Origin of the sequence: Ralstonia mannitolilytica (genome assembly GCF_905397375.1) — a bacterium.
In the GTDB taxonomy this organism is placed as follows: domain Bacteria; phylum Pseudomonadota; class Gammaproteobacteria; order Burkholderiales; family Burkholderiaceae; genus Ralstonia; species Ralstonia mannitolilytica.
The window spans coordinates 1-43085 of the sequence record NZ_CAJPVG010000020.1; the positions used below are offsets into that span (position 1 = coordinate 1).

Genomic DNA, 43085 nt, shown 5'->3' on the forward strand with positions numbered 1-43085 from the left:
CTTGCGGCTCCCCAGACCCTCGGCATCACCGAACGACAGCTGCATCGCACTCACCCCGATCACGGTGAGGCATTGTCGCGCAATCGGGCGGAGTTGTTCAGACCTTCCCTAACCAGCCCTGAGAACGCTTTGACGATCCTCCTCTTGTGGTTGCTGCTGGCGATGCGCTCAAAGTGGTTCGGAAACAGCAGGTAGAGCAGCATATGCCGAAGCTGCTTGGACTCCGCATCCTCAATGCTGTCGACAAACTCCTGGAAGAGCCAGGGGTCTGCCGCGATCACCGCCTGCCGGTCTGGCGGCAACTTCTTCCACGCGATGGCAACATCGATCAGGAACGCGATCTCGAATGGTCGACGGGTGTTGTAGCCCTGACCGCCACTACCGATCCCATTCGAGAAGGCGGCGGAGACCGGATGTGACTCCGGCAAGCTGTCGCCCGCCCATCCAAGGACCTCGTTGACGACCTGGCGCTTTCGTGCGCCGCCGACGTTCGAAGGAAACAGGAAGTAGACACAGAGGATCTCCGCCGCCAGCCGAATCACGTCCTGCCCCGCCTGGCCGATTTGATCCTTGAACTTGACGATGAAGGAGCGGTCGCCATCGTCCGGAGTGGCGACGAAGGCCTCATGAATGCGGTCCAGAATTTCTGGACGCCAGACAGACGCGCCGTCGAAAAGCAGGGAGCCGTCACGCAGGAGGCAGTTGGCGCGGAACGCATCCGCCACAGGAAAGATCTTGCTGGTGTCGTGTTCTGTGTAGCGGGCCAATGTCGTAACCCCCCCTTAAGCGGACAGGTCAAGAGTTGAACTTCTGGCCTGACCGCTCTCCCGGGAAACAATTCATATGCCGGCAAGACGCCGGTGCTCTTGAAGCGCCGCGCGGCTGGGAAACGCGAGACGACGCCCTAAGTTGAGACTCTGTCCTCTAAGCGTCTCATATTCGGTCCCATTGAGATCACTGGATACCACGATAGCCAAGGTTTCATGATCGACAGCTAGAAGACCAAGATCGAATAGCGTGTGCAAGTCAGCCCGAAGCAATAGCCCATTGGCTAAGTGGTTCGTGCCGGGCCCCTGATAAGGAACGATGTGGGCAGCTTCGAGGGCAGGCACGACAGTACAACCCGACATAGCACAACACCCATACGCTCTCAGTAACTGGTTTCGAAACTGTGCTTGACCCCGTCGAATTGCAATCTCGCGCGCAACCCGTTCGCGCCCATCTGCTATCGACGCTGGATCGAATGTCGTCGGCAATTCGACATCCACGGCGTCAACCGGAGCGGCCCCCTCCACCTCCGCTTCTGCGACAAGGTCAAGCATCGAGCGTCCCGTCGTCTGTTGAACAACAGGAGGGGGCGCACTCGGGTGATAGGTCGCCTTGTAGTTGTTGAGGTAGTCGAGGAAGCGTTGCGGTCTCATGGCGACCACATACTCGCCGTGCTGATTGCGGCCGACTGCAATCCCGTTGGCGAGAGCCTCATCAAGAAGCGCTTGACGGAATTGCTGGCTGTCTGATGCTCGGGCACTAGACGCACCGGCGGCCAACTTGCTATCGACCTTCTCGGTGACCCGGCGTGAAACGCCATATGGATTGAATGCAACGATTATTGGCTCTGGCGTGTATTCGTCGCACCAGCCTAGAACCACTGTCTCGGGGTCATCCGATGCATGAATCGTTTGGGTGCCGCTAGCGATTGCCTGAATACGGCGTTCGTCTGCTGGGCGGACAATTCCGGTTGCCCGACCGTTATCAGTAACCTGCCATGCATAGAGCTTCAACGGTCGAGGGTAGTTATCGACGCTGCCGATGCAGCCTTGATAGGTGCTTCGGCTGTCTAACCGAATCGGTACTCCTGCCGCCTGCAAAGCAGCAAGGATTTGCGGGATTGCGGTCATGCAAGCTGTTCATCCAAGTGACAACAAGCTTATATTCTAGATTGTTGCCACCATAGATTCACCCTTCCACGCCCCTCGCCTGGTGGGGCTGATCTCCGCCCCCAACCGGCTGCATGAGGCCCCCGAAGTCGACCAGGTCTGGGAGATCACGCAGCGGCCAAGAACGATGCGTCCGCCGGGCTCTTCGTCATTTCGTGTGGAACCCAACAGTCACAATGACTCCTGGTCGTCGAGCCCGGTGGGCATGTGTGCAGGCCGCTGGCCGGCCTGTGCACATGTCCACGAGGCGTGTTTGATCAGGAGGATGAGTCCATGGGCATTGCCGTAGAAGCTCTGTTCACCAGCGCGCTGGGCTTGCAGCCGCCGTGGGTCGTCGATGACGTCAGGCTCGACACCGCCAAGCGGCGTATCGACTTCGAGATCGGCTGCCACACCAGCAGGCTCGCCTGCCCGGCATGCGGTGCGGCCACGCAACCGGTGCACGACCGGCTGCGCCGATCCTGGCGGCACCTGGACTTCTTCCAGTTCGAGGCCTGGCTGCACTGCGACGTGCCGCGCGTGGCCTGCGGTGCCTGCGGCAAGACCACGCAGGTGGCCGTGCCCTGGGCGCGTCCGGGCTCGGGCTTCACCGCGGCGTTCGAAGCGCTGGCGCTGACCTTGTGCCTGGACCTGCCGGTGCGCCAGGCCGCCGAGTTGCTGCGCTGCAAGGACAAGCGGCTGTGGCGGCGCATCGAGTTCTACGTCGCGCAGGCGCGTGCGCTGGAAGACTTCTCCGGCGTGCGCACGGTGGGCATCGACGAGACCAGCCTGCGGCGCGGGCAGCACTACATCACCGTCGTGCACGACCTGGATCGCAAGCGGCTGCTGTTCGCCACCGAGGGGCGCGAGCACCGCACGGTGGTGGAGTTCGCCGAGGATCTGAGGGCCCATGGCGGCGATCCCGCCCAGGTGCGGCACGTGTGCATGGACATGAGCGCAGCCTACGCCAAGGGCGTGGCGCTGGCGTTGCCCGAGGCGCAGATCAGCTACGACCGCTTTCACGTCGTCTCGATGGCCATCGATGCGATGGACCAGGTGCGCCGCGCGGAGATGGCCACCGACGCGCAGGCGGTGCGAGCCGCGCTGGGCACTGGCCAGCGTAAGACGCTCAGGCAGCTGCTGTGGGGCATGCGGCGCAACCCCAGCAGCTGGAGCGCCCGCCAGATCCAGGCGATGCACTGGCTGCAGCGCTCGACGCTCAAGAGCGCGCGGGCGTGGCGGCTGAAGATGGCGCTGCGCGAGGTGTACGCGCGGGCCACAGCGCACAACAGCATCGAACAGGCCGCTTCCGATCTGGGGGGCTGGCTGAGCTGGGCGCGGCGCTGCCGGCTCGAGCCGTTCAAGAAGCTGGCGGCCACGCTCAAGGAGCGGTTCGACGCGGTGGTGCGCGGCATGGTCGATCACCGCAGCAACGCTTTCGTCGAGGCGATGAACGGGCTGCTGCAGCAGGCCAAGCGCGCCGCGCGCGGCTTCAGGACGAGCCAGAACTTCATCGCCATCGCCTACCTGCGCATGTCCAAGCTCAAGCACCTGCCGGCCAGTCCGTTCGCGCCAGCCATGCCGACATGACGCGAAGCGTTTCCACACAAAACGGCATAGAGCCGTCCGCCGCCCGTTGCGTTGTTGACCGAAATCACCTGCGCCCAGGACAATAATCGTCTTGACACGAGAAGAGCAACCTGATGGCTACTCCGCTACCTACTCAAGACATCCTCGGCGTCTTTAAAGCGCTCAAGGATGATATTCAGACGACGCTGCTTACGCCCCGCGGCCTTTCCATCAAGAGTTGTGGCACCAAGGCGCTGGCCCTGGGCGAGCCGACGAGCCAGACAACGGGGTTTTGGAGCAACCCGCAGGCTGTTACTAGCAAGCCTCCTCGGTGGATCGTTCAAGTCGAGGAGCAAGGAGATGGAACGTTTGCATCGAGGTTTGCAACTGATGCGACAGGTAATCCCTTTCCGATGGCCAAGACGATCGGCTACATCAACAATAGGGACGGTTCGTGCGCGGTGTGCGCGTTTCGCGTGCTGCCCGCACTCAAGTCTGCGGGGTCAGGAAGCTGGCAGTTTCCGCAAGGTTGGGAGTACCTTTTCGTCATTGCTTTCGCGCGACCACTTCCTGCCGGTACTTCCGGCGATGCGCTCAGCGACTTCAATCCGGCTGCGAGCACGATCGACTTCGGCGGCGGCGCAGCCAAGCGCAACTACCCCATCGCATTTCGGGCGCTTGTAATGGTACCCGGAGCAACTGCAGCCGTTGGCAGCGCGACCTATGACGTTGTCGGTCAATCAATCGCCGGTCTTGCTGGTGCCGATCTCTACGATGGCACGCAAGACGCTGAGAGAGACCGCCTCGTCGCCAACCTTTCGGCTGTGTTTGCCGCAGCGCCGTTGACGGGGCCGTTTTCTCTTCCCGAAGACACGTCTCTCGTCGGCATTGATTCGTCCATCTACCGGCAGATTGAGGCGGCCGTCAACTCCGGAAAGCGCCACATCATCTTCTATGGACCGCCAGGTACCGGCAAGACGACCCTGGCCGAGTACTTGGCTCGTGAGCTTTCCGAGCGCGACGACGGTGACGGCTCCTACCTAATGCTTACCGCATCCTCAGCATGGAGCGTGCAAGATCTTGTGGGTGGCTACCAGCCGTTAGGCGGAGGGGCAATCGGCTTCATCCCCGGCGCGATGCTGAGGAACTTCGACAAGCCCACCATCATCGATGAACTCAACCGCTGCCCGATTGACAAGGTTCTGGGTCCACTCTTCTCGATTCTCTCTGGGCAGTCGTCGGTGTTGCCATGTCGAGCGGACGCAGCAGATCCGACAAGTCCCTTTCACGTCGTCTTGCCTGAACCGCGCTCCGACATGGCACCGCACGAGCATGCCCCCGAACCGGCTTGGCGCCTGATCTGCACGCTCAACACCTACGACAAGACGCAACTGGGCCAGATCTCCTATGCGTTGAGCCGTCGCTTCGCGTGGATTAAGGTTGGAGCGCCGTCGGACCTTGAGGCTTTCACGGTAGAGATGTCTCGCCGACTGGGCCTTACCGTTCCCGACCCGATACCTGCGAATCCGGTTGCGGCAATGTGGCGGGCGGTCAACACCGCGCGCGAAATTGGCGGCGCGCCAATCGTAGATTTCTTGAAGACCCTGCGGGCCCTCGATCATGGAGTTGACGCGTTCGCCCCGCCGGCTGGCGCGGCCGCGGACGCATTTCTCTCCGCGTTCCGCATGTGTATCTTGCCGCTCATGGACGGGCTGTCCCCACGAGAGGCATCTGATTTGGCAGTCAGCGTCGCAACGGCTTGGGCTCTCGACGCTTCAAGAGCGGATCGACTGAGTATGGACTGCAGGGAGTTCTCTGCGTGACGCAACAGGAGCCGGCACTTGAGGCAACGTGCCTTCGAGGCCTCCTTCGATATCTCGGCTCCGGCCCCCGATCACAGTATCGTGGGCCTGTTACCGACTTGACTCGAGATGACGTCGACGCGCTCTTGATGTGGTGGGCGCTGTCAAAACCAGTGGGTGCGCTGGCCTCCAGATGCGCCAGCAGACCTCGTGAGATTTCGCCGTCGTTCGAAGAGTTCCGAAGGGAAGTATCCGGCGAACTGCCTGGACCACCAGATGCGGCTGCGTCCGCACTGCTGCAAGCAGTCACATGTGATTCGGCCGCATTCATCGTCAATGAAGCGTCCGGGACTTGGCTGTCGGGACCGAATCGTGTGCTTGCCAAGACACTGGACAGTGCGCGAACGGCACTTCGGTCTGCGGCTCTTCATGCCCGAGGCGGGCTGTTTGAAGGACCGGCTCAAGAGCGGCTGAGCGTAATCGATGACGCACTACGGACAGCACCGCTTCGAGAGATCTTGAATTCGCCTGCGGGTCGCGCGAGGCTTAACGCTCACGACCGAAGGCAAGCCGCGAAAGCACGCGCACCTCTGTACCGCCTGGCATGGGACTGTGCTTCCACCGCGACGGCCATCGAGAACCTGGAGCCCGAAGCAATAGCAGCGCTACTCCAGTGTGAGTTGCTCCCGAGGTTGGAAACATGGCGCCTGTTCGAATTGGCTTGCCTGCTCGATGTGGCTGCCGCATTGTCGGCCGTTACCGGCGACTCCTGCCGACTCGATATGTCGTTCGCCACGACTCGACCTGCTGCGCGTATTGGAAACCTTCAAGTATGGTGGCAACGCGCGATTGCGGCGCGCTCACGCCCATATCTTGATGAAGGGGAGCGCAAGGCGGCGGATCTCGCAAGTTCACTCGGGGTCAATGCCGGTACCGCGCGCGCCGACCTTACGGTCGAACGAGACGGGCGCGTCCTCGGCATTGTCGAGTGCAAGTGGTTTGGCAACGAGGCGTCAGCGCCCGGAGCGATTCTGGAAGCATGTGGGCAGATCGTTGGCTATGCCCGCGACGCGGCCTGGCGCCAACACGAAAGTGCCGACGACCTTTTGACGCGAAGCGTGATCGCTCTGGCGCGCCGCGGCCCTGCTCCCTTGCGACTAGGCCACGGTCCGATCGGCTGTGTTGGTCTTGACGACCTTGGTGGAGACGCGCTTTACCCTTGGGCCAGCCTGATCGCCGCTGCTTGAATGGTCTCGCTGCTGCGACCTTGCGGCACCACCGTCAGCCACGAGCGGGACCTCGCGCTCATCAACCGCAGCCGCACACGGTGTGTGGATGACGTAAGACGATGGCTTACCAGCACTCAGGCAATCTTGCGTGCCCTGGAATCTGGACATTGCCCCTTCGAGGTAGGCTGCATTCATTTCGACGCAAGCCCATCGGCGGCCTAGCGCTTCTGCCACCGCCCCGGTGACGCAAGATCCTCCGAAGGGATCAAGAACAAAGTCACCCGGATCGGTCGTCATTCTGATGAAGTACTCGGGCAACGCTGCCGGAAACCTCGCAGGGTGAATGTCTAGACCCTTATCTCTGCAGTACTCCTGATACGCGCCTGTCGATTCGGTGTTTGCGATTGCCAGCAAATTTGGGGGAACCGAGCCTCCGTTATCCTTTCCGAACTTCTCCGAAATCACGTGCCCGGATGGACGTGTCTTGGCTTGATAGCCGTTCTTGATGAGCGACTTCATTGACTCGCTGTACGGCGCGAGAACTCGTCGGTTGCTGGCTTTAGGAAATGGGGTCTTGGAGAGCCACCAGACGCAGTTCACTGCGTCTTTCGGCCGAACGCGGCGGACGTTGACCCACTCGGCGGGCGTTGGAAGTTTGGCCGGGTTCCACCAATAGTGCTCCAGGGCAAGGTGAAAGCCGTATTCCTCGCAGAGCATGATCAAGAGTTCGAAGTGGTACAGGGAGCGTGTCGGCGTTCCCGGCTTCCAAGCCCCGCCGATGTCGATGACGAGACTCCCGTCATCCCGAAGAATCTTCCTGAAGCCCTCCGCGAAAGGTCGAAACCAGTCGCAGTAGGCGTGAGCGTCCTCATTCCCGTACGATTTTTTACGGACCAAGCCGAATGGAGGCGAGGTCATGATCAGATTGACGCTATTGGGTTCCCTTCGCTCCATCCAATCCAGCGAGTCACCGTTCCACATGCTTCCCAATGCGGTGCGGTGGTATTCGGTCAGTGGACGGGGAATACGCTTCACTTGCGCCTTTGGAGTTGCAGACTGGATGTCTGCACGTGCAAGTGCCCGCAGGTAGTCACTGATGGTCTTGTATCCCAGGGTCTTCACCCGTTCTTCTAGCGCCGCCTTCTCTGCAGCGCTCATACGTATCGACGTGGTCGTTTCTCTGGGTTCTGACACAGTTGGTCGAGCCATTCCTGACTCCTCGCGTTAATGTTGTTCAGCCAGGCCGACGTAACACGAAACCCAGCCTTGTTTTCGCATTACATTATGCCTCGGCGCTCGGAGAAACGCAACGCCAATCAGGGGCTCCGCGGGGCGTTCGGCATTGGTCTGTCAACGAGCAGGCTACCCTCAGCATGTCGCCTTGCAACGAGCCCCGGCAACACCTTCCCGCCGCCGTACACCCACCGGCGAAGTTCAGCGGCGGCAGTCGTCCAATCCCGCTGGTTGACCCGCCGCCGCAGCGTCGAGGTCTGCAGCCGCCCCGCGCCGAGGTTGAACGTGAAATCCACGATGGCTGCGAGCCGGTTCTCGGGCTCCGTAGCCAGCACCGGGCAATAGCGCAGTGTGGCGGCGAGCGCCACCTTCAGATCCTGGGCGAGGTAGGCCTCGGCCTCTGCTTCGGTGATCGGCGGGTGCTTCGGATCGCAGAGGTGACCATAGCCGATCGTCGGATAGCCGGCCGGACAGATGTACGGATAGGCGCGGTTGGGATCGTGCTTGGGCACGCGGTGGAAGCCCTCAAAGCGCTTGGCCAACTCGATGGCCGCTTGCGGCACGGGGATCACGGCCGCACCCGGTCGAACACGCGGCCGAGGAACCAGAAGTTCAGCACCCCGGCCCACAGGGCCTGGTCGGCCTCGGTCCAGGCCGCCTGGATGGCGGGGATCCAGTCCGCCCCGGCCTCGATGGCACCCACGAAGGCGGCAGTCTTGGCCGCGCAGTACAGCGCCATGAACCAGTAGGTGATGACGGGCCGCACGCTGCTTGAGAGCGCATCGGCCCAGCGCGCGCCCGATCGCTGTCCCTGGGCGGCCACGGCCTCGCGCAAGGCCTCGATGGCCCCGGTATTCCACGCCGCATCTGCACTCGCGCCGATCTCGGCCATGCGGCTTGCCCCGCGCAGTTTCTCGAACTCCAAGGCCTTGTCCTGCATGGCGAGTTCGTGACTGCGCTCGCCCTTGCGGTCGAGCCACTTGAGGATCTCCGGCGCGAGGCGGAAGGCCCCGCCCAGCAGCCCACCGAGCAGGGTCTCGATCATTGGCCACCTCCCATCAGCTTCAGCTTGAGGGCGCCCCCGACCAGCAGGGCGGCGAGGATGGCGGTCGTGGCCACCTTGATGGTGGTCTGCCATGCCGTGCGGCGCGCGTCGCGCCAGGCTTCGAGCAGATCGCGCAGTTCGCGGATGTCCCTTGCTGCGTTGCCATTCTCGAGGCCGAGGTGCGCGAGCACCCGCTCGGCCCCGCGTTCGGCGGCGCGGTCGAGCAGGTCTTCGAAGTCCTCGCGGCGCAGGAGCAGCATGTTCTCGACGAGGGCGGGAGCTTGGGTCGGTTCAGTCATGGGCGGTCTCCAAAAACGACGAACCCGCCACGCGGGCGGGTTCGGGGATGACGGATCGGGGTAAGGGTTCAGACGGAAATGCCGGCGCTCCAGCCGACGGCCTTGTAGACGGCGAGCCTGTCCTCGGCGGCAATAAAGGCCAGCCAGCCGACCTTCGGGGCGTGGTACTCCCAGGCACCATTGACCCACACCGCGATCTGGTCGGTTCTGCCGGCCCAGGCGCCGGTCGCACCGGCCGGCACGATGTAGCGCTCGCCGTCCGTGGGACTGGCGGGCGGCGCGGCCGTGGTGCGGCTCGTCACCGACAGGCCCACGACGGCACCCAGGCGCTTCAGGTTCGCGTCCATGCCGGTGTGCCAGCCGGATTCGCCCAGCGTCCAGCCGTAGGCGAGGCCCAGGTTCGGATCGGTCTGTGGCATGGGTTCAACTCCTCTCAAGGTGGGTCATCGCCCGCCGGTCAGGCAGAGCGCGGCGGTGGTGTTGGTTCGGGTGCTGCCGCCAGTGGCGGCCGACGAGGGGCAGGTGCAACACGCTGCCCTGCCGGGCCACGAGGCGGGTGAGCAGCCAGTCGGTGCCGGCGTCGAGATCGGCGATGCGTGTCAGCACCGGCTCGACGGCGCTTCGGCGCATCACGATCAGGCCGTGGACGTGGCTGGCCGAGTGGGCGTGTTGCAAGGCGCTGTAGGCCAGTCGCCGCACGCCGAGGCTGTCGCCGTGCTCGTCGATCAGGGCCTCGTCGGTGTAGGCCAGCACCGCCTGCGGGTAGGCATCGAGCGCATCGGCCAGGTGCGCGAAGGCGTGGGCCTCGTAGCGGTCGTCGGGATCGACGAAGGACACGAGCGGCAAGGTCCCTCGCGCGAAGCCCGCCGCGCGGGCCCTCCCGACACACCCCGGGATGCCGGGCAGCAGGTGCAGGCGGATCGGCGCGCCGGCCAGGCTCGCCAGACACTCCTCGCGCCAGTGCCCGGGCTCGTCGAGGGTGAGCAGGTGCACGTCGATGCGCGCGCTCATCACACCCCGCCCCAGTGCTGCCCCCAGCGCAAGCCGTAGCCCGCGCGCTCGACGGTGCGCACTTGCGCCTGCCAGCTCACGAGCCCGTCGCACTCGGCCTCGATCTCGACGGTGACGCGGTCGCCCGCGACGCCGGCGTCCAGGGCGGCACTGGCCACGTCCCAGGTCCAGGTGTTGCCGGTGAGGCCGGTCTCGCTGCGCACGAGGGTGCCGTTGCGGTCTCTGATGCGCACGGTGTAGGTTGTGCCCGGCTCGGGGCCGATGTCGCCCTCGTCCTGGCGCACGAGATAGGCCGTCTGGAGAAGGCGGTCGCGGTGTGCCCAAGTCAGGATCAGGTCGCCGGCGACCACGGCCGGCTCGCGCTGGCCGTTGAGCCGGATGCGCCCGGGTGGGTACGGCCGCGCCTGGCGGCCCGCGAGCACGAGGGGCGCACCGTTGGCAGCCAGCACCGCATCCCCTTCGGCGCCGGAGGTGCGCGGGATGGCGACGACGAAGACCGACTCGCCCGGCGCGCGCTCGGTGGTCTCGGCGGCCAGCCATTCGCCCACGCCCACCAGCCGGGTGCCGGCCGCGTGGGTCTGCGGCGTGGTGTCGAGCACCCCGCGGGCGAGATCCACCGTGCCCGCGGTGGCATCGAAGGCGAGGATCGCCACCGCTTCGCGCGGGGCGCCGGCCGCATCGACCAGGTAGGCGTAGTCGCCGACCGCGAGGCGCTCGGGCTGGGCCAGCGCCGTCACGGGCACGGCCAGCGCATCGGCTTCGCTCGCCGGCAGCGCCTGGCCGAGCGTGAGCAAGGGCGCGTAGTCCTCCGGGGCCACCGCCTCGAGCTCACTGCTCGCTGCTCCCGTGGCGAGCTGCCAGTTCAACTGCCCCGTGCCGCCCGCGCAGGCCAGGGCCCCCACGTAGGTGTCCGTGTCGGTGAGGGTGGCGAGATCGGCCCGCGACAGCCGCCGCGCGAGTTCCCAGTACGGCACCTCGACCGCCAGCACCAGGGCCGGCGGCAGCGCCTCCAGCGGCGGCTCCTCGAGGCGCGGCGGGGTGGGCGTGAGCACGGTCTGGCCCATGCCGAAGACGTCCTCCACGGCCTCGATGCGCCATTCGGTGGCGCCCAGCGTGCCGGTGTCGATGCCGGTCACGCGCACCACCATGCGCTCGATGCCCAGGCGTGGCCAATGCAGCAGGAACACCTCCCCCGGCAGGGGCGGACGCTCCAGGGCGCCGGGGACGATGGTCAAGGTCATGCGCGCCAGGGGCGAGCCGAGTGCGCGCAGGTCGCGCAGCGCCAGCCGCGCGGCCAGCGGCCCGTGGTTCACGCCCGGATAGTCGCGCCGCTGGTTGATCACCCCGCCTTGCAGTTGGATCGCGGCGAGGTTCTCCACCGTGACGGTGGACTCCTTGGCCGTCGCCCAGTCGGTGTAGACCACGGTGATCTCGTTGGGCAGTTCCCCCCACTGCGCGCGCTCGAAGCGCTCCACGCGCACGATCTCGTCGGGGCCCAGCACCGGCAGCCCGTCGATCCAGTAATCGTCGCGCAGGAGCTTCAATTCGAACGTGCCTTGCTCCGGGTCGAGGTAGAGGATGCCGCCGACGTGGTCGAGCACCTGGGCGATGAAGGCCTCGATCGGCTGCTGGCGCGTCCAGACCAGGTTCAGGCCGAAGCCTTCGGCTTCGAGCGCCCAGGCCGCGTTCCAGAAGCTTGCGCCGAGGGTGGACGGCGGATAGCCCATGCCCCAGTGCGGGTCGGTGAGGCACTGCACCAGGATGTGCGCCGGGTTCATGCCGACGGTGAGATGGGTGCCGGTGTCGGCATCCCAGGCCCGCACCTCGGCGTTCCAGGGCATCCAGGGTTCGTCGTGCCAGCCCGCCGTGAAGCGTCGCACCCGCACCGCCCAGGGCTTGAGGTAGGGGTTGTTCGCGGCGAACAGGATCTTGCGCGCCACGAGCGACAGCACCCCGCGGAAGGCCGGGATCGCCGCGCCCAGGCGGCTCATCAGGTAGTCGTTGCGGTCTTGCGCGGCACTGCCTGCGAGCACGTCGAGGTCGCCCACCACGCCGCCTTCGCGTTCGTCGCCGCCGAAGAGCGTGGGCCGATCGATGCGCAGGCGCCCCAGCCCATGGCCGCTCGGCAGCGGCACGCGGCTCGCGTCGCCCCAGGCGCTGCGGTCGCCGACCTGGATCTCCTGCACCGCATCCACCGGCCCCTGGCACAGCACCAGGTGCATGCCGATCCGGTAGCGGTAGCCGACGGTCTGCTTCTTGCGGCGGCCGCCCATCAGCGCGGCTCCTCATGGCAGGCCTGCGCGACCTCGACCACGCGCCGCGCCATCGCGTCGCCGGTGGCCAGCAGCACGGAGGCGGGCAGCCCCCGGGCGAGGAAGTCACGGAAGTCCAGGCCCTGGCGTGCGAACCAGGTGCGCGTGCCGTGCACGCACAGACCGGCGGCGCGCACGTGGGCGATGGTGACGAGGACGTCGGCGCTCATTTCTTGCCGCCCTTCTTCTTGATCGGTTCGGCCTCCAGGTCGCCGTACCACACGACGTTGGCGCCGCGCAGCAGCACTGCGCCGAAGACGACTGGGATCGGTCGGCCCTCCTCGGCCGTGGGCGCGTCGAGGTCGGAGAGTTCGGCGGGTTTCGGGGTGGGCGGTTTGGGCGCGAGGGCGACGGAGACCAGCGCGGCGACGACGATGACGGCGAGGTACCACATGCAATCGATCTCCTTAGAAGACGCCCGTCGAGAACGGGTTCTTGGTGGGGATGAAGGGAAATCCGCCGTAGTTGTCGAGGTTGTTAAAGCGCGCGGCGCAGGTGGACACGCTGTGATCGCAGCCGGCCACGAGGTCGACGAGCGTCTGCGGCGCAAGCCCCACCGGGTAGAGCAGTTCCACGCCTTCGGTCGATTCGCTCACGATCATGTGGCGCGCGCCTGCCGGCGTCTGCAACCAGCCGCCGGCGAGCATGCCGGCCACCTCGGGCGGGAGGCTCGCCAGTTCCACCTGGCGGCCTTCGGAGCGGATCACTTCGGCGGTGGCCGAGATCGGCGTCGCCCCGCACGCGGCCGAATACAGCACGTGCGAGCAGGCGCGGCTGTAGAGCCGCCTGAGACCAATGCGCTTCAAGCTCACCTGGGCGGACTCGCAGCGGATGCGCGCAGAGTCATCGGCCACCTCCACCCCGAGCACGCGGCCCATCCAGCGCGTGCCGGACAGCCACCAGGCATCGTCCCAGTCGGCGCGCTGCGCCACGCGCAGCCGCACCGTGGTCGCCTCGCCGGTGAGGGTCGCCTGCAGCAGATGCCGCACGAGGGCGTGGTCGGGCGGCAGCCTCAACTCCAGCGCCGACTTGGCCGCCTCGGCCCCGAGCGCGAGCGCACTGCGCTCGAGGGGGCAGCGCTCGTAGCGCTGGCCGCCGATCTCCACGTCGAACTCGTGCGGGGTGAGGTGGAAGCGGCCGCTCGCGCCTTCGAAGGCGTAGAGCTCGACCTCGGACAAGGGCCCTTCGTTCATGCTCAGGACGGGGTGTAGGTGATGCGATCGTTGCCGCGCGGCTCGGGCAGCAGGCGCAGGGTCAGGGGCATCTCGACTGCTTCGGGCGTGTGCCAGTACAGATCGACGGCGTCGTGGTCGAGCCGGCAGCGGGCCAGACGCAGGACGCGGCTGCCGGCGGGCACCGCGGCATCGAGGCCCGAGCGCAAGACGAGCACGCCGCCGGCGTCTTGATGGAACGCGCCGGTGAGGACGGCCTGGCGCGTGCCGTCGGGGTGCAGGATCAGCGCGGCGGCCGGGCGGTGCCAGAAGGCGGCGCCGGCCTCGGCGTCCACGCGCAAATAGCCTGCATCCGCATCGGCCTCGTCCTGCACGCGCAGCACCGGGGCCAGCCCGTCGGGCAGCCAACAGGCACCGAGCCGCCCCTGGGCGCGGTACAGCCGCGCGCGCCAGCGGGCGATGTCCTCGCGCCCCGTGGCGAGATAGCGGCGCTGGAAGGTGCTCGTCGGCCACGGGTCGTCACGGCGCACCCAGGGGTCGGCGGGCGAGAGGTCCTGACGCGTGACCGCGCCATCCGCCGTATGGGTGGGGTCGTCGCGCCAGTTGCCATCGGGCCAGACGGGCAGGCCGTCGAGCCAGGGATCGTCGAGCCGCCCTTCGTCGGGCAGCGGCTCGAAGGCCACCTGCGCGGTGACGCTGCCCGCATCGAGGCCGGGCACCCACTGCGCGAACTCGGCCGGCTCCACCGCGAGGCCCTCGACCAGGGGCAGGACGGTCGCCCCTGCAGGAACCGCCCGTGCCAGCGGCTCGGTGAGCCACAGGCGCTCGGGCTCCACGTCGGCCAGTTGCAGCACCTGCCAGCAGTCCGCGGCCATCAGCAGCGCGAAGCGACGATCCGCAGGCCAGTGCAGGCCGTCTTCCTCCAGGCGCAGCTTGGCTGCGGCCGGCGCGAAGCCCGCCGCATCCACCGGCGTCACTGGAAGCAGCCGCGCGCCCCTGTCCGCCGCCGAGGTCAGCCGCACCGCGTGTTGCGGCAGCGGCCACCACGCGAGCCGGCCCAGATGGTCGGCCAGCCAGTCGGCCACCAGCGCGTCGCTCGCGCGAGCGTGGCCCACGTGGTAGGTCAGGAAGCGCCGCGGCACGCGCCGCAGGCCCTGTCTCGCCTCGTTGCCGGAGGCGAGCCGCGCCACGCCGGTCTTCCACTCCAGCCGCTCGATGAGGGGCTCGGCCCAGTCGTGGCGGAAGGCGAACACCCCGCGCTGGGCCTCGGGCCAGGGCGTCTCGCCGAAGGCCTCCATCGCTTCTGTGACCATCGCCGCCGCGGCGGTATCGCGGCGCAACACCTCGACCCAGAGGGCCGGGGCGTGCAGCGGCGGTGCGTGCTCCGCCAGCGCTTCGACCCACAGCGTCGGCAGACGAGCGCCCGGCAGCGGCTGGGCCGAGGTCTCGGCCAGCGCCGTGGCGGCCAGCGCCCCGAAGGCCGCGCGCGAGATCGCCTCGGCCCGTTGCTCGACAACGCTCACCCCCGGCGTGGGTTGGCCACCGACCTCGGCCACCACCTCAGGCAGGATCCGATCCGTCATGCCGACTCCAGCCCGAACTCGGCCGTGTTGAAGGCGCCTTCCGTCCACTGGACGTTGCCGTTCGGGTTGCGCTCGAACACCGCCGTGTGCCAGGCCAGTTGCTCTTGCAGGACGATGTCTGGCCCGACTGCGGTACTCGCGCCGCTGGCCACGAGCCCGCGCACGCGGCCGGTGCCCGCATCCGTCTTGCGCGCGAGCAGGGTCACCTGCACGCCGTGGATCGCCGGGGTGGTCATCACGGGCAGCGCCTCGACGTCGAACGTCTGGCGCAGGCCCGCCGTGGCCGCGCGCAGCGCCGTCGTCTCATCGCCGTCGCTCGCCGCAGCCCAAGCGGGCAGTCCCGCGGGCTCGACCGTCCATTGGTTCAGTGCGCCGTTCGCCTGGGCTTTGAGCGCATCCACCCGTACGTCGCCGAGGAAGGTGTTGTTGATCGTGCCCGAGGTGTCGGCGAGGTAGAGGTCGTCCACATCGACGGTGACCGGGCAGGGTTGGCCCGGCACGCTGCCTGCGAAGGCGGTGAGCAACTTCCCGCCGCCCTGGGTGGTGTTCTGCGCCGACAGGGTGATCGCGAGCACGCCGTTGAGGCGCACGTTCAACGTGCCGTTGCTCGTGCCCTGCACGACCTGCAGTTCGACGTAGTGCCACCCCCGCACGGCCGCCGTCATGACCGAGGTCGAGATCAACTGGTCCCAGCCGCTCATCCCCGATCCCGTCCGCCGGTAGAGCTTGAGCCGGCCGTCCTCACCGATGCGCACGAGGTGCGCCACCTGCGCGGTGGTGTCGCGCACGCCGAGCAACACCGGCTCCTCACCGGTGTTCTCGAACGGCGCCACGCGCAGCGCCGCACCCACGATGAGGCTGGTGCGCCCGGTCTCCAGGTTCTTGACGTAGCCGCCGCCGGCACCTGCCGGCAGGCGCAAGGCATAGGACGCGGGTCGCCGGCCCTGGATGCGCGTGGCCTGCGGCGACAGATACGCCGCCTTGCCGCGCGCGAGCCACGGATCGCCGAAGGGGTCGAGTGCCTGCGGGTCGTAGTGATCGAAACCGTCGATGAAGAGCAAGGCCATGGCTATCCCTGGAGCGCCGCGCGCACCGCACGCGCGTTGCGCCCGATGATGTTGAGGATCACCCGCTCGCCGGCGGGGGTCTGCAGGTGGTCGTGGGTGACGGCCGGGTCGATGGCGTTGACGATGCGCACGGCCTGGATGACCTGCGGCGCGGCCGGCTGCACCTGGACCTGGGGCACGAGGCCGCCTGCGGCCAGGGCCAGCCGATGGCCGTCCCACGCAGGAGGAGCCTTCATGCCGTTGATGGCATCGAGGAACGCCACGCCGACGCGCCGCACGGCGGCCGCGCGCACCACGTACTCGCCGGCGGACAGCCGCGCCGGGATGGAGTCGGAGGTACTGGTTCCAGGACCGCTGACATAGCCGCCCACAGCGAACTTCTTGATGCTGCCCATCAAGGCCATGACGGCGGCCACCATCGCCGCCATCGCGGCGATCGCCAGCCCCGGGCCCACGACCGGAATCGACGCCTGCGAGGCCGCCGCGCCAGAGCCCGCCTCGGCGGCGTTGGCGCTGACCTTGGCCGCCGTCTCGGCCTGCTTGGTGGCCACCGACTGGGCGGCGGCCGCCTGCTCGATGGCCGCTTCTTGCTGGGTGAATCCCAGCTTCATCGCGAGCATCCGCGCCTGCATCGCCACCCACTGCTGGAAGGGCTGGATGACCAGGTGCTGCAGGAAGGCGTCCGAGATGCTGCGGAAAATGTTGGAAAGCCCCTCGCGCAGCGTCTGCGCGCCGGTGACCATGCCTTGCAGGGCGTTGCCGAAGCCTTCGCCGATGCGGTTCCACAGCGGCGCGAGTTCGTCGGCGACGAGCCGCGTGCGTTCCAGCTCGTTGCGCCACGCCTGCACGCGGATCACTGCCTCCGGCCCGATGGCCGCTGCCGCCTGCTGCATCGCGGGCAGGAGGCGCTGCATCTCGGCCACCGACTGCTGTTGCAAGGCCACGATCTGCTGGCGGGCCTGGGCTTCGGTGAACAAGCCCGCCTGGGTCTGGATCTGGATCGCCTCCTGGGCGTTCCTCAGCCGCTCGGTCACCTGCCGCCAGGCGGCTTCGAGCGCGGCGAGGTTGGCCTGGGCGGCCTTCACGTCGATCAGCCGGTCGATGAGCGCGACGCCGTCGGCGTCGCTCTCGGCGGCCAGGCGCGCGCGCAAGTCGCGGTAGCTGCGCGCGATGGCCGATTTGCGGTCGGCATCGGTCGCCGTGCCGGTGAGCTGGGCGAGTTCCTCCCGGGCCTGTGCCAGTGCGTCGGCCAGTTCGCGCTCGGCCTGCGCCGCGGCTCTCGCGTTGGCCTGCTCGGTGTCGGCGCGCTTGTTGTTGAGCACGATGAGCTCGGCCTCGAGCCGCGCGACCTCGCCGCGGGCCCGCAGGCGCTCGTTCTCGTTGCCGCCACTGGCGGCCAGCTGCCGACTGCGGGCGAGTTCCTGCTGCTTGCGGGCGATCTCGGCGTCGAGCGCCTGCTGCTCGAACGCGGTCTTGCGCGCGTGGTACGCGCGCAGCGAGATCAGGCGATCCTCAAGCGATGCATCCAGCGCGGCTTGCTGGCGGCTCAGGCCATCCTTGAGCAAGGCGAGTTCGGCATCCAGCTGCGCCTTCATCAGCGCGGTCTGCGCCCCGGTGCTGTCCTGCGTGGGCTTGGGTCTGGCCAGCCGCTGCAACAGATCCGGATCGGCCTGGATGCGGGGCGCCCGGACTTCGATGGGCTTGGGGGCGAAGAGGCTGTCGCGAAACGCGGCCAGTTCGTCCAGGCGGCGCACGAGGCTGCCCTTGAGCTCGGCGATGATGGCGCGGGCCCCGGCGGTGTTGCCGCGTAGGGCCTGCACGGCGGCGGCCAGGCCGGCGCCGATCGCCTCCCCCAGGGCGACGAAGGCCTTGCCGACGGTGGCCGCGCCCAGCGCCAGGGTCTTGAGCACCAGCACCACGCCGTCGAGCACCGCGCGCAAGGCGCCGCCCTGCTTGGCCGACTCGACCATGCCGGCGGCCATGTCGTTCATCGCCGGCAGGAAGGCCTCGATCACCCGGTTGGCGATGCTGGTGGTGGCCAGCTTCACCTTGGCCAGGGCGTCGTTGAAGGCTTCGGCCTGCGCGGCGGTCTCGCCGCCGATCTGCACGCCCAGCGCCTCCATCTCGCTGGTCAAGGTCGCGATGCCCTCGCGCCCCTGGTTGAGGAAGGGGATCAGCTCGGCACCGCTCTTGCCGAAGAGTTCGACGGCCAGCGCCGACTTCTGCGCCCCATCGGGCATGGCCTTGAAGCGCTCGGCCAGATCGAGCAGCACCGCGTCGGTGGCCCGCAGCGTGCCGTCCTGGTTCTGGAAGGCCACGCCGAGCGCGGCAAAGCGCCGGGCGGACTCCTCCGAGCCCGTGGCCGCCTCGAACATCGAGGTGGCGAGCTTCTTGAGCCCGGTCTCGAAGGTCTGCGCGGCCACGCCCGAGAGTTCGGCCGCCGGCATCAGGATGGAGAGCGCCTCCACCGTGATGCCCACGCGCTGCGAGAGCTTGTTCAGCGCATCGGCCGACTCCAGCGCCGACCTGACCATCGCCCCGAGGCCCGCCGCCGACAACGCGACGCCCAGGTTGGCCAGCACGCCATTGACCCGCCGCGCGGCGTCAAGCAGGTCGCCGAGGTTGCGTTGAATCGAGCCGAAGGCCGCGCGCGTCTCGTCGACGGCGCGGATGAGGATCTGGGCGCGGGCGGTCATGGTTCTGGACGGGTGTCTGGATCAAGCCTTCGAGCCCTTGCGGGCTGGGCGGTCGATGTCCTGGCCGAGGGGTTGGGGATGTGGTGCAATGCAGCCATGTCTGAGCTGACCCTTCGCGACCTGCCTGATGTCGTGCTGAGTGCCCTGCGCCGGCGCGCGGCACGGCGCGGGCGCAGCCTCGAAGACGAGGCATGCGCGATCGTGGAAGCAGCCGTCCGAGTCGAAGAATCCCCGGCGCTGGGTTCACTCCTGATCGATGTCGGCCGAGACTTGCGGCTCACCGATGAAGAGGTGGCACTGCTTCATCAGCGGGACCGATCCCTGCCTCGTGAGGTGGCATTCGAATGAAGGTGGCGCGCGTCACTAACGAAAAGAAGAACCTCAACCGCCTGGCCGGGGAGTTTCTGGTCGCCTCGCGCCTGACCCAACGCGGCTACATGGTGACGCTGCAGTGGGGCACGACCATCGGTTACGACATCCTGGTGTTCGACAAGGTCGGCAATGTGGCCTTCCTCGAAGTGAAGTCCTCGGCGCAGTACTCCCGCCGCTGGATCCTGCAAAAGAAGTACGCCGAGCCCAACACCGAGGCGATCCCGCTGGAACGCCGCTTCATCTGTTGCGTCGATCTGGCCCATGCCCAGGGCGAGCCGAAGGTGTACGTTTTTCCCGCCGCCGTGGTGGCCAAAGGGCTGCATTACTACTTCAGCGGCAAGTTTCCATACAGCGACAGCTACCACCTCTCGCTCGACTTCAAGCCGCAAGGCCGAACCAAGGAGAACGGCGTGCAGACCGTGGGCGAGTTCATCACCGCCGAGCGCTATGTCGATGCCTATTCAACCCTCGGCATCGAGCCGGTCACTGCTTGAGAACGAACGAGTAGGCGACATGGACCAGGGCGACCCCACCCCCAAGAAGAGGCGCGCGGACGGGCAAGTCACCGGCCTGGCTGGTGAGTTCTTCGTCGCGGGCGAACTTCTGAAACGCGGTCTGCAGACTTCGATCACCTTCGGCAACGCCAAGGCCATCGACATCTTCGCGCACAGCGAGTCCTCGGGCGTGACCTACACGGTGCAGGTAAAGGCCCTCCGGCAGCGCAATTACTTCCCGATCAAACGCTCGGCGATCGAACCTCATCACGTCTACGTGTTCGTCATCCTCAACAAACCGGGCGATGCCGTGGACTACTTCATCGTCGAAGGCCAAATCCTGGCCGAAGCTGACGGCGATCTCGGTAGGTACCTCGACGATCCCAAGTTCCCCGGCATCGGTTGGCGCTCGCTGGAGCCTTTCCGGGACAACTGGCAGATCTTCAAGTAATCACATCCCTGTGGCCGAATTCCCGCTCGATCGCCCGCGCCAAGGCCGGCAAGGCGCCTTGCACGCCTGCCGCGAGATCGAACCGGCGCTTCAGATCCACCCGCCGCACCAGCACGGCGATCGGAATCTCCTGGCCGCGCTGCAGGCGCTTGACGCCGCTGCGCTCGCGCTCGGCACGCTTGAAGCGGCCAAGCTGCGCGGCGTTCTCCCGGAGGTTCTCGGCCATCAGCAGCACGCGGCCGTCCTTCTCGACGAAGAAGGCGTTGCCCGAGCGCATCAGGCCGTCGATCACGGCGTTGAAACGCTTGGGGCCGATGCGGGTGGGCAGCAGCGGGATCAGCATCCGGCCCGTCACGGTGCCGCCGTGCGTGTGGATGCCCAGCCAGGGGATTCGGCTTCCCACCCACAGCGCGGGCAGCCGTTCGGGCTTCTGGTCGAACACCTTGGCCTGCAGCGAGGCGACGAAGCTCGCGCGCCGCACCTGGAAGGCGCTGCGCATCTGGGCGCGGGCGGCCTCGCGCACCTCGCGGCCGCCTACAGCCATCCCCTTGGCCACCGCCGCCTGGATCGCCCGCCGGCGTTCCGCGCTCCAGGCGGAGAGCCGCCTCGGATCAAGCAGTCCCTCGGTGGTGAGCGTCAGTTTCATGGCTGCACGTCCTCCCACAACTCGCGCTGCAGCCGCTCGATCGCCGCCCGGTCGCCCTGGGCCGCCACCGCGTGCAAGGCCAGCCGCAAGGCGTTCTGCCTACGTTCCAGCCGACCGTGGGCGGCCAGCAACCCGCGCACTTGCGCGAGGGTGTAGCCCATCACCTCGGCGTGGCGGTGGCCGGCGGCGACGAGCCGGGCGACGGCGTCGTCCCAGCCGAGAGGATCGGCGCCAGCCGCTCGCCCGAGCGCGCGATGCTCGGTGCCACCCGCCGCACGAAAAAATCCGCGTTCACCTCGAACACGGCGCAGGCCAAGGTCACGGCCTCGTCGAGCGCCAGCCCTTCGATCCAGGCGCGCTCGCGCCGGGTGGCGAGCGTGAGCAGCTCCAGCACCTCCTCGCCGTGCCGGGCCAAGAGGTCGAGCCAATCCGGCTCGGCCGAGAGGTCGGCCGAGAGATCGGCTGCGATGGGCCGCACCGCGGCCAGCAGGCGCGGCAACTCGCCCAGGCGGATCGGCGTGAGCTCGACGGCGGTGCCGGCCACCGTGACCACCTTGGGCACGGGCGGGAAGGTCTCGAAGTCGGGCATGGTCGCGTTCCTTTACAGCAGCACCAGGCGGCCGAACTGGCCGAGTTCGCCGTCGGCGGGCTTGGAGAGGTCTGCCAGCACCTGGCCGGAGAGTTCGAACTTCAGCAGTTCGTCGGTGATGATCGAAAGCTCCTTGGCCGGGTTGATCGCCACGCGATAGAGGTCGATCACCACCTCGCGGTTGGCGTCGGCGGTGTTCAGGCCCTCGAAGCGGATCCAGCGCTCGGGCAGCGGCCGGGTGAACATCGCCGTGCTCTGCGCGGCGCCGTAGGCGTAATCCACGGTGAAGGGCTCGACATAGGGGCCGCCGGTCGTGGCGTCGAGGATCAGCACCGAGCCGTGCCTGGCGTGCACCTGGACCTGCGTCGCCGGCAGGGTCTTGGGCGGGCTGTCCGAGTCCTGGATCTGCACCGCCGAGACGTTCTGGTGCGCGAGCGGATAGAGGCTGCCCGCGGTGACCGGGTTGGGCAGCGCCTCGCCCGTGACCGTGCCCGGTGCCACCGTGGTCGAGTGGCCGTAGAGGGCGAGGGCGAGGTTGCCGCTGCTGAGCTCCTCCAGCGTGCAGGCGAACTCGCCCTTCTTGGTCTTGATGAGCTGCAGGTCGGTCAGGCGCTGGCCGGACTGCGCCTCCTGGTGTTCCAGCGTCTCCACCGACAGCGACACCTTCAGTTCCGGCACGTTGCCGACGAAGGTGAGGCCGGCGGGATTGCCTGCCGAGTCGCGCGCGCCGATGTAGACGCGTCCCTGTCCAGAAAAGTAAGCCATTGCCGTGCCTCCTCAGCGATCGGCGATGTGTCCGGACAACGCGCCGTGTCGGCGCGTTGCGGCGAAGGCTAATGCCCGCGTAGCGGGCGTTAAGCGAAGCGGCCGAAGCCAGAAGTAGGCCATGGTCAGTCTCCCGTGGAGGTTGCCGCGGCGGCGGGACCGTCACGGCGCGAGGGTTTGAGGGATGCGGCCGGCGTCGGGGAGTCCGGCGTGACGAGCCGGGCCACGCCCTGGGCGATCAGCCAGCGGGCGCTGGCCTCGGGCAGGTCCAGCCGCGCGCCTGCGGGCAGGCGCCGACCGGCGTGGGTGTGGGGTTGGAGCAGTTCGATGGGCATGGGGGTCATCCCGGGGTCGTGAGGTCGGTGAGGACGGTGCGGTAGCGGATCTCGTAGCGCGCCGGCAGCATCGCCGTGCCGGCATCGAGGTCGTCGGCGTCCCAGTCGGCGTCGAGCTCGCGCACCGCGAGCGCCAGGCCGCCCAGGTTCGGGTCCGCGAGCACGGCGGCGTGGGCGGCGACGATCAGCCGGTCGGCCGCGTCGAAGGCGTCCGCGCCGCGCGCGAGCGCGACCAGGCGCACGGTGAGCGCCCGGTCCACCAGCCGGTTGGCGTGCGCGGTGAGGGCGTCGCCCTCGACGAAGACGAGCAGTGCCGGGCCGGCCTCCCGGGGCAGCGGTGTCGCCGGCTGGCGCAGCACGGGTGCCGGGGCCAGGGCCGCCCTGAGCCGATCGATCAGGATGCGCAGCAGGCGCTCGCGCACCGAGTTCATGGCAGCCTCGCGAGCTGGGCCCGGCACTCGCGGCCGTCGCCGAGCGCCCTCACCTCGCGCACGCGGTAGGGCTCGCCGGCGATGGTGACCACGTCGCCCGGGGCGAGCGCCAGGCGCGAGGCCGCGTACTCGAGCTCGAAGTCGCGCGAGAGCGCCAGACCGTCGAGCACCGTCTCGTCCGGCGCACGGAAGGCGCAGTACACGGTGGTGGTGCCCACCACGACGGGCGTCAAGAGTCCCGCGCGCTCGGCGGCGTCGTACAGATCCTCCACACGGACCATCCGACAGGCACCCTCAGACGGTGAGCTTGACCAGCACGCCCGGCCGGTGGCACATCGGCAGCGGGTTGCTCTGGGTGTGCAGATCGGTGCCGCGGTCGAACTTGCGCGGCTCCTGCTTGGCGTAGAGCGGCTGGCCGAGGGTGCCCACCGTCTCGTTGAAGTCGGCCGGGGCGAAGTAGGTGGCGAAGGTGTCCACCGTGCCCAGCGGGAAGGCGTGCGCCTCGCCGGCGGCGATGAAGCGGCGCACCGTGCCGTCCGGGCTGCTGGCCTGGCCGCGGTATTCCTCGAAGGTGAGGCCGGCGAAGGTGAAGCCGGCGCGCACGTCGTTGATGAGGATGGCGCCCTGCTGCCAGTTCGTGTAGGCCTCCTTGACCGATTTGTGGCCGGTGAGCGCCCGAAAGAACTCGGGCGAACACAGCACGTGCACGCCGGTCATGAACTCGCCCTTCAGGTTCTCCTCGATGTGGGCCAGCACCTCGTAGCAGTGGCCCTTGACGTCGCTGCCGGCATTGGCCAGGTCGAAGGCGATGGTGGCCTGACTGAGCTCGAACTCGTCGAACAGGTCGTAGATGGTGCTGCCGTCGGCATCCAGGATCTGGCCCTTGAGCGCGCCCATGCGCAGGTGCTCGAGCGTGATCGCGTGCTTGTTGCGCATCGTCTCCAAATGACGCGCGAGCACGCCGGCGATGGCCTCCATCTCGGTTTCCGAGCCGAAGGCGCGGATGCCAGCACCACGTCGTCGTGCGGAATGTGCGGGATCACGAAGGAGCGCAAGGCGCGCCGGCCGCGTTCGCCCACCGTGCCTGGCGAGCCAGGCGGCCGGGTGGGCAAGAGGTTCAGGCGCCCGGCGTACTCCTCGATGACGACCTGGCGCGTGCGCACGGGCTTCGGGGGAAACAGGTTCAGGGCTTCCAGCCGCCCGTAGCGGTTGGGAATGAGGTTGATGGCGGCCGTCAGGCTGGCCATCGAGAAACCGGGAGCATCGAAGGGATTGAGCATCGGGGTCTCCAGAAATGCCAAACCCGCCAGATGGCGGGTCAGCGGGATGGGGTTCGGTGTGAATCGGGTGCCGGTCGGCTGTCGGTCAGGCGCCGTCGCGCACCACGATGCCGCGCGCTTCGAGCTGGGCGATGGCCGCCGTGCGCTGCGCGGCGGACAGACCGGTAGGCCAGATGAGAGCTTGCCGCGCGACGATGGCATGGCGGGCGATCAGGATCGCGTCCTCCCGGTCGATCAGCGTCGCATCGACCGCGTTGCCCAGGACGCCCGCGGCCACTTCCGTGCCGTCGGTGGCACTGGGGTCGAGGGCCGCGAGCTTGCCCGTGGCCGTCATGCGCCCGACCACGGTGCCGAGCGGCAGGTTTTGCCCGGCCGCCACGGTCGCCTGCTCACGCGAGTACAGGTTCGGCGCCTCGTACTTCAAGAGGTCGCCGAGGGTGGGGGCTTGGGTGAGCGTGGGCATGGTTCACTCCCGGGTGACGAGTTTCTTGACAGCGGCGACCACGGGCGAAGCGGCCGGGTCGGCGCCAGGGGCGGCCCAATCCTCGGGGCCGTGGGTCGAGCGCACGGCGGACTCCGTGCTGCGCTCAGCGCGCGCTTCGATCAGGGCGCGGCGTACCGCGGCCTCGGTACGGCCCGCGGCGATGAACTCGGCGGCGCGCTCGGGGCAGCCGGCGATCAGGCACAGCTCGGCGATCACTTTCGCGGACTGCGCCGCCTCGCGGCGGGCTTCTGCGGCCAGCGCCGCGACGGTGTCCGGGCCGAGCGCCTCGGGGATGTGCTCGGGCACGTTCTCGGGCTTACCTTCGGGCGTGCTGTCGAGTGAAGCATCGGCTGAGGAATGGGTGGGGGTGTCGGTCATCGCGGGGGTTCCTCGCAAAGCGTTCGCCTTCCCGGTCGATCTCTGGCGCGGCGGGGAAGGCAAACGCCGCGGGGTGGCAAGCTGTCGGTCGAGTTCGGCCAGCACCGCAGGCAGCGTGGCCACGCCATCGGCCAGGCCCGCGTCCATGGCCTGCGGGCCGAAGAAGAGCGCCGCATCGGTCGCGCGCACCGCGTCTTCGGACAGGCCGCGCATCGCCGCCACGTGCGCGACGAAGAGCGCGTGGAGCCGGTCCACCTCGGCCTGCAGCGCCGCGCGGGCGGCATCGTGTAGCGGCTCGTGCGGCGAGTAGTCGTTCTTGCGGGCGCCCGCGGTGATCGCGGTGTAGCGGTAGCCGTCCCGGGCGTCCTTGACCGACTGGTCGACGTGCAGCGCGATCACGCCGATCGAGCCCACGCCGCCGGTCTCGGTGACGAAGAGCCGATCGGCGGCGCAACCGATGGCGTAGGCCGCGGAGAAGGCGGCGTCGTTGGCCACGGCCCAGACGGGTTTGAGGCCGGCTGCCTCGCGCACGCGGCGGGCAAGCTCGAAGCAGCCGCCCGTCTCACCCCCGGGCGAGTCGATGTCGAGCACGATGCCGGCCACCAAAGGGTCGTCAAGAGCTGCCTCCAGCCGCGCGCCGATCTCGGCATAGCTCACCAGCCCCGAGGCCGCCTCCAACCCCAGCGTGCGCTTGACCAGGGTGCCGTGGATCGGGATCACGGCGATCGAACGCTCCGGAAATGCCGGAGGGTTTGGAGCCCTCGGCAGCGGCGGAGCGAGTTGCGCATCCGGGCCGGCCAGCGGCAGGCGTTCGGCAAGCACCGCGAGGATCACATCGAGCTTGGCGCGCTGCACGAGCAAGGGCGTGCCGAACAGGCGGGCGGCGAGGTGCGGGAACATCGGTGTCAGTCCTGAGGATCGGTGTCGGGCGCGGGGGACGGCACCGGGGTGGCTGGTCTGTCGTGCCGGGGGTCGGAATCGAAGACCAGCCCCAATTCATCGGCGCGTCGGTTGTCGGCAGCGATCTCGCGGTCGATGTCCTCGGCGTCGTAGCCGTAGGCCGAGATCGCCTCCGAGCGGCTCATGAGCCCGGCGCGGATCGCGAGCTTCAAGGCGTTGAACTCCTTGAGCGGATCGACCCATTGCCAGCCCTGCGGAATCCATTTAGCGGCGAGGAACTCACGGCGCCGGCGCGCAAAACCCGGCAGCGACAGCGCGCCTTCGAGCACGGCCTGCGCCATCCAGGCCCGCCACACCGGGCGGCACAGCTGGTGCACGATCACCCCGTGCTGGATGGCCTCGCAGCGGCGGCGGAACTCCAGCAGCCCCGCGCGGATGCTGGAGTAGTTCACCTGGGTGAGATCGCCGGTGAGCATCTCGTAGGTGATGCCCATGGCCGCGGCCACGGCCCGGAACTGCTGGCGCATGAACTCGCCGTAGCTCGAGCCCACGTCCGCCGGCGCCGAGAACTTGATGTCCTCGCCCGGCTCCAGGATCTGCAGCGTGCCGGGTTCGAGCCCCGCGAGCGCCACCCCCTGGGCGTCGGGCAGCCCCTCGCCCATCAGGCTGTCCTCGGGGGCGAGCCGCGTGATGAAGCCGGCGAACATCGCGGCGGTTTTCTTGCGCACGAGCTCGGCGTCGTCGTACTGGTCCAGTTCGTGCAGCTTGATGAGGGCGCGGGCCAGCCACGGCTCGCCGCGGATCTGCCCCGGGCGCAGCGGGCGAAACAGGTGGATGACCTCGTCTGCGGGCACGCGCACGGTGTCCAGCCCTGCTGCGGCAGCCCCCGTGCCCGACATCGGGGCGAGGCTGCCGTCGCCCGGGTGCGAGCGGGTCAGGTGGTAGGCCACACGCCGGCCCAGCCGGTCGAACTCGATGCCGGCACGGATCACGTGGCCGGAAGGCAGGTCGCGGTGGAGCGTCACCGGCAGGTGCTCGGGCTCGAGCAGCTGCAACTGCAGCCCCACCGGCAGGCCGTCCTCGGGGCGGCGCCAGCGCAGCCGGATCAGGCACTCGCCGCCTTCGAGCATGGCCCGGCAGGCCAGGGCCTGCAGGCCGTAGAAGTCGGTCAGGCCCGCCGCGTCGGCCTCCTCCACCCAGTCCCGCCACAGCGCGTGGATGGCCTCGCGCAGCGCCGCATCCTGCACCATGCTCTGCGGCTTGATGCCGGTGCCGATGGCGTTGGCGACGAACGCCTCGATGCCCGTGGCCGCCCAGGCATTGCGCCGGGCCAGATCGCGGCTCTTGGCGCGCAGCTCGCCCTGGGTGTAGGCGAGTGCCGCGACCGCCCCGGGGTTGCCGACCTGCCAGGCCACGGCCCTGCGGCCGCCGCCTGCGCCGTCGTAGGTGGGGCTCGTGCCGAGCAGCCGGCGCTTGAGGGTATGCCACCAGCCCATGGTCAGGTCCCCTTGGCGGTGGTGACGCGGATCTGCCGCGGCGCACCGGGCCACAGCCCCGTGGCCACGGCCTGTTCGAAGAGGTCGCGCTTGACCGCGCGGATGGCGGCCTGCAGTTCCTCCACCGAGCGGTACTCGACGGTCTTGTCGCCGAAGCTCACGCGCTTCTCGCCCTTGGCGAGCGCGGCTTGCAGGGCCTCGAGGTCGGCTTCGGTGTAGGCCATCAGCGGTAGACCACGAGGTTGATTTCGGTGGAGTCGGCAAAAGCGCCGGCCGCGCTCGCGCAGCCCACATCGACGTGCGTCGGCGTCTTCTCGTCGGCGGTCGCGCGCACGATCAGCAGTCGCTGCGTGCCGCTGTTGGTGTTGCTGCGGGCGAGGCCCGCCCAGCAGTAGTTCGCATCCGGCAGCGGTGTGGCAAAGCGCACGCGGTAGCGGCCGGCCGCGCTGCGGGTCACCCCGGCCACGTTGTGGGCAGCGCGCACGACGATCTGGTTGCCGTCATACCCGAAGCACACCCAGGCCCGGGCCACGCCGGGGTGGGTGGCGTCGATCTTGGTCCGGACCTCGAGACCGATGCGGCTGGCCAAGGCGGCGACGCGCGAGGCCAGGCTCATCAGACGAGCGCCCCTTCGAAGACCGCGACGAAGTCGGTGTCGGTGTTGCCGATGTCGCTCGCAGCCGCCGCGCCGATGTTGCTGCGCGCCTGGGCGGCTTCGGCGGCGGTGAGCGTCTGCGCCGCATCGAAACGCACCCGGTGGTTGACGGCGGCCAGCAGCGCGTCCAGGCCGCTGGTGCCGTCTTGCAGCAGCTGCTGGATCTCCAGCAGGGTGTCGTAGGCGGCGTCCGCCCCGCCCAGGATCTCGGCTTTCAGCGCATCGAGCAGCGTGACGATCTTGCTCGACGAATAGGTGCTGGTGGTGGCGACCTGCGTGTCGTCGATCGCGCCGGACGCCAGCACCGCGGCCTTCAGTTCGTTGATGGCCGCCACGAGGCTCGTCTTGTCGGTGGTGGTGAGGGTGGCGAGGTTGCCGGCCTTGGCGCGCACGTCGTTGAACTCCTGCGCGACGCGGATGACCAGGCTTTCGATGCGGGTGGCAAGGGACATGTTTTCTCCTTCGGGTGTCGGGACGGCCAGCGGGATCAGCGCAGCCAGGGACTGCGGATCACGCGCCGGCGTGATGGGGTTGCAGAAACGGCGAGGCCACCTCGCTGGGTGGCCTCTTCAGGGTTCAATGCAGGAATCGGCGGCGGCGCATCTGGCGCAGGCGCCAGCCCCAGTTGCCGCTCCAACTCGCGCCAGTGGCGTTCCTCGAAGCGGTCCAGTCCCGCTGCGCTCGCGGCAGCCCGGGCGTAGACGTAGCAGTCCAGCGCTTCGTTCCTCTCGCGCATCTTCTGCCACTCGCGCACCGGGTAGCCGTTGCGGTCGCGGCGGGTGATCAGTTGTTCGGCGCAGAGCTGCTGCAAATACTCGGCATCGATCTTGGGCAGGTGCAGAAAGCCAGCCGGATAGACCGGGGTCGATCCGTCCTCACCCACATCGGCGTTCTTGCGCAGGTTGTTGTAGAGCTCGAGCTTGGCGATGCCCACCGTCACGCTGTAGACCTTGATGCCCCGGCGCAGCCGCTTGCCCGAGAGCGAGACATCGACTGCGGTCGGCGTGCCGATCAAGGCGGCCCCACGGGCCACGCCTTTGACTGCCATCACGCGCGGATCGCGGCAGGCGCGCACGAAGGCATAGGCTTCCTGGGTCGCAAAGCCCGTGTCGAGCGCGAAGCGCGCCAGCGGAACCTGGTTGCCGGATTCGTGCGTCCATGTCTCGTCGATCAGCTCGGACAGCCGCTTCCACACTGCATCGCGGGCCGTGTCGCCCATCAGCACCCGGTGCTCGACGAGCCACGCTTCCTTGCCGCGCCCGAAGGCCCAGACCGAGACCTCGATGCGGTCCTTCTGCACGTCGGCGCCAGCGGTGAGCAGCAGGCCGCCTGCGGGAATGGTGCCGATGGCGTAGTCCTCGCGTCGCTCCAACAGGCGTTGCCAGTCGGGCGCTTCGCCCTCCTCGACCCAGGTCTCGCCCAGTTCGGTGTTCTTGAAAGTCTTGATCGCCGCAGCCGAGCCGGACTCCTTGCCAACCGCCGCCTCCCAAGCCGCGGCGATGTCGCGCCAGGACCGCCAGCCCACCGGGCTGTAGAGTGACGACAGGTGAAAGCCCGCCGTCTTGGCACCGGGGGCCATGGCCCGCCACTCCCCATGCTCCAGCATCCAGGTCTTGTGGTGCTCGGCAATGGGTGTATCGCAGGCCTCGCAAACGTAAGCGGCGGTGTCCGGTGCGCCCTTGTCCCAGCGCAGCTGCTCGAAGCGCAGCCACTGCCGGTGCCCGCAGTGCGGGCAGGGCACGACGTAGCGGCGCTGGTCACTGGCCTCGTATTCGCGCTCGATGGCGCTTGCGCCCGAGATCGTCGGCGTGGAGACGATGAAGATCTTGCGCCGGGCAAACGTTCGGGTGCGCGCCTCGGCCAGCGAGATCGCATCGCCCTCGCCCTCGACGTCCAGCGGATAGCCGTCCACCTCGTCGAGAAACAGGTAGCGCACCGGCATCGAGCGCAGCCCGACCGCGCTGTTGGCACCGGTCATCACCAGCACGCCGCCGCGGAACTCCTTGGCCAGGATGGTGTTGCCCGAGTCGCGTGAGCGCGCCGGGGCGATGAGTTCGGACAGCACCGGCGACTCCTCGATCAGCGGGTCGATACGCTGCTTGGAGTTGCGCTTGGCCATCTCGACCGTCGGCCACACCGCCATCATCGGCCCCGGCGCGTGGTGGATCACGTAGCCGATCCAGTTGCTGCCCATTTCGGTCGCACCGAGTTGCGCCGCCTTCATGAACACCACCCGCTCGATGGGCGAGGTGGGCGAGAGGCAATCCATGATCTCGCGCAGGTAGGGCGTGCGGCTGGTGCGCCAGCGCCCCGGCTCGGCTGAGGCTTTGCTCGAGAGCACCCGGTGGCGGTCGGCCCACTCGGAGACGGTGAGCAGCGGGTCGGGCGTCAACCCCTCGCGCCAGGCGCGCTCGATGACGTCCCAGCCCTCATAGGCGAACTCGTCCATCACAAATTCGTCGGGAACGAATTTGGACGCGCGCCAGCGCGCCCGTCAGGGTGAAACACGGGGACGTGTTTCATCAATCGACCCGAACCTTGAGTTCCCCGAGCTCGGCGAGGTGCTCGCGCACGGCGGCATCCAGGGCCACGTGCAGGGTGTGAGCCTCCACGCCGAGCCGGGCCGCCATCTGCGCCGAGATCCGCGCCGGCCAGTTGAGCCAAGCGTCGCGCTCCGTACGGGCGAGCTTGAACACATGCGCGATGGCCTGGTGGCGATCGACCAGTTCGCCCTTGAGGCGGGCCAGCCGCACCTTGTTGGTCTGCGCCTTGACCACCTCGTTGACCGTGCGCGCCTGCACGAGCGTGGTGCCGCCTGCGGGCAGGCCGGTGGCGAGGTTGGGGGCCGGATCGTCCGCCACCCGCACCTTCGCGGCCCGGGCGCCCGTTCCTGCCTTCGGCGGCTCGGAGTTCCGGGTCCAGTCGCGGTCGGCCCGGTCCGGGTCGATGGTGCCGTCCGCCTCGGGCGTGATGCGTCCGGCGCGGATGGCCTTGTGCACGGCGGTGTCCGATACCCCACGGTGACGGGCGTAGGCGCGAATCGAGATGCCCATGGCCCTTTCGATCAAGTCATCGTCAGTTCTTGGCCAACATCCGCAGAAAACGCTTGGCTTCACGGGCGAGAAGCGCGTTCATCACCTCACCCGATCACACCCTCCGAAGGAGCCACCCATGACCACCATCACCCTGACACCGACCCAGCACGCCATCCTGGCCCACGCCATCGAGCACCACGGCGGCCGGATCGACGGGTTCCCCGAGCACATCAAGGGCGGCGCGCGCCAGAAGGTGCTGGCAGGCCTGGCCAACCGCGCCCTGATCACGACCGATGGCAGCCACTGGTTCGTCGCCGCCGAGGGCTACGACGCTCTGGGGCTGCCGCGCCCCGGCGCGAAGACGCCGAGCGCGGGTTCGTTCGAAGCCCGTCTCGATCAGATCATCGCGAATGCGGAAGCGGCGACAGCCGCCGCGAGCGATCCCGAGATGGAAGCCGCCGTCACCGCGGCGGAGGCCGCGTGGACGCGGGCGAAGGACGAGGCACCGCGCCGCACCCGCGCCGACAGCAAGCAGGCGCAGGTGATCGCGATGCTGCGCCGCCCCGAGGGCGCCACGATCCGCCAGATCATGGATGCCACCGGTTGGCAGGCGCACACGGTGCGCGGCACCCTGGCCGGGGCGCTCAAGAAGAAGCTGGGTCTCGCCATCGTCTCCGACAAGCCCCAGGGCGGCGAGCGCGTCTATCGCATCGTCGCGCAGGACGCGGCCGCCTGATCGAACACCACGCCATCGGCCTCGCGGGTAGCCTGCTGGCCGGTGAAATCCTGCCAGCGGCGTACGATCACATCCACGTACTTGGGATCGAGCTCGATCAGCCGCGCGATGCGGCCGGACTTCTCAGCGGCGATCAGCGTCGTGCCCGAACCCCCGAAGGGGTCCAGCACCACATCGCCCGGGCGGCTGGAGTTGCGGATCGCGCGTTCGACCAGTTCCACTGGCTTCATGGTCGGGTGCAGGTCGTTCTTCTGCGGCTTCTTGATCTGCCACACATCGCCCTGATCGCGGTCGCCGCACCAGTGGCGCTGCGCGCCTTCGGGCCAGCCGTAGAGGATCGGCTCGTACTGGCGCTGGTAGTCGGCGCGCCCGAGCGTGAAGGTGTTCTTGGCCCAGATGATGAAGGTCGACCAGTGGCCGCCGGCGGCGCGGAAGGCCGCCTGCAGCGTGTCCAGTTCGCTAGAGGACATGGCGACGTAGATCGCGCCGCGGGTGTGCACCATGATCAGCGCCAGCGCGTCGTAGAGGAAATCGTAGAAGCCTTCGCCCAGCGCATCGTTGAGGATGGGACGGTGTTTGCCACGCAGTTTGTCTTTCGCGCTGTTGGCGTAATTGACGTTGTAGGGAGGGTCGGTGAACACCATGTCCGCTTGTTCACCGTCTGGGAACAGGCGCGCATAGGCCTCGGCGGTGGTCGCGTCGTCGCACACCAGCCGATGGGGGCCGAGCAGCCAGACATCGCCCCGCTTGGACACCGGCTCTTCCGGCATCGCCGGGATGGCATCGTCTTCCGTCCGGCCCTCGATCTGTGGTTCCTCATCGGCCAGCAACGCGGCCAGTGCATCGGCGTCGAACCCGGTGAGATCGAGGTCGAAGCCTTCGTCTTGCAGTGCCTCCAGCTCCACGCGCAGTAGCGCATCGTCCCAGGTCGCCAGCTCCGCGAGCCGATTGTCGGCGAGCACCAAGGCGCGGCGCTGGGTCGGTGTAAGGTGGTCGAGCACCACCACCGGCACGGTGGCCAGGCCCAGCTTGCGCGCCGCGGCGAGCCGTCCGTGGCCCGCCACCAGCACGCCGTCGGCACCGGTGAGAATGGGATTGACGAAACCGAACTCGGCAATCGATGCGGCGATTCTCGCGATCTGCTCCTCCGAGTGCTGGCGGGCGTTGCGCACGTAGGGCAGCAGCTTGGTCGTCGGCCAGTGCTCGATGCGATCGGCCAGCCAGCTCATGCAGTGACCTCCGCCGTCTCGCCCAACCGCTCGGCGGCGACTTCGGCGAAGGTCCGGCCGCTGCCCTCCAGCACCGGCGCCGTGCCCGGGTGGTGCTGCAGCCAGCGGCGCAGCGCGACGTCCACGTACTGGGGAGCGAGTTCGATGGCGCGTACCGGGCGGCCGGTGAGTTGGCCGGCCAGCAGCGTGGTGCCCGAGCCCGCGAACGGCTCGAAGACGATCTCGCCCGCGTCGGTGTAGGCCTCGATGAAGAACTTCGGCAGGCCCACCGGGAACACCGCCGGATGATCGATGCCTTCACCGATGCGGCCGCGCTGGCGCGTCACCTCGACGACCGAGTCTGGGATGCGGAACGCCTGCGTCGGCTGCCCGGCGTGGTTCCAGGCGCCGACCTTGCCGTCCTTGCTGCGCATCGCGGTGGACGATCCGTCGGCGCGCAGGTGCGTCTCGTGACCGGCCCACTTGCAGGGCACGATCTTGTTCGGCTTGCGCGAGCGTCGGTTGAAGTGGAAGACGAACTCGTGGCGGGGCGCCAGCCGCCCGGCCCAGTCGCCGGGCACGGTCACCGCCTGGTCCCACACGTACCAGCCGAAGCGCCGAAAGCCCTGCGTGCGCATCCACTCGATCCAGCCGTCCCAGTACGGCTGCCATTCGTTGTCGCGATGGACGAGGCCGAGGTTGACCAGCATCTGGCCGTCCTCGCGCATGGCCGTTTGAGCAGCGCCGAACACGCTTTGCATCAGTGCGTCCCAGTCCGAGATGCCGCCGGTGGTGTAGTCGCGCTGGTTGGCATACGGCGGACTGGTGAACAGCAGGTGAGCGCGATCGCCCTCGAGGAGGCGCACGACGGCGGCCGCGTCGCGGCTGTCGGCGCAGATCAGGCGGTGCTCGCCCAGGAGCCACAGATCGCCTGGCCGCGTGACCGCCACCGTGGGCGGTGTGATGTCGTCCTCGTCCGCATCCGATGACTCGCCGCTCACTGCTGCTTCATCCTCGGCGACCGGCTCTTCCTCGATGTCAGCCAGGAGTCGCTCGATCTCGGCATCATCGAAGCCGGTGAGCGCGAGGTCGTAACCCGCCTCCGACAACTCGGCCAGTTCCAGCGAAAGCAGTTCCTCGTCCCATTCCGCCCAACTGACGGACCTGTTGGCGATCAGCCGAAAGGCCTTGATCTGAACATCGGAGAGTTCATCGGCCAGGACTACCGGGACGGTCTTGAGGCCGAGCTTGCGCGCCGCCTTGAGCCGCAAATGTCCGTCCACCACTTCACCCGTGCTGCGGGCCACGACAGGAATCCGGAATCCAAACTCCACGATGGCCGCAGCCATCCGGTCGACCGCGTGATCGTTTTTTCGCGGGTTGCGTGCGTAGTCGATCAATCGCTCTATCGGCCAATGCTGCAGGTTTAGCTCAGATGCAACCAAGTCTCACCTCGGACAATGTGATGGATGACATGGCGAGAAACGTCAAACTCGCGCGCCAGACGGATTTGCTCGCCACGCCTTCCCGAGTAGCGGCGGCGAATCTCTCGCACCGCACTGTCTGTCAGCGTGGTACGCGGGTGCCGTTGCCCTCGAAATACTGGAACATGGGCTGTGCCATGCACGAAGCTGTCGGCCACGTTCTGCGCATGCGTGGCCCAGCGCAAGTTGGTGATCGCGTTGTTGTGGCGATTGCCGTCGGAATGCGCGACTTCGTGCAGCGGGCTCGGCGGCGGGCCAAGAAAAGTCAGCGCAACCAAGCGATGGATGCCGGTCTTGAGTCCCTTCGCGCCAAGTTGTACGTACCAGTAGCCATATCCCGCCAGCCACGGCTTGAGCACATGACCGGTTCGCGTGTTGCGAACGGCGCCGAGACTGCAGACCTCGTAGCGGGTGTCGCCTGGAAACGGACGCCACTCGCCCCCTGTCGCCACGTCTGTCATCAGCGGTGATCGGCAGAAGTCTGTTCGTTGCATCAAAGGCCAGCGGCCCGGACGGGTGAAAGGAGGAAAGCCCCCTCACGGGCCGCGAGGGTCGCTGCTGCGTTGAAATGAAAAAACCCGCCGACGTTCAGACCGTGGGCGGGTTTCGTAATGCGTACTGGATGGTGGCGGGGTGCAAACTGCAAACCATGCAAACCCCGGTTTGCACTCTGACGCTAGATAAGCATCGCGCTCGCGCCCCCCGCATGGGCTATTGGCCAGGAAGGACCCGTCGATGCCCGGGCGGCTTCCTCGACCGACGCCGCTGTCCAGACCTTAGCCGAAATGCTACCCCCAAACGGGCGGATCTGTTGCAGTGGCGAAAGCCGCATTTCGCCGCCGATGCGCGCGGATGCGCGACCGCACCCGCCAAATCACGCCAAAACACGCAGGCGCAATGGCGGTGCGCTCGTGCCCCGCGACTTCAGAGCACGGCCTCCAGCCCTTTGCGTTCGATGAGGTCGAGCAGCTTCTGCGAGGGACCGCTGGGCTTCTTGTCGCCCACTTCCCACTTGCGCACGGTCGAGACGCTGGTGTTGAGGACCGATGCCAGCACGGCCTGACTCAAGTGCAGGCGTTCGCGCAAGGCGCGCACTTTCTCAGCGTCGTATTCATGCACCGGCTCCAGGCACAGCGCGTCGTACTTGCGCATCTTGCGCTTGTCGATGAAGCCCAGGCGATGCAGGTCGCGCGCCGTTTCGTGAACGGCTTCGAGCAGGCGGCTCTTGGACTTAGGCTCGTTTGTCATGGCAAATCTCCTGCAATGTTCCGTCGGCAACGGATTCATCCAACTGGCGCGCGGGACGGGCCAGCAGATCGGCGGCCAGATCCTGCAGCGCTTCCAGTTCCTCGTCATCGATGTTGGCCCGCTCGTTTTTCTCGAAGCCGTAGACGAAGAACCAGCGATCGCCCTTGTTGGTGGCGATCAAGGTGCGCGCGCCACCACGCTTGCCGCGGCCAGCCAAGCCCACGCGCTTTTTCACCACGCCACCGCCCAGGTCGGCATCGATGAGGCCCGCGGCCATCTCCTCGACCGCTTGACACAACCCGGCGTCTGTCAGTTCGGTCTTGCGCATCCAACGAGCGAAGTGGCGCGTCTTGAAGACTCTTCTCATTAGCGAAGTATGCCACTTAGTGGCACCATGTGTCGAGAAGTTCCTTGCTCTCCGTTCAGACGGTCGGCCACGATCGAGAGCGCCCGCTGCCACCGCCGCCAGGCGGTGGTCCGGTCGCAGCCGAAGCGGGCGCAGATGTCGCGCCAGCGGTGGCGCTCGGCGCGCATCCATACCAGGTGGCGTTCCTCTTCCTCCAGCCACAAGACCCAGCGCATGGTCTCGAGCATGCGCTCGATGGCCTCGGGGCTGGGCGGGAAGCGCCGGATCGAGGGTTCGGCCCCCAGCGTCTCCCAGGGCATGCGCCGGATCGCGGGCCAGGTGTTGAAGTAGCCCTGCACCCGCACGGGCGGCAGGCGGTGGGCGGTGATGGCCGCCTCCCGGAAGCGTTCGGCCACACGCTCGACGGTCCACTCAGCCATGGCGCGCCTCCCGTGCACCGTAGAGCCGCTCGCCGATCTGCCGGATCAGCTCGCGTTCCATCCAGTCGAGCCGGTCGTCCTCCAGGGAGACGACGAGCAGGCGTTGCTCGCGCCAGCCGCGGCGCTTGCGCGTGCAGTTCGAGATAGGCCTGGTAGAGCGCCACTTGCGCGGCGTAGACCGGGCGGGCAGACGCGAGCCGGTGCTTCTCCAGTTCCCGCCACGACTTGGCGCTCAAGGCTTTGTTCTCCCACAGCGCCGGGTAGCCGGAACCGAAGCCCAGGTCGGGCCCGGCGACGAGCACGCCATCGACGTGGCCCTGCAGGCGCCCGTCCAGCGCCGAGAAGCCGAATTGCTCCCCCGCGTCGTTACGCGTGCGCAGATCGAAGCCCGCCGCGCGCAGCCATCCGACCATGCAGTCCTCGATCACGTGGCCGCGCTCGAAGACGCGCAGCAGGCGGCCGTCGGTCTCGCGACCCGGATCGACCGGAGCGTCGGCGACCTCGTACTGCAGCGCGCGCTCGCAGGCGGCCCCGAGGCGCGAGGCGCCGAGGTAGGTGCGGCGAGGCTGCGCCGCGCGAGACTGCTGCAGCCCGGCATCGATCAGCGCCGTGAGCTGACCCGACAGGCTCTTGGAGGCGTTGAAGTCCATCATCGCCGCGCCTCCTTGGGTGCTGCCGTGCGTGCCGTCTGCGCTTGAGCCTTCGGCTCCTCCCACGGCAGATCGTCCTCGAGGTCGGCGAAGGGGTCGGACACCGGGTCTTTCAAGCCCCGCACCGGCGGATACTTGGTCGCCTCGTGGTGCTCGACCATCGCGTCCGTGTAGCAGGTGACGATGGCGTCGATCACCTGGAGCGCCTCGGCCTCGGAATACTCGCCCAGCGGCTTGGCAAAGCCGATCTCGCCCGCGACCTCGCCGAAGGCCTTGAGGCACTTCTTCATCGCGGCCAGTTCGACGTCAGACGGGTCGATCATGGCCACCTCCGTCTTGGGCGTGCGTCCTTCCTGCACCCGCAGCCACTGACCGTAGAGCGCGTGAAACGCCTCCTGGCAACGCCGCGAGCAGAACACCCAGTCGATCGGATAGCGCCGGGCGTCGCCCACCGGATGCCGAAGGTCCGAGTGGCCGTAGCCGCGCGCCTGTCGTTTGCAGACCCAACACTTCACTGACCCTCCTCTCACTGCGCCCAGGCGGGCTTGCCCGGCATGGCGGGGCGTTGCGGGTTGACGGGCGGCGTCGTGCGCGGCGGGGTTGCTGCGGCGGGCGCGCCGGTGGAACCACTGCCGGGGTTCTTCGGCGGCAGCCCCATCAGCCGGGCGTAGTCCGGGTGGTCGGGCTCGACGGCGCTCTTGACGACGTTCTTCAACTCGCCGCGGCCGTCCTTCTCGACGTCGATGCGGGCGAGGAACTCGATGCCGTCGAGCTCGTGGAAGCCCTGGATGCGCCGCGCGGCGGCGGCCTGCGGGCTCATGTCCTGGGGATGGACATTGCGGGCGGAATTGAGCACGGCGCGCACGAAGCTGCGCCCCATCTGGCCCCAGGCCGGGCCCTTCGGGGAATGCAGGCCGATGTTGCTCCAGAGCTTGCGCCGGGCGTACTCGCCCTCCAGCACGACGAACTCGGCCGCCAGATACACCGAGCCGGACTCGTTGCTCTGCGTGGCGTAGCCGCCGGTCCAACCCTGGGCCGGGTCGTCAAAGCCCCCGGGCTTGAGCGTCATGCGCACGCGGGCGAGCGTGCCCTTGGGGATGAGGTCGAAATTGGGCTGCTGCTGCGCGTCGTTGAAATCGTTCCAGGCGGTCATGGCTTACTCCTCGAAGGCGGTGGCGGATGGCGGAAGGCGGGTGGCGGCGGCGCACTTGTCGATCAGCGCGCGCAGGTTCGGCGGCTCCAGCAACTCGAGCTGGCCGCTGCGGTCCTTGGCCGGATAGCCGTAGGGGTTCACCGTGTGGCAGACGAAGGCGCGGTAGGACGATCCGTCCTCGGCCTTGATCTCGGCCAAGGTGACCACCTCGTCGACGATGCCGGGCAGTTCCGCGGCGGTCTTGGCGCCCTCGATCTGCGGCACGAAGACCTTGCGGTTGAAGTCGTCCAGGCGCTCGTCGAGGATGGCCACGAACACGACGTGCTTGCCGCGCGCGTGCTGCAGATGGGTCAGCGCCCCGATCAGTTCCGAGCCGAGCAGGCCGTAGGCGCCCCGGGTGTCGGGCTTGCCGGTGCGCTCGCTGTAGGCTTGCGGCTGGGTCTTGGCCCAGATCAGGGCGAGGCGCGCGAGCACGGTGATCGAGTCGACGAAGTAGGTGTCGTACTTGGCGAGTTGACCGGGATCGCCGTAGCGCTCGCACACATGCCGGTAATGCGCCTCGGAGTACGGCGCATCCGCCGGCAACGCCGGGTTCGGGCCGGCGAGGAACACCACGAGATCGCGGAACTCCGGCCAGGTGGTCGGGCGCACGCAGTCGCCGCGCCAGTCCTTGACGGCCAAGTCGCCAGCCTCGAGGTCGACGAACAGGGTCGATCCTTCCGGCAGCGTCTTGAGCTGGCTGGTCTTGCCGATGCCGCTCTTGCCTAGAAGCACGAGCTTCACGCCCTGCTTCTCGCGCAGCCGCTGATCGGCGGTGATGATGGGAAGACGTCGCTCCATCACTGCACCTCCAGCAATACTGCGCGCAGTGCGCGAAGATCGAGCCCGGTCGTGGCTTCGATGACGGCCAAGGCGTTGAACATGCCTTCGGTCTCGGACAGGCCTGTGCGGCGCCCCAACTCGACGTGTGCATCCAAGAGACGACTGGCTTCGAGCGTCAATTCACCTTGGGAGGTGATCCCAAGTCCGGCCGCGATATTGCGCATCAGCTTGTTGCAAAGAGCCCACGCACTGCGGTGTCGTGCTGCGTAATCCTCCGGCACGGTCCATTCGAGTGTCTGGGCTTCGACTGCCCGACGCACGGTGGACAAATCGTTCGGGAGAACTTCCCTTCGTCCGTCGTTGCCTAGCCACCGTAGGGCACCAGACTCGACGGCCCGATAGTTGAAGTGCGGACGAGTGGTCAGGCTGCGCCAGATCGATACGCCGTAGCGCGCGGTTTCAGTGCGGTGTTGGGCCAGGCGCTGCGCCAGATTGGTCGTCGAGCCAAGCTTGCAAGTGCCGTTGGAAAGGGCCAACACGTAGACATAGCCCAACCCATCGGCGCGGGGCAGCGACGAGGCAAAGGCCAAGGCTGCGTTCACGTCGTCGTCGATAAGCCAGAAGTCAGGCGCTCGCATGGCCAGCCTCCTCATCGATCGACAACCGGAACGTGGGCTTGCCGGGCTTGACGGTGCGGGCGGCCTCGAACCCGGCGCGCAGTGCCGGCGGCCAGTTGGAAAAGCGCGATTCCGAGACGGAGTACTCGACGTCCAGGTAGTCCTCGACCTTCTCGCCGGCGGCGGCGATGCGCCGGGCGATGGCGGCCAGTTGCGCCTGGTCCCAGGACACGCGCTTGGGTTGGTCGACGGTCACGCGCAGCGAGCCGTCGTTGAGGTGGATGACGCCGAAGTCCTTGCCGGCCTCAATGCGCGCGGCCTTGGCCCGTTCGCCATAGGCGGCATCGAGCGCCGCGTCGAACTTGGCGCGGGCCTGCTTGAGCCAGGCGAGCGCTTCGTCCAGGTGGCGGCTGATCTCGGCCTTCTGGGCGGGCGGAAGTTGAGCCAGCTGGCCGACGGACATCGCGGCGATGTCGGCGGGGTAGAGGGTCAAATCGCTCATCGCATCCCCCTTCAGCGCGCCGCGCGCTCGGAGGTCGAGTCGTGCAGGGCACCACGCTCGAACTCGATGACCGACTCCAGGGGGTAGCTGACGCGCTTGGACAGCTTCAGGTAGCGCGGGCCACGCCCTTCGCTGCGCCAGCGCTGCAGGGTCTTGGGGCTCAGCCCCCAGCGCTGCGCGAGCTCGTTCTCGTTGAGGACCCGACGATCGCCGGGAGACAGACCGTTGATCGCATCGACCGGCGACCGGGTGATGGTGCTTGCCGTTGTCGGCATGGAAGCCTCCTATGACGCTGTTGAGGAACAGGTGTCATTGCAGGCTTCTGGTGGCGAACCTTGGAGGGACCGAATGGCGAACCACGAAGGAACTTCTGGTTCGCCGATGGCCACAAGCACGAACGGCGTGCACGCGGCTCGCCTGGCCGGACTGGATTGGGATGAGGGGGGTGCGACACAGGCTCCTTCGCACCGATGGAGCGCCGACGGGTCGTGCGGCGTCAGCGCCGACTGGACGAATGGCAGACTGTGGTGTTGCGGCCCTGGGACTTGGCGGCATACAGCGCCTCGTCGGCGTGTTGCAGCACCTCATAGAGATCGGCATCGTCGCTGAGCGCAGCGGCGGCGCCGATGCTCACCGTCACTGCCAGTCCACCGGGCCGGGCGCGGGCGATCTCCTCATGCGCCCGCGCGGCCACTACCAGCGCTTGCGAGACGTCCGCGTCGGGCAGCACCAGCGTGAACTCCTCTCCGCCATAGCGAACCACGGTGTCGCTTTGCCGCGCGCAGCGTCGCAGGCACTCGGCCACCCCCGCCAGCACCGCATCGCCCCGCGCATGGCCGTGCTGGTCGTTGATGGCCTTGAAGTGGTCGATGTCGATCATGAGCACCGCATATGGCCTCCTTGGTGCCGGGCGCGATGCCAGCGCCTGCGACAGCGCCTGCAGGCTGCGCCGGTTGCCCAACCCGGTGAGGGGATCATGGGCGGCCAGTTCGGACAGGGTGCGGTTCTCGGCCTGCGTCTGATGGATTTGCCGCTGGAGCTGCCCGTTGAGCAGGCGCAGCCGCGCGTGCGCCTCCTGCAACTGCTCGGCCTGGGATTGCGCGCGTTGCCGGGCCTGGATCAGCGCTTGTTCGAAAGCTTGGCGATCCTCGGCGGCGAACAGCAGCCACAAATACTGCGGCTCGGCGTCGTGTTCCATCCGCTTGGCGCTGACATAAGCCCCCGAGCGCCGGCCGCCTGGCTGCCAGTAGGCAAAGATTTCGACGATGAGGCCGTCGCGGCGCAGCGTGGGCCAGACGTGGGTTTCGAAGAAGATACGGCCGGCGGGCGTGAGCCAGTCGGTCATCGTCACGGCAACATCGCCTTGCGCACCCGGATCGGGCAAGCCCGCCCACTCGGCCAGCCGAGCGTTGTAGCGCCGCAGCACGCCCTGGCCGTCGGTCACCCAACAGGGCGCGGGAATGTCGCTCAGGGGGACGTGGCTCATCAGGGGGGGGCGGCTGGGCTCGCGCCCCGCGCTAATCCTTCAACACTCCGCGCACCGCCTCGATGACCAGGTGGGGGTGGCTCATGTGGGCGCAGTGCCCGGTGACGTCGAGCACCTGCAAGGTGCTGAGCGGCAGATGGGCGTGCAAATACTCGCCCACCGCCAGCGGCGCCAGCGCGTCGCGGGCATGCTGCAAGATGAGGCAGGGGGTGCTCACCCGAGGCAGATCGGCGCGGTTGTCGGCAAAGAAGGTGGCCTCGGCGAAAGTCTTGGCCATCACCGGGTCGGTGGAGCAGAAGCTCTCGCGCAGTCTGGCGCGCGATGTGTCGCTGTCGCCGGCGACCACGGGTGCCAAGAAATCCGCCCAGCCCATGTAGTTGCGCTGCATCAGCTCCAGAAGCTCTTGCAGGTCGCTGCGCTCGAAGCCGCCGACGTAGGGGGGATCGTTGACGAAGCAGGGGTTGGGGCCGATCAGGACCAGGTGCCGGAACCATTGCGGGCGCTCGATGGCCGCCAGCATGGCGATCGAGCAGCTCACCGAATGCGCCACCACTACCACGTCGCGGGTCAATCCGGTGGCCTCGCACACCTCCAGCAGGTCCTGCGCATAGCCGCGCAAATGGCAATAGCGCTGCACCGAAAACGCCGACGGATCGGAGCGGCCCGAGCCGACGTAGTCGAACAACACCTGCCGGTGCCGGCCGGCGAACGCTGGCGTGATATCGGCCCACATGTCTTGATGGCAGCCAAAGCCGTGGGCGTAGAGCACAGGGGTGCCTGGGCCCGCATGGTCGGTGACGTGATTGCGCCGCAGGATGTTCGTCATGGGTTTGAGCTCCCCCTCGAAGGACAGGCCAGCGTCAAACTGGTCGCGTTTCCCACGCCACTATCTTATGGGAAGAACGGAGGTCGTCATGAAAAAACGGCTGGCATGGTCCTGCCTCGCGCTCGCTCTCGCATCGAGCGCTCCGGCGACGGCGGCCCCCAAGACCGTCACGCTTGCCGTGCCGGGCATGAACTGCGCCGCCTGTCCCATCACGGTCAAGAAGGCGCTCGGCAAGGTGCCGGGCGTGGCCAAGACGGACGTGAACCTCGACAAACGACAGGCGACCGTGACGTTCGACGACGCGCGGGCGAATGTAGAGGCG

At 67.9% G+C, this 43085-nt stretch carries 51 protein-coding genes and 2 pseudogenes; 7 read left to right on the top strand and 46 right to left on the bottom strand.

The window, feature by feature from the left end:
• Window positions 1-59: 59 nt before the first annotated feature.
• Together KHN96_RS21980 and KHN96_RS22870 are read right to left on the bottom strand one after the other, a co-directional pair.
• A complete protein-coding gene (locus tag KHN96_RS21980; protein ID WP_115044305.1) occupies window positions 60-767 on the bottom strand; it encodes a hypothetical protein in 708 nt (235 codons plus the stop codon).
• 72 nt (window positions 768-839) lie between these two features.
• The gene (locus tag KHN96_RS22870; protein WP_115044306.1) at window positions 840-1898 is read right to left on the bottom strand and encodes an HNH endonuclease; all 1059 of its coding nucleotides are present in this window, start codon (window positions 1896-1898) and stop codon (window positions 840-842) included.
• A gap of 312 nt (window positions 1899-2210) precedes the next feature.
• Here KHN96_RS22870 and KHN96_RS21990 point away from each other — a divergent pair, with 312 nt between their 5' ends.
• Together KHN96_RS21990 and KHN96_RS21995 are read left to right on the top strand one after the other, a co-directional pair.
• Window positions 2211-3506 carry an ISL3 family transposase gene (locus KHN96_RS21990; protein WP_115044308.1) on the top strand — a complete coding sequence of 432 codons (1296 nt, stop codon included), beginning with the start codon at window positions 2211-2213 and terminating at the stop codon, window positions 3504-3506.
• A gap of 113 nt (window positions 3507-3619) precedes the next feature.
• Window positions 3620-5308 carry an AAA family ATPase gene (locus KHN96_RS21995; protein WP_115077062.1) on the top strand — a complete coding sequence of 563 codons (1689 nt, stop codon included), beginning with the start codon at window positions 3620-3622 and terminating at the stop codon, window positions 5306-5308.
• A 1136-nt stretch (window positions 5309-6444) separates the two neighbouring features.
• Here KHN96_RS21995 and KHN96_RS22000 read toward each other — a convergent pair.
• The 13 genes from KHN96_RS22000 to KHN96_RS22060 form a co-directional block, all read right to left on the bottom strand.
• Entirely contained in the window at window positions 6445-7674 is a 1230-nt protein-coding gene (locus tag KHN96_RS22000; RefSeq protein WP_115044310.1) for a DNA-methyltransferase, read from the bottom strand.
• 158 nt (window positions 7675-7832) lie between these two features.
• Window positions 7833-8321: a lysozyme gene (locus tag KHN96_RS22005; protein ID WP_115044312.1), complete on the bottom strand. Its 489-nt coding sequence runs from the start codon at window positions 8319-8321 to the stop codon at window positions 7833-7835.
• The gene (locus KHN96_RS22010) at window positions 8318-8794 is read right to left on the bottom strand and encodes a hypothetical protein (RefSeq protein WP_115044314.1); all 477 of its coding nucleotides are present in this window, start codon (window positions 8792-8794) and stop codon (window positions 8318-8320) included. Before KHN96_RS22010 ends, KHN96_RS22005 begins: the two co-directional genes overlap by 4 nt.
• Window positions 8791-9093: a DUF6127 family protein gene (locus tag KHN96_RS22015; protein WP_115044316.1), complete on the bottom strand. Its 303-nt coding sequence runs from the start codon at window positions 9091-9093 to the stop codon at window positions 8791-8793. The genes KHN96_RS22010 and KHN96_RS22015 overlap by 4 nt, the downstream gene beginning before the upstream one ends.
• Before the next feature lie 68 nt (window positions 9094-9161).
• The gene (locus tag KHN96_RS22020; protein ID WP_115044318.1) at window positions 9162-9512 is read right to left on the bottom strand and encodes a DUF2793 domain-containing protein; all 351 of its coding nucleotides are present in this window, start codon (window positions 9510-9512) and stop codon (window positions 9162-9164) included.
• A gap of 4 nt (window positions 9513-9516) precedes the next feature.
• Window positions 9517-10104, bottom strand: a complete 588-nt coding sequence (locus KHN96_RS22025; RefSeq protein ID WP_115044320.1) for a glycosyltransferase family 2 protein — start codon at window positions 10102-10104, stop codon at window positions 9517-9519.
• Window positions 10104-12377: a phage tail protein gene (locus KHN96_RS22030; protein ID WP_115044322.1), complete on the bottom strand. Its 2274-nt coding sequence runs from the start codon at window positions 12375-12377 to the stop codon at window positions 10104-10106. Before KHN96_RS22030 ends, KHN96_RS22025 begins: the two co-directional genes overlap by 1 nt.
• The gene (locus tag KHN96_RS22035) at window positions 12377-12586 is read right to left on the bottom strand and encodes a hypothetical protein (protein WP_115044324.1); all 210 of its coding nucleotides are present in this window, start codon (window positions 12584-12586) and stop codon (window positions 12377-12379) included. The genes KHN96_RS22030 and KHN96_RS22035 overlap by 1 nt, the downstream gene beginning before the upstream one ends.
• A complete protein-coding gene (locus tag KHN96_RS22040; protein ID WP_115044326.1) occupies window positions 12583-12810 on the bottom strand; it encodes a hypothetical protein in 228 nt (75 codons plus the stop codon). Before KHN96_RS22040 ends, KHN96_RS22035 begins: the two co-directional genes overlap by 4 nt.
• Window positions 12811-12823: 13 nt before the next feature.
• Window positions 12824-13609 carry a phage BR0599 family protein gene (locus KHN96_RS22045; RefSeq protein WP_115044328.1) on the bottom strand — a complete coding sequence of 262 codons (786 nt, stop codon included), beginning with the start codon at window positions 13607-13609 and terminating at the stop codon, window positions 12824-12826.
• A 2-nt stretch (window positions 13610-13611) separates the two neighbouring features.
• A complete protein-coding gene (locus KHN96_RS22050; protein WP_115044330.1) occupies window positions 13612-15171 on the bottom strand; it encodes a hypothetical protein in 1560 nt (519 codons plus the stop codon).
• On the bottom strand, window positions 15168-16238 hold the full coding sequence (locus KHN96_RS22055) for a hypothetical protein (RefSeq protein WP_115044331.1): 1071 nt from the start codon (window positions 16236-16238) through the stop codon (window positions 15168-15170). The genes KHN96_RS22050 and KHN96_RS22055 overlap by 4 nt, the downstream gene beginning before the upstream one ends.
• 2 nt (window positions 16239-16240) lie before the next feature.
• A complete protein-coding gene (locus tag KHN96_RS22060) occupies window positions 16241-18934 on the bottom strand; it encodes a phage tail protein (protein ID WP_115044333.1) in 2694 nt (897 codons plus the stop codon).
• A gap of 96 nt (window positions 18935-19030) precedes the next feature.
• Here KHN96_RS22060 and KHN96_RS22065 point away from each other — a divergent pair, with 96 nt between their 5' ends.
• Genes KHN96_RS22065 through KHN96_RS22075 form a run of 3 tightly spaced genes read left to right on the top strand, consistent with a single transcriptional unit; the run spans window position 19031 to window position 20251 of the window.
• A complete protein-coding gene (locus KHN96_RS22065) occupies window positions 19031-19282 on the top strand; it encodes a FitA-like ribbon-helix-helix domain-containing protein (RefSeq protein WP_115044335.1) in 252 nt (83 codons plus the stop codon).
• Window positions 19279-19800: a protein NO VEIN domain-containing protein gene (locus tag KHN96_RS22070; RefSeq protein WP_115044337.1), complete on the top strand. Its 522-nt coding sequence runs from the start codon at window positions 19279-19281 to the stop codon at window positions 19798-19800. The genes KHN96_RS22065 and KHN96_RS22070 overlap by 4 nt, the downstream gene beginning before the upstream one ends.
• 19 nt (window positions 19801-19819) lie before the next feature.
• Window positions 19820-20251: a hypothetical protein gene (locus KHN96_RS22075; protein WP_062196835.1), complete on the top strand. Its 432-nt coding sequence runs from the start codon at window positions 19820-19822 to the stop codon at window positions 20249-20251.
• Here KHN96_RS22075 and KHN96_RS22080 read toward each other — a convergent pair.
• The 16 genes and pseudogenes from KHN96_RS22080 to KHN96_RS22155 all read right to left on the bottom strand — a co-directional run bounded on the left by KHN96_RS22080 (window position 20244) and on the right by KHN96_RS22155 (window position 31263).
• Window positions 20244-20897 carry a DUF6441 family protein gene (locus KHN96_RS22080; protein WP_115044338.1) on the bottom strand — a complete coding sequence of 218 codons (654 nt, stop codon included), beginning with the start codon at window positions 20895-20897 and terminating at the stop codon, window positions 20244-20246. The two genes, KHN96_RS22075 and KHN96_RS22080, sit on opposite strands and share 8 nt — an antisense overlap.
• On the bottom strand, window positions 20894-21058 hold the full coding sequence (locus tag KHN96_RS22085; RefSeq protein WP_181817633.1) for a hypothetical protein: 165 nt from the start codon (window positions 21056-21058) through the stop codon (window positions 20894-20896). The genes KHN96_RS22080 and KHN96_RS22085 overlap by 4 nt, the downstream gene beginning before the upstream one ends.
• Entirely contained in the window at window positions 21058-21486 is a 429-nt protein-coding gene (locus KHN96_RS22090; protein WP_115044341.1) for a DUF6631 family protein, read from the bottom strand. The genes KHN96_RS22085 and KHN96_RS22090 overlap by 1 nt, the downstream gene beginning before the upstream one ends.
• A 12-nt stretch (window positions 21487-21498) precedes the next feature.
• Entirely contained in the window at window positions 21499-22251 is a 753-nt protein-coding gene (locus KHN96_RS22095; RefSeq protein WP_115044343.1) for a phage tail tube protein, read from the bottom strand.
• Window positions 22252-22376: 125 nt separating this feature from the next.
• Window positions 22377-22586, bottom strand: coding sequence for a DUF7210 family protein (locus KHN96_RS22100; RefSeq protein WP_115044443.1), 210 nt, complete (start codon window positions 22584-22586; stop codon window positions 22377-22379).
• A 5-nt stretch (window positions 22587-22591) separates the two neighbouring features.
• Window positions 22592-23017: a hypothetical protein gene (locus KHN96_RS22105; RefSeq protein ID WP_115044344.1), complete on the bottom strand. Its 426-nt coding sequence runs from the start codon at window positions 23015-23017 to the stop codon at window positions 22592-22594.
• Window positions 23014-23298, bottom strand: a complete 285-nt coding sequence (locus KHN96_RS22110) for a head-tail joining protein (protein ID WP_115044346.1) — start codon at window positions 23296-23298, stop codon at window positions 23014-23016. Before KHN96_RS22110 ends, KHN96_RS22105 begins: the two co-directional genes overlap by 4 nt.
• A gap of 13 nt (window positions 23299-23311) precedes the next feature.
• Window positions 23312-24498 (bottom strand): annotated as a pseudogene (locus tag KHN96_RS22115) (major capsid protein).
• Entirely contained in the window at window positions 24383-24760 is a 378-nt protein-coding gene (locus tag KHN96_RS22120) for a head decoration protein (RefSeq protein ID WP_115044348.1), read from the bottom strand. The pseudogene KHN96_RS22115 and the gene KHN96_RS22120 overlap by 116 nt, the downstream one beginning before the upstream one ends.
• 3 nt (window positions 24761-24763) lie before the next feature.
• Window positions 24764-26059, bottom strand: a complete 1296-nt coding sequence (locus KHN96_RS22125) for a S49 family peptidase (protein ID WP_115044350.1) — start codon at window positions 26057-26059, stop codon at window positions 24764-24766.
• A 5-nt stretch (window positions 26060-26064) separates the two neighbouring features.
• Complete coding sequence (locus tag KHN96_RS22130) at window positions 26065-27555, bottom strand: phage portal protein (protein WP_115044352.1); 1491 nt, start codon at window positions 27553-27555, stop codon at window positions 26065-26067.
• A gap of 2 nt (window positions 27556-27557) precedes the next feature.
• Window positions 27558-27779: a phage head-tail joining protein gene (locus tag KHN96_RS22135; RefSeq protein ID WP_115044353.1), complete on the bottom strand. Its 222-nt coding sequence runs from the start codon at window positions 27777-27779 to the stop codon at window positions 27558-27560.
• The gene (locus tag KHN96_RS22140; RefSeq protein ID WP_115044355.1) at window positions 27779-28171 is read right to left on the bottom strand and encodes a hypothetical protein; all 393 of its coding nucleotides are present in this window, start codon (window positions 28169-28171) and stop codon (window positions 27779-27781) included. The genes KHN96_RS22135 and KHN96_RS22140 overlap by 1 nt, the downstream gene beginning before the upstream one ends.
• A complete protein-coding gene (locus KHN96_RS22145; protein ID WP_115044357.1) occupies window positions 28171-28662 on the bottom strand; it encodes a hypothetical protein in 492 nt (163 codons plus the stop codon). The genes KHN96_RS22140 and KHN96_RS22145 overlap by 1 nt, the downstream gene beginning before the upstream one ends.
• 35 nt (window positions 28663-28697) lie before the next feature.
• Window positions 28698-30659, bottom strand: a complete 1962-nt coding sequence (locus KHN96_RS22150; RefSeq protein ID WP_115044358.1) for a phage terminase large subunit family protein — start codon at window positions 30657-30659, stop codon at window positions 28698-28700.
• A gap of 73 nt (window positions 30660-30732) precedes the next feature.
• On the bottom strand, window positions 30733-31263 hold the full coding sequence (locus KHN96_RS22155) for an elements of external origin (RefSeq protein ID WP_115044360.1): 531 nt from the start codon (window positions 31261-31263) through the stop codon (window positions 30733-30735).
• Window positions 31264-31381: 118 nt separating this feature from the next.
• Here KHN96_RS22155 and KHN96_RS22160 point away from each other — a divergent pair, with 118 nt between their 5' ends.
• Entirely contained in the window at window positions 31382-31981 is a 600-nt protein-coding gene (locus tag KHN96_RS22160) for a DUF3489 domain-containing protein (protein ID WP_115044362.1), read from the top strand.
• Here the strand turns inward: KHN96_RS22160 and KHN96_RS22165 are convergent.
• From KHN96_RS22165 to KHN96_RS22235, 15 genes and pseudogenes are all read right to left on the bottom strand, one after another.
• Complete coding sequence (locus KHN96_RS22165; protein WP_115044364.1) at window positions 31948-33210, bottom strand: site-specific DNA-methyltransferase; 1263 nt, start codon at window positions 33208-33210, stop codon at window positions 31948-31950. The genes KHN96_RS22160 and KHN96_RS22165 overlap by 34 nt on opposite strands.
• Entirely contained in the window at window positions 33207-34634 is a 1428-nt protein-coding gene (locus KHN96_RS22170; protein ID WP_258558362.1) for a DNA modification methylase, read from the bottom strand. Before KHN96_RS22170 ends, KHN96_RS22165 begins: the two co-directional genes overlap by 4 nt.
• The gene (locus KHN96_RS22175) at window positions 34616-35167 is read right to left on the bottom strand and encodes an HNH endonuclease (protein WP_083460478.1); all 552 of its coding nucleotides are present in this window, start codon (window positions 35165-35167) and stop codon (window positions 34616-34618) included. Before KHN96_RS22175 ends, KHN96_RS22170 begins: the two co-directional genes overlap by 19 nt.
• Before the next feature lie 430 nt (window positions 35168-35597).
• Window positions 35598-35921 (bottom strand): helix-turn-helix domain-containing protein, encoded by a 324-nt coding sequence (locus tag KHN96_RS22180; RefSeq protein WP_055424142.1) that lies wholly within the window; start codon window positions 35919-35921, stop codon window positions 35598-35600.
• The gene (locus KHN96_RS22185; RefSeq protein WP_072756620.1) at window positions 35905-36288 is read right to left on the bottom strand and encodes a type II toxin-antitoxin system RelE/ParE family toxin; all 384 of its coding nucleotides are present in this window, start codon (window positions 36286-36288) and stop codon (window positions 35905-35907) included. The genes KHN96_RS22180 and KHN96_RS22185 overlap by 17 nt, the downstream gene beginning before the upstream one ends.
• Window positions 36288-36707: a DUF6362 family protein gene (locus tag KHN96_RS22190; RefSeq protein ID WP_102042479.1), complete on the bottom strand. Its 420-nt coding sequence runs from the start codon at window positions 36705-36707 to the stop codon at window positions 36288-36290. Before KHN96_RS22190 ends, KHN96_RS22185 begins: the two co-directional genes overlap by 1 nt.
• Before the next feature lie 95 nt (window positions 36708-36802).
• A pseudogene (locus KHN96_RS22880) lies at window positions 36803-37360 on the bottom strand (hypothetical protein); the annotation flags it as partial.
• Window positions 37357-37872, bottom strand: a complete 516-nt coding sequence (locus tag KHN96_RS22200) for a DUF6511 domain-containing protein (protein ID WP_115044368.1) — start codon at window positions 37870-37872, stop codon at window positions 37357-37359. The pseudogene KHN96_RS22880 and the gene KHN96_RS22200, both read right to left, overlap by 4 nt.
• 11 nt (window positions 37873-37883) lie before the next feature.
• Complete coding sequence (locus tag KHN96_RS22205; protein WP_115044369.1) at window positions 37884-38510, bottom strand: hypothetical protein; 627 nt, start codon at window positions 38508-38510, stop codon at window positions 37884-37886.
• A 3-nt stretch (window positions 38511-38513) separates the two neighbouring features.
• Complete coding sequence (locus KHN96_RS22210; RefSeq protein WP_115044371.1) at window positions 38514-39350, bottom strand: ATP-binding protein; 837 nt, start codon at window positions 39348-39350, stop codon at window positions 38514-38516.
• Window positions 39350-39970: a GIY-YIG nuclease family protein gene (locus KHN96_RS22215; RefSeq protein ID WP_019562414.1), complete on the bottom strand. Its 621-nt coding sequence runs from the start codon at window positions 39968-39970 to the stop codon at window positions 39350-39352. The genes KHN96_RS22210 and KHN96_RS22215 overlap by 1 nt, the downstream gene beginning before the upstream one ends.
• On the bottom strand, window positions 39957-40451 hold the full coding sequence (locus tag KHN96_RS22220) for a hypothetical protein (protein ID WP_115044373.1): 495 nt from the start codon (window positions 40449-40451) through the stop codon (window positions 39957-39959). Before KHN96_RS22220 ends, KHN96_RS22215 begins: the two co-directional genes overlap by 14 nt.
• Window positions 40452-40462: 11 nt before the next feature.
• Window positions 40463-40726 (bottom strand): helix-turn-helix transcriptional regulator, encoded by a 264-nt coding sequence (locus tag KHN96_RS22225; RefSeq protein ID WP_008648927.1) that lies wholly within the window; start codon window positions 40724-40726, stop codon window positions 40463-40465.
• A gap of 221 nt (window positions 40727-40947) precedes the next feature.
• Window positions 40948-41895, bottom strand: a complete 948-nt coding sequence (locus KHN96_RS22230; RefSeq protein ID WP_181817635.1) for a GGDEF domain-containing protein — start codon at window positions 41893-41895, stop codon at window positions 40948-40950.
• A gap of 73 nt (window positions 41896-41968) precedes the next feature.
• Window positions 41969-42763: an alpha/beta fold hydrolase gene (locus tag KHN96_RS22235; RefSeq protein WP_019561765.1), complete on the bottom strand. Its 795-nt coding sequence runs from the start codon at window positions 42761-42763 to the stop codon at window positions 41969-41971.
• Between the two features lie 88 nt (window positions 42764-42851).
• Here KHN96_RS22235 and merP point away from each other — a divergent pair.
• A partial coding sequence (gene merP / locus KHN96_RS22240; RefSeq protein WP_211888738.1) for a mercury resistance system periplasmic binding protein MerP occupies window positions 42852-43085 on the top strand: 234 nt, incomplete at its 3' end.

Bases quoted from the DNA above. Each gene is read 5' to 3' on its own strand.
- KHN96_RS22140 (WP_115044355.1), bottom strand. From the start codon at position 28,171: ATGAGCCTGGCCTCGCGCGTCGCCGCCTTGGCCAGCCGCATCGGTCTC.
- KHN96_RS22045 (WP_115044328.1), bottom strand. From the start codon at position 13,609: ATGAACGAAGGGCCCTTGTCCGAGGTCGAGCTCTACGCCTTCGAAGGC.
- KHN96_RS22025 (WP_115044320.1), bottom strand. From the start codon at position 10,104: ATGAGCGCGCGCATCGACGTGCACCTGCTCACCCTCGACGAGCCCGGG.
- KHN96_RS22145 (WP_115044357.1), bottom strand. From the start codon at position 28,662: ATGTCCCTTGCCACCCGCATCGAAAGCCTGGTCATCCGCGTCGCGCAG.
- KHN96_RS22030 (WP_115044322.1), bottom strand. From the start codon at position 12,377: ATGGGCGGCCGCCGCAAGAAGCAGACCGTCGGCTACCGCTACCGGATC.
- KHN96_RS22010 (WP_115044314.1), bottom strand. From the start codon at position 8,794: ATGATCGAGACCCTGCTCGGTGGGCTGCTGGGCGGGGCCTTCCGCCTC.
- KHN96_RS22120 (WP_115044348.1), bottom strand. From the start codon at position 24,760: ATGCCCACGCTCACCCAAGCCCCCACCCTCGGCGACCTCTTGAAGTAC.
- KHN96_RS22090 (WP_115044341.1), bottom strand. From the start codon at position 21,486: ATGCCCGACTTCGAGACCTTCCCGCCCGTGCCCAAGGTGGTCACGGTG.
- KHN96_RS22060 (WP_115044333.1), bottom strand. From the start codon at position 18,934: ATGACCGCCCGCGCCCAGATCCTCATCCGCGCCGTCGACGAGACGCGC.
- KHN96_RS22110 (WP_115044346.1), bottom strand. From the start codon at position 23,298: ATGGTCCGTGTGGAGGATCTGTACGACGCCGCCGAGCGCGCGGGACTC.
- KHN96_RS22205 (WP_115044369.1), bottom strand. From the start codon at position 38,510: ATGACCGCCTGGAACGATTTCAACGACGCGCAGCAGCAGCCCAATTTC.
- KHN96_RS22125 (WP_115044350.1), bottom strand. From the start codon at position 26,059: ATGTTCCCGCACCTCGCCGCCCGCCTGTTCGGCACGCCCTTGCTCGTG.
- KHN96_RS22075 (WP_062196835.1), top strand. From the start codon at position 19,820: ATGGACCAGGGCGACCCCACCCCCAAGAAGAGGCGCGCGGACGGGCAA.
- KHN96_RS22095 (WP_115044343.1), bottom strand. From the start codon at position 22,251: ATGGCTTACTTTTCTGGACAGGGACGCGTCTACATCGGCGCGCGCGAC.
- KHN96_RS22155 (WP_115044360.1), bottom strand. From the start codon at position 31,263: ATGGGCATCTCGATTCGCGCCTACGCCCGTCACCGTGGGGTATCGGAC.
- KHN96_RS22085 (WP_181817633.1), bottom strand. From the start codon at position 21,058: ATGGGCTACACCCTCGCGCAAGTGCGCGGGTTGCTGGCCGCCCACGGT.
- KHN96_RS22100 (WP_115044443.1), bottom strand. From the start codon at position 22,586: ATGCCCATCGAACTGCTCCAACCCCACACCCACGCCGGTCGGCGCCTG.
- KHN96_RS22225 (WP_008648927.1), bottom strand. From the start codon at position 40,726: ATGCCGACAACGGCAAGCACCATCACCCGGTCGCCGGTCGATGCGATC.
- KHN96_RS22180 (WP_055424142.1), bottom strand. From the start codon at position 35,921: ATGACAAACGAGCCTAAGTCCAAGAGCCGCCTGCTCGAAGCCGTTCAC.
- KHN96_RS21990 (WP_115044308.1), top strand. From the start codon at position 2,211: ATGGGCATTGCCGTAGAAGCTCTGTTCACCAGCGCGCTGGGCTTGCAG.
- KHN96_RS22165 (WP_115044364.1), bottom strand. From the start codon at position 33,210: ATGAGCTGGCTGGCCGATCGCATCGAGCACTGGCCGACGACCAAGCTG.
- KHN96_RS21995 (WP_115077062.1), top strand. From the start codon at position 3,620: ATGGCTACTCCGCTACCTACTCAAGACATCCTCGGCGTCTTTAAAGCG.
- KHN96_RS22150 (WP_115044358.1), bottom strand. From the start codon at position 30,659: ATGGACGAGTTCGCCTATGAGGGCTGGGACGTCATCGAGCGCGCCTGG.
- KHN96_RS22080 (WP_115044338.1), bottom strand. From the start codon at position 20,897: ATGAAACTGACGCTCACCACCGAGGGACTGCTTGATCCGAGGCGGCTC.
- KHN96_RS22015 (WP_115044316.1), bottom strand. From the start codon at position 9,093: ATGACTGAACCGACCCAAGCTCCCGCCCTCGTCGAGAACATGCTGCTC.
- KHN96_RS22020 (WP_115044318.1), bottom strand. From the start codon at position 9,512: ATGCCACAGACCGATCCGAACCTGGGCCTCGCCTACGGCTGGACGCTG.
- KHN96_RS22070 (WP_115044337.1), top strand. From the start codon at position 19,279: ATGAAGGTGGCGCGCGTCACTAACGAAAAGAAGAACCTCAACCGCCTG.
- KHN96_RS22190 (WP_102042479.1), bottom strand. From the start codon at position 36,707: ATGGCTGAGTGGACCGTCGAGCGTGTGGCCGAACGCTTCCGGGAGGCG.
- KHN96_RS22870 (WP_115044306.1), bottom strand. From the start codon at position 1,898: ATGACCGCAATCCCGCAAATCCTTGCTGCTTTGCAGGCGGCAGGAGTA.
- KHN96_RS22210 (WP_115044371.1), bottom strand. From the start codon at position 39,350: ATGGAGCGACGTCTTCCCATCATCACCGCCGATCAGCGGCTGCGCGAG.
- KHN96_RS22135 (WP_115044353.1), bottom strand. From the start codon at position 27,779: ATGGCCTACACCGAAGCCGACCTCGAGGCCCTGCAAGCCGCGCTCGCC.
- KHN96_RS22175 (WP_083460478.1), bottom strand. From the start codon at position 35,167: ATGCAACGAACAGACTTCTGCCGATCACCGCTGATGACAGACGTGGCG.
- KHN96_RS22215 (WP_019562414.1), bottom strand. From the start codon at position 39,970: ATGCGAGCGCCTGACTTCTGGCTTATCGACGACGACGTGAACGCAGCC.
- KHN96_RS22160 (WP_115044362.1), top strand. From the start codon at position 31,382: ATGACCACCATCACCCTGACACCGACCCAGCACGCCATCCTGGCCCAC.
- KHN96_RS22050 (WP_115044330.1), bottom strand. From the start codon at position 15,171: ATGACGGATCGGATCCTGCCTGAGGTGGTGGCCGAGGTCGGTGGCCAA.
- KHN96_RS22035 (WP_115044324.1), bottom strand. From the start codon at position 12,586: ATGAGCGCCGACGTCCTCGTCACCATCGCCCACGTGCGCGCCGCCGGT.
- KHN96_RS22235 (WP_019561765.1), bottom strand. From the start codon at position 42,763: ATGACGAACATCCTGCGGCGCAATCACGTCACCGACCATGCGGGCCCA.
- KHN96_RS22105 (WP_115044344.1), bottom strand. From the start codon at position 23,017: ATGAACTCGGTGCGCGAGCGCCTGCTGCGCATCCTGATCGATCGGCTC.
- KHN96_RS22000 (WP_115044310.1), bottom strand. From the start codon at position 7,674: ATGAGCGCTGCAGAGAAGGCGGCGCTAGAAGAACGGGTGAAGACCCTG.
- KHN96_RS22185 (WP_072756620.1), bottom strand. From the start codon at position 36,288: ATGAGAAGAGTCTTCAAGACGCGCCACTTCGCTCGTTGGATGCGCAAG.
- KHN96_RS22220 (WP_115044373.1), bottom strand. From the start codon at position 40,451: ATGAGCGATTTGACCCTCTACCCCGCCGACATCGCCGCGATGTCCGTC.
- KHN96_RS22065 (WP_115044335.1), top strand. From the start codon at position 19,031: ATGTCTGAGCTGACCCTTCGCGACCTGCCTGATGTCGTGCTGAGTGCC.
- KHN96_RS22130 (WP_115044352.1), bottom strand. From the start codon at position 27,555: ATGGGCTGGTGGCATACCCTCAAGCGCCGGCTGCTCGGCACGAGCCCC.
- KHN96_RS22040 (WP_115044326.1), bottom strand. From the start codon at position 12,810: ATGTGGTACCTCGCCGTCATCGTCGTCGCCGCGCTGGTCTCCGTCGCC.
- KHN96_RS22055 (WP_115044331.1), bottom strand. From the start codon at position 16,238: ATGGCCTTGCTCTTCATCGACGGTTTCGATCACTACGACCCGCAGGCA.